Annotated in this window: 44 protein-coding genes (2 of these 44 cut by a window edge); 29 read left to right on the top strand and 15 right to left on the bottom strand. The window is 65.9% G+C overall.

Translation table 11 applies throughout. The features are described from left to right. The 4 genes from LPA35_RS09455 to LPA35_RS09440 all read left to right on the top strand — a co-directional run. Nucleotides 1-474, top strand: partial view of an NAD(P)/FAD-dependent oxidoreductase gene (locus LPA35_RS09455; protein ID WP_228896680.1) — the final stretch only. The gene continues 927 nt to the left of window position 1, outside the view; 474 of the gene's 1,401 nt are visible here — the last part of the coding sequence; its start codon lies off the left edge, out of view; its stop codon occupies nucleotides 472-474. After that, a complete protein-coding gene (locus LPA35_RS09450; protein WP_121420802.1) occupies nucleotides 471-1,628 on the top strand; it encodes an FAD-binding oxidoreductase in 1,158 nt (385 codons plus the stop codon). The genes LPA35_RS09455 and LPA35_RS09450 overlap by 4 nt, the downstream gene beginning before the upstream one ends. A gap of 50 nt (nucleotides 1,629-1,678) precedes the next feature. After that, nucleotides 1,679-2,749 (top strand): ABC transporter substrate-binding protein, encoded by a 1,071-nt coding sequence (locus LPA35_RS09445; RefSeq protein WP_228896678.1) that lies wholly within the window; start codon nucleotides 1,679-1,681, stop codon nucleotides 2,747-2,749. A 180-nt stretch (nucleotides 2,750-2,929) separates the two neighbouring features. After that, nucleotides 2,930-3,982 carry a c-type cytochrome gene (locus LPA35_RS09440; protein WP_228896676.1) on the top strand — a complete coding sequence of 351 codons (1,053 nt, stop codon included), beginning with the start codon at nucleotides 2,930-2,932 and terminating at the stop codon, nucleotides 3,980-3,982. A 443-nt stretch (nucleotides 3,983-4,425) separates the two neighbouring features. On the opposite strand, the gene LPA35_RS09435 is transcribed toward LPA35_RS09440, so the two are convergent. Both LPA35_RS09435 and LPA35_RS09430 read right to left on the bottom strand, forming a co-directional pair. Next, a complete protein-coding gene (locus LPA35_RS09435; RefSeq protein ID WP_228896674.1) occupies nucleotides 4,426-5,745 on the bottom strand; it encodes a tol-pal system YbgF family protein in 1,320 nt (439 codons plus the stop codon). A 14-nt stretch (nucleotides 5,746-5,759) separates the two neighbouring features. After that, a complete protein-coding gene (locus LPA35_RS09430) occupies nucleotides 5,760-6,299 on the bottom strand; it encodes a hypothetical protein (protein ID WP_055400622.1) in 540 nt (179 codons plus the stop codon). A 182-nt stretch (nucleotides 6,300-6,481) separates the two neighbouring features. Here LPA35_RS09430 and LPA35_RS09425 point away from each other — a divergent pair, with 182 nt between their 5' ends. From LPA35_RS09425 to LPA35_RS09360, 14 genes are all read left to right on the top strand, one after another. Further along, nucleotides 6,482-12,451 (top strand): MG2 domain-containing protein, encoded by a 5,970-nt coding sequence (locus LPA35_RS09425; protein WP_228896672.1) that lies wholly within the window; start codon nucleotides 6,482-6,484, stop codon nucleotides 12,449-12,451. A gap of 52 nt (nucleotides 12,452-12,503) precedes the next feature. Next, complete coding sequence (locus LPA35_RS09420; RefSeq protein ID WP_055400618.1) at nucleotides 12,504-12,872, top strand: hypothetical protein; 369 nt, start codon at nucleotides 12,504-12,506, stop codon at nucleotides 12,870-12,872. Beyond that, nucleotides 12,865-15,279 carry a penicillin-binding protein 1C gene (pbpC, locus tag LPA35_RS09415; protein WP_370641390.1) on the top strand — a complete coding sequence of 805 codons (2,415 nt, stop codon included), beginning with the start codon at nucleotides 12,865-12,867 and terminating at the stop codon, nucleotides 15,277-15,279. The genes LPA35_RS09420 and pbpC overlap by 8 nt, the downstream gene beginning before the upstream one ends. 84 nt (nucleotides 15,280-15,363) lie before the next feature. Next, entirely contained in the window at nucleotides 15,364-17,649 is a 2,286-nt protein-coding gene (locus tag LPA35_RS09410) for a diguanylate cyclase domain-containing protein (RefSeq protein ID WP_055400615.1), read from the top strand. A gap of 252 nt (nucleotides 17,650-17,901) precedes the next feature. Continuing rightward, nucleotides 17,902-19,065, top strand: a complete 1,164-nt coding sequence (locus LPA35_RS09405) for an alpha-hydroxy acid oxidase (RefSeq protein WP_055400613.1) — start codon at nucleotides 17,902-17,904, stop codon at nucleotides 19,063-19,065. 148 nt (nucleotides 19,066-19,213) lie between these two features. Further along, nucleotides 19,214-19,789 carry an RNA polymerase sigma factor gene (locus LPA35_RS09400; protein ID WP_121420810.1) on the top strand — a complete coding sequence of 192 codons (576 nt, stop codon included), beginning with the start codon at nucleotides 19,214-19,216 and terminating at the stop codon, nucleotides 19,787-19,789. A gap of 16 nt (nucleotides 19,790-19,805) precedes the next feature. Continuing rightward, nucleotides 19,806-20,597 carry an anti-sigma factor domain-containing protein gene (locus LPA35_RS09395; protein WP_228896670.1) on the top strand — a complete coding sequence of 264 codons (792 nt, stop codon included), beginning with the start codon at nucleotides 19,806-19,808 and terminating at the stop codon, nucleotides 20,595-20,597. Between the two features lie 168 nt (nucleotides 20,598-20,765). Next, nucleotides 20,766-22,319, top strand: a complete 1,554-nt coding sequence (locus tag LPA35_RS09390) for a DUF4331 domain-containing protein (protein ID WP_228896669.1) — start codon at nucleotides 20,766-20,768, stop codon at nucleotides 22,317-22,319. 17 nt (nucleotides 22,320-22,336) lie between these two features. Further along, nucleotides 22,337-22,588 (top strand): hypothetical protein, encoded by a 252-nt coding sequence (locus LPA35_RS09385; protein WP_218300515.1) that lies wholly within the window; start codon nucleotides 22,337-22,339, stop codon nucleotides 22,586-22,588. Between the two features lie 99 nt (nucleotides 22,589-22,687). Further along, a complete protein-coding gene (locus LPA35_RS09380; protein ID WP_228896667.1) occupies nucleotides 22,688-23,830 on the top strand; it encodes a hypothetical protein in 1,143 nt (380 codons plus the stop codon). After that, complete coding sequence (locus LPA35_RS09375; RefSeq protein ID WP_228896665.1) at nucleotides 23,830-25,122, top strand: HupE/UreJ family protein; 1,293 nt, start codon at nucleotides 23,830-23,832, stop codon at nucleotides 25,120-25,122. Before LPA35_RS09380 ends, LPA35_RS09375 begins: the two co-directional genes overlap by 1 nt. Before the next feature lie 124 nt (nucleotides 25,123-25,246). Continuing rightward, nucleotides 25,247-26,179, top strand: coding sequence for a DUF3034 family protein (locus LPA35_RS09370; RefSeq protein WP_228896663.1), 933 nt, complete (start codon nucleotides 25,247-25,249; stop codon nucleotides 26,177-26,179). A gap of 12 nt (nucleotides 26,180-26,191) precedes the next feature. Next, nucleotides 26,192-26,650 (top strand): group 1 truncated hemoglobin, encoded by a 459-nt coding sequence (locus LPA35_RS09365; protein WP_121420816.1) that lies wholly within the window; start codon nucleotides 26,192-26,194, stop codon nucleotides 26,648-26,650. Nucleotides 26,651-26,660: 10 nt separating this feature from the next. Beyond that, complete coding sequence (locus LPA35_RS09360; protein ID WP_228896661.1) at nucleotides 26,661-27,407, top strand: plastocyanin/azurin family copper-binding protein; 747 nt, start codon at nucleotides 26,661-26,663, stop codon at nucleotides 27,405-27,407. Between the two features lie 138 nt (nucleotides 27,408-27,545). Here LPA35_RS09360 and LPA35_RS09355 read toward each other — a convergent pair whose 3' ends face one another. Beyond that, nucleotides 27,546-29,012, bottom strand: a complete 1,467-nt coding sequence (locus LPA35_RS09355; RefSeq protein WP_228896659.1) for a rhomboid family intramembrane serine protease — start codon at nucleotides 29,010-29,012, stop codon at nucleotides 27,546-27,548. A 226-nt stretch (nucleotides 29,013-29,238) separates the two neighbouring features. Between LPA35_RS09355 and LPA35_RS09350 the strand changes: the two genes are divergently transcribed. Together LPA35_RS09350 and LPA35_RS09345 are read left to right on the top strand one after the other, a co-directional pair. Next, the gene (locus LPA35_RS09350) at nucleotides 29,239-31,365 is read left to right on the top strand and encodes a catalase (RefSeq protein WP_228896657.1); all 2,127 of its coding nucleotides are present in this window, start codon (nucleotides 29,239-29,241) and stop codon (nucleotides 31,363-31,365) included. A 40-nt stretch (nucleotides 31,366-31,405) separates the two neighbouring features. Further along, entirely contained in the window at nucleotides 31,406-32,014 is a 609-nt protein-coding gene (locus LPA35_RS09345) for a hypothetical protein (protein WP_055400597.1), read from the top strand. Nucleotides 32,015-32,148: 134 nt separating this feature from the next. On the opposite strand, the gene arsA is transcribed toward LPA35_RS09345, so the two are convergent. The 3 genes from arsA to LPA35_RS09330 form a co-directional block, all read right to left on the bottom strand. Next, nucleotides 32,149-33,966 (bottom strand): arsenical pump-driving ATPase, encoded by a 1,818-nt coding sequence (gene arsA / locus LPA35_RS09340; protein ID WP_228896655.1) that lies wholly within the window; start codon nucleotides 33,964-33,966, stop codon nucleotides 32,149-32,151. 52 nt (nucleotides 33,967-34,018) lie between these two features. Further along, entirely contained in the window at nucleotides 34,019-34,861 is an 843-nt protein-coding gene (locus LPA35_RS09335) for a ZIP family metal transporter (RefSeq protein ID WP_228896653.1), read from the bottom strand. A gap of 286 nt (nucleotides 34,862-35,147) precedes the next feature. Then, complete coding sequence (locus tag LPA35_RS09330; protein WP_228896651.1) at nucleotides 35,148-36,044, bottom strand: dienelactone hydrolase family protein; 897 nt, start codon at nucleotides 36,042-36,044, stop codon at nucleotides 35,148-35,150. A gap of 150 nt (nucleotides 36,045-36,194) precedes the next feature. On the opposite strand from LPA35_RS09330, the gene LPA35_RS09325 reads away from it, so the two are divergent. Beyond that, nucleotides 36,195-38,588 (top strand): GGDEF domain-containing protein, encoded by a 2,394-nt coding sequence (locus LPA35_RS09325; RefSeq protein ID WP_228896649.1) that lies wholly within the window; start codon nucleotides 36,195-36,197, stop codon nucleotides 38,586-38,588. 109 nt (nucleotides 38,589-38,697) lie between these two features. Further along, complete coding sequence (locus LPA35_RS09320; protein ID WP_228896646.1) at nucleotides 38,698-39,588, top strand: NAD-dependent epimerase/dehydratase family protein; 891 nt, start codon at nucleotides 38,698-38,700, stop codon at nucleotides 39,586-39,588. Nucleotides 39,589-39,613: 25 nt separating this feature from the next. On the opposite strand, the gene LPA35_RS09315 is transcribed toward LPA35_RS09320, so the two are convergent. The 3 genes from LPA35_RS09315 to LPA35_RS09305 form a co-directional block, all read right to left on the bottom strand. Beyond that, nucleotides 39,614-40,576, bottom strand: coding sequence for an amino acid ABC transporter substrate-binding protein (locus LPA35_RS09315; RefSeq protein WP_228896644.1), 963 nt, complete (start codon nucleotides 40,574-40,576; stop codon nucleotides 39,614-39,616). Between the two features lie 101 nt (nucleotides 40,577-40,677). Continuing rightward, nucleotides 40,678-41,454 carry an aspartate/glutamate racemase family protein gene (locus LPA35_RS09310; RefSeq protein ID WP_228896642.1) on the bottom strand — a complete coding sequence of 259 codons (777 nt, stop codon included), beginning with the start codon at nucleotides 41,452-41,454 and terminating at the stop codon, nucleotides 40,678-40,680. Between the two features lie 12 nt (nucleotides 41,455-41,466). Beyond that, nucleotides 41,467-42,357 (bottom strand): amino acid ABC transporter substrate-binding protein, encoded by an 891-nt coding sequence (locus LPA35_RS09305; protein WP_228896641.1) that lies wholly within the window; start codon nucleotides 42,355-42,357, stop codon nucleotides 41,467-41,469. A 317-nt stretch (nucleotides 42,358-42,674) separates the two neighbouring features. On the opposite strand from LPA35_RS09305, the gene LPA35_RS09300 reads away from it, so the two are divergent. After that, on the top strand, nucleotides 42,675-43,892 hold the full coding sequence (locus LPA35_RS09300; RefSeq protein ID WP_228896638.1) for a D-amino acid dehydrogenase: 1,218 nt from the start codon (nucleotides 42,675-42,677) through the stop codon (nucleotides 43,890-43,892). Nucleotides 43,893-43,912: 20 nt separating this feature from the next. Here the strand turns inward: LPA35_RS09300 and LPA35_RS09295 are convergent, their stop codons facing one another. The 5 genes from LPA35_RS09295 to polA all read right to left on the bottom strand — a co-directional run bounded on the left by LPA35_RS09295 (nucleotide 43,913) and on the right by polA (nucleotide 50,006). Further along, nucleotides 43,913-44,839, bottom strand: coding sequence for a LysR family transcriptional regulator (locus tag LPA35_RS09295; RefSeq protein ID WP_121420828.1), 927 nt, complete (start codon nucleotides 44,837-44,839; stop codon nucleotides 43,913-43,915). Between the two features lie 86 nt (nucleotides 44,840-44,925). After that, nucleotides 44,926-45,558, bottom strand: a complete 633-nt coding sequence (locus LPA35_RS09290; RefSeq protein WP_228896636.1) for a glutathione S-transferase family protein — start codon at nucleotides 45,556-45,558, stop codon at nucleotides 44,926-44,928. Between the two features lie 21 nt (nucleotides 45,559-45,579). Continuing rightward, on the bottom strand, nucleotides 45,580-46,482 hold the full coding sequence (yghU, locus tag LPA35_RS09285; RefSeq protein WP_228896633.1) for a glutathione-dependent disulfide-bond oxidoreductase: 903 nt from the start codon (nucleotides 46,480-46,482) through the stop codon (nucleotides 45,580-45,582). A 134-nt stretch (nucleotides 46,483-46,616) separates the two neighbouring features. Beyond that, nucleotides 46,617-46,904, bottom strand: coding sequence for a hypothetical protein (locus LPA35_RS09280; RefSeq protein WP_228896631.1), 288 nt, complete (start codon nucleotides 46,902-46,904; stop codon nucleotides 46,617-46,619). A gap of 303 nt (nucleotides 46,905-47,207) precedes the next feature. Continuing rightward, entirely contained in the window at nucleotides 47,208-50,006 is a 2,799-nt protein-coding gene (gene polA / locus LPA35_RS09275) for a DNA polymerase I (RefSeq protein WP_228896630.1), read from the bottom strand. A 53-nt stretch (nucleotides 50,007-50,059) separates the two neighbouring features. Here polA and LPA35_RS09270 point away from each other — a divergent pair, with 53 nt between their 5' ends. The 4 genes from LPA35_RS09270 (at nucleotide 50,060) to LPA35_RS09255 (ending at nucleotide 53,232) form a co-directional block, all read left to right on the top strand. Beyond that, complete coding sequence (locus tag LPA35_RS09270; RefSeq protein WP_228896628.1) at nucleotides 50,060-50,419, top strand: hypothetical protein; 360 nt, start codon at nucleotides 50,060-50,062, stop codon at nucleotides 50,417-50,419. Between the two features lie 114 nt (nucleotides 50,420-50,533). Further along, nucleotides 50,534-51,484 carry a homoserine kinase gene (locus LPA35_RS09265; protein WP_055401042.1) on the top strand — a complete coding sequence of 317 codons (951 nt, stop codon included), beginning with the start codon at nucleotides 50,534-50,536 and terminating at the stop codon, nucleotides 51,482-51,484. A 124-nt stretch (nucleotides 51,485-51,608) separates the two neighbouring features. Further along, nucleotides 51,609-52,451, top strand: a complete 843-nt coding sequence (locus LPA35_RS09260) for a BPSS1780 family membrane protein (RefSeq protein ID WP_228896626.1) — start codon at nucleotides 51,609-51,611, stop codon at nucleotides 52,449-52,451. Beyond that, nucleotides 52,408-53,232 (top strand): FecR family protein, encoded by an 825-nt coding sequence (locus tag LPA35_RS09255; RefSeq protein ID WP_228896625.1) that lies wholly within the window; start codon nucleotides 52,408-52,410, stop codon nucleotides 53,230-53,232. Before LPA35_RS09260 ends, LPA35_RS09255 begins: the two co-directional genes overlap by 44 nt. Before the next feature lie 128 nt (nucleotides 53,233-53,360). Here the strand turns inward: LPA35_RS09255 and LPA35_RS09250 are convergent, their stop codons facing one another. Next, nucleotides 53,361-55,586: a PhoX family phosphatase gene (locus LPA35_RS09250; protein WP_121420835.1), complete on the bottom strand. Its 2,226-nt coding sequence runs from the start codon at nucleotides 55,584-55,586 to the stop codon at nucleotides 53,361-53,363. A 322-nt stretch (nucleotides 55,587-55,908) separates the two neighbouring features. Between LPA35_RS09250 and LPA35_RS09245 the strand changes: the two genes are divergently transcribed. Together LPA35_RS09245 and LPA35_RS09240 are read left to right on the top strand one after the other, a co-directional pair. Beyond that, complete coding sequence (locus LPA35_RS09245; protein WP_228896623.1) at nucleotides 55,909-57,114, top strand: imelysin family protein; 1,206 nt, start codon at nucleotides 55,909-55,911, stop codon at nucleotides 57,112-57,114. A 2-nt stretch (nucleotides 57,115-57,116) separates the two neighbouring features. Continuing rightward, nucleotides 57,117-57,671, top strand: the 5' portion of a protein-coding gene (locus tag LPA35_RS09240) for a di-heme oxidoredictase family protein (protein ID WP_228896621.1). The gene runs 948 nt beyond the window's last position; the window shows 555 of its 1,503 coding nt (coding positions 1-555); its start codon is at nucleotides 57,117-57,119; its stop codon lies off the right edge, out of view.

The raw sequence follows: 57,671 nt of genomic DNA, 5'->3' as shown, positions 1-57,671 counted from the left end.
GATGGCGCGGGGATCATGGGCGCCGATGCGGCCGAATGGGCGGGCGAGCGCGCAGCGCTGGCGCTGCTGGCTGACCACGGCGTGAAGGTGGACACTGCACGCGCGGCGGAGCTGGAACGCAAGCTCACGGGCTTGATGCCATTCCGCCAAGGGCTGGAGCGCGCCTTACCATTTCCCACTGACTGGGCCGCCCAAGCGCCCGATACGCTGGTGGTGTGCCGCTGCGAGAACATCACGGCCGGCGAGCTGCGCGCCTGTGCCCGCGATGCGGGAGCCGATGAGATGAACCGCCTCAAGGCCCTGACCCGCGTGGGCATGGGCCGCTGCCAAGGCCGCATGTGCGGTGTGGCCGCTGCAGAAATTCTGGCCCACGCCACAGGCAAGCCGATTGACACGGTAGGACGGCTGCGCGGACAGGCGCCGATCAAGCCGATTCCCATCCACCTGCAACCCCAGGCGGAGACCCGCGCATGACCGCCACCCCAACGATCGACACCGACGTTGCCATTGTGGGCGGCGGCATCATGGGCGCATCGACCGCGCTGGCACTGCGCCGCAAAGGCGTGGCCGTGGTGCTGCTGGAACGTGACCTGTGCGGCTCGCGCTCCAGTGGCGTGAACTATGGCGGCGTGCGCCGTCAGGGCCGCCCGGTGAGCCAGCTGCCGCTGGCGCAGCGCGCTCACGAGGTGTGGGCCGACCTGCCCGCGCTGATTGGCACCGATGGCGAATACCAGCGCAGCGGGCACTTCAAGATTGGCCGCAGCGAGGCGGACATGGCTGCACTGGAGGCCTATGCAGCAATGAGCCGCGACTTTGACTTGGGGCTACAGCTCATCTCCGGCACCACACTGCGCGAGCGCTGCCCCTGGCTGGGCGGGCGCGCTGTGGGGGGATCACTCTGCCCGGATGACGGCCAGGCCAACCCGCGCCTGGTGTCGCCCGCGTTTGCACTGGCGGCCAAGCGCGCGGGCGCGCAGATTCTGGAGCGCACTCCAATGACCTCGGTGGAGCACGACGGGCAGCTGTTCACCGTGCGCTCGGGCACCACCGTGGCGGTGCGTGCACCCGTGCTCATCAACTGCGCTGGTGCCTGGGCCGGTGCGCTGGCCGCGCAGTTTGGCGAGGCCGTGCCCATTCACTCCGGCCACCCCGCCATGGCGGTGACCGAGCCCCTGCCCTTCTTCATGCACTGGAGCCTGGGTGTGGAAGGCGGCGGCATCTACTGCCGACAGGTAGCGCGTGGCAACCTCGTGCTGGGCGGCGGCGCAGGTGTGGCGCTGGATGCCGACCGCGCCCGCTCCGAGCGCAGCGCCATCGCTACCTTGGCAGTGCAGGCCGTAGAGCTGTTGCCCGCCCTCAAGAATGCGCATTTCATTCGCACCTGGAGCGGCACCGAAGGCTATCTGCCTGACCGCCAGCCGGTGCTGGGCAAGAGCCACACCACGCCCGGCCTGATCCATGGCTTTGGCTTTGCGGGTGCGGGCTTTCAGATCGGCCCCGGTGTGGGCGAGGTGCTGGCAGAGCTGGCACGCGATGGCCGCAGCACCACGCCGATTGATGCCTTTGCGATTGAGCGATTTCTCCCAACGACGGTGGCTGACGTGGCCAGCACTGCCGCTGCCCACTGACCCCGTTTGCCACCGAAAAAACTCCCCTCCCCACCAGAAAGGAAACCACCATGACCTTCTCCCCCCGCTTTGCCAGCCGCACCCGCCGCGCCCTTGTGACGGCCGCTGCACTGACCGCCGTGGCCGCCACAGGCACCGCCACCGCGCAGACCAAGACGCTGTACATCGGCATGAACGGCGGCACCATGGAGAAGGCGTACACGCAGTACGTGTTCCCGGCGTTTGAAAAGCTGCACGGCGTGAAGGTGGTGGTGGTGCCCGGCACGTCCTCGGACATCCTGGCCAAGGCCCAGGCCAACAAGGACAAGCCGCAGATGCACGTGATGTTTCTGGACGACGGCATCATGGTGCGCGCCATGGGCATGGGCCTGTGCGAAAAGCAAAAACCCAACCAGCATCTGAACGACATCTACCCCGCCGCCCGCTTCAAGGACGACCTGGCCAGCGGAGTCAGCGTGGGCATGACGGGCATCGCCTACAACACCAAGATGTTTGCCGAAAAGGGCTGGGCCGCGCCCACCTCGTGGATGGACTTTGCCGACCCCAAGTACAAGGGCAAGGTGGTGTTCCAGTCCATGCCCTCCTCATCGTTCGGGCTGCACGGCTTCTTGATGTTCAACCGCATCCAGGGCGGCAACGACAAGAACGTGGAGCCGGGTTTCAACAACTGGGCCAAGACGATTGGCCCGAATGTGCTGGAGTACATCCCGAGCTCGGCCAAGATTTCGGAGATGGTGCAAACGGGCGAGGCTGCGATCTTCCCGCTCACGCCCACGGCCGTGGCTGCGCTCAAATCCAAGGGCATTCCGGTGGAATACGCCCAGCCCAAGGAAGGCTCGGTGGTGCTGATGACAGGCCAGTGCGTGATCGCCAAGAACAGCGAGCCCGAGCTGGCGCAAAAACTGGCCGAATTTCTGCTGGGCCCCCTGGCCCAGGCCAATGTGCTGCAGTTTGGCGCGCAGATCCCCACCAACCCCAAGGCCCCGGCCGTGGGTGAAGGCGCCGAGCAGGTGGCCAAGATCAACCAGTGGATGAAAAACGCCGTGACCCTGGACTGGGACAGCGTCAACGCCAACCGCCCAGCCTGGAACACGCGCTGGAACAAGACCATCGAGCGCTGAGCAACGGGGCCGTTGACGCGCGCCGCACCACACCGGCGGCGCGTTTGTGACAAATGTCACCGGCTGCGCCACGCCCTGCGGCAGGAGGGTGTCACAAACCGCTTCTTCGAATCCAGAATCCGGCGCCTGAACACGCTGATTCGTTCAGTTGCCATTCATTCGAAGAAGAGGGATACCACCATGAAACGCTGGATCAAATGGACCGCAGGCGGCGCGCTGCTGCTGGGCGTGGTCGTTGTGGCCACAGCCACCAGCGGCCTGTACCTGGCCGAGCAAAAGCGCAACCGCTACATCGACATCAAGCCGCGCCCCGTGGCCTACACCACCGACGCGCAGACCATTGAGCGCGGGCGGTACCTGTATGCGTCGCGCGGCTGCACCGACTGCCACGGCGCGCAAGGCACGGGCCGCGAGTTTGTGAACGATGGCAAGGGCACGCGCATCGTGGGCCCCAACATCACCCCCGCTGGCGTGGTGGCCCGCTACCAGCCCGAAGACTGGAACAGCGTGATCCGCCACGGCGTCAAGCCCAATGGCCGCCCGCTGCTGGTGATGCCGAGCGAGGACTACAACCGTTTTACCAACGACGACCTGAATGCCCTGGTGTCCTACGTGCGCCAGTTCAAGCCGCAGGAGGGCACGCAGGCCGTGGTGGAACTGCCCCGCCCTGCCTGGGTGCTGTACGGCCTGGGCGCGATCCCCGACGCAGCCGCGCGCATCGACCACCAGCTGGCGCCATCGCGCCCCGTGCCTGCGGGTGTGACGGTGGCCAACGGCCAGTATGTGGCCAACATGTGCATCGGCTGCCACGGCGCAGACCTGTCGGGCGGCAAGATCCCCGGCGCCCCGCCGGACTGGCCCGCCGCTGCCGACATCCGCCCCGGCGCCAACAGCGCCATGGCCCGCTACCCCAATGCCGCCAGCTTTGTGGCGATGCTGCGCACTGGCAAGCGGCCGGATGGCACACCGATCCAGGTGATGCCGTTCGAGTCGCTGGGGCAGTTGAGTGATGTGGATGCGAAGGCGCTGTATCTGTTTTTGACAGCCCCTGGTGCCCTTGCCAAGGCGGGGGGCACCGGGGCGGGCGCGGGCCATGCACCGGCGAGTGGGGAGGTGGGGCTGAACGGTGGAGTTGCGGACGCGCATCTGGTGCGGGTGGAGCAGCCACAGGGGTCGCAGCATCGGCCGTCGAACGTGCCTTCGGTGTCTTCGGGGTTGCGGATGCCGGGGTGATGTTTGGTCTTGGATTTTTTGATGTTTTAGGCCGCTAGCTCTTATTTATCAAGCGCTAGCAGCTACCATTTTTGTAGTGGACGTTGGGGTTTTGCCCCACCCGCTCGGGCCGAACTTGCCGAAGCGTGGGCTGGTTTGCTGGCTTGCTGGTGTGTGAGGCATGCCTGTTCAGAGAAGAGGCCCGGCCGGTTCATGGAACACTCGGCAATCACTATCAATACCATAGCATCTCGCGCTTTATGGATAAACGCCAGGGCGCCAAAACCCCAAAAACCCCTTAAGGATGACCTGCATAACTCCCTGCGGTCTGTGATAGCGCGGTCTCGGGCGGGCCACTGCGTTGCTTTTCTTGCCAATAGCGCGGCTATTGGCTGCCAAAAGACGCCTTGTGCCCCATCCCGATCCGCACTACCACCGCCTCGCGAGGGTTATGCAGGTCATCCTTAACCCCCCGCAGCCCCTTGCGGCACATGGTTGCGCAGCAGCCACCGCGTTTCCCGCGTGGCCTCGGTGTCCGGGTGGCGGGACTCCAGCGTGGCCAGCACGCGCAGGGCCATGTCGGCGCGGTTCATGCCTTGCAGCAGCACGCGGGCCACCAGTTCATAGGCGGCGGGCACGCTGTCGTGGTTTTTGAAGCGGCGGTCAAAGCCCTGCAGCAGGGCCAGCGCGTCTTTGGCGTTGTTGGCATTCCAGGCGGCTTTGGCCAGGTTGAGGGTGGCGTTGGCGTCCTGCAGCGCAAACTGGGCGTCCTTGGCCCGGCAGGTTTGAAAGACCTTGAGCGCTTCGCCGCCCTGGCCCGAGCGCAACAGCAGCGGGATGTAGCGCTGGGCATGGTCCAGCAGGGTGGCGGTTTTGCCTTCGGCCAGCGTCAGCACACGGTGGTAGCGGCGCTGTGCGGGCACTTCGTCGCTGCGGGTGCGCTGGTCTTCGTAGGCGACGCCCAGGGCGCCGACCATGTCGCCCGCGGTGATCAGCGCGGCCACGTGTGCGTCGGTGGCGTCTTGCTCGATCTGGCGGGGGCTGCGGCGGTCAACAGGGGTGCCGTCGTCGTCCAGGCCTGCGCCGGGCAGCAGGTCAATGCCAAAGGCTGCATGGTTCTGGTACATGGCGTAGCCCAGCAGGCTTGCCATGACCCAGCTGAAATAGATCAGCAGCCAGTTGACGATGGGCAGCAGGATCCAGCCCTTGAAGATGGGCACCAGCATGCCCAGTGCGATGAAGGTGCCCTGGCTCAGCAGGAAGAGGAACAGGCACAGCAGCAGGTAGGGCCAGCCAATGGTGCGCACGGCGTTCCAGGCGTTGGCGGGGTTCAGGGTTTCGGTAAAGCTGCAGGTCTGCACCAGCACGATCTGCGTGGCGGGCAGCAGGAAACACATGGCCAGCCAGGCCAGCGTGCCCAGCAGGGGGTTCAGGCGCTGCAGCCAGCCCACGGCCATGGCTTGCACGATCAGGATGGCGAACAGTTTCCAGGGCAGGTTCTTCCAGTCAGGGTCCAGCTCGGAAGGGTAGTCTTCGGCCTTGTAGATGCCGCGTGAGCCCAGGGCCGTGACTTTGAATCCGTAGCGCGATGCGGCCAGCAGGATGCCGATCTCCACGATCAGGATACCCAGGGCGTCGGGCACAAAGAAGATCAGCTTGAACAGCAAGCTGGAGAGCGCCAGCAGCACGCTGTACATCAGCGGCTTGGGCTGCAGCGGAAACGCGAAAAAGGTGTTGATCTGGTGCCAGAACGGACGGGGCGTCTTTGCGGTTTCGCGCTGCATGGGGTGCCCCGGGCTTATTTGGAGAAGAAGTCGGACTGCGACATCCCGCGCCCGCCCGCCATGCGCACCACGGTGCGCTGGTCGGAGCGCAGGAGCTTCATTTGCCCCATTTCGCGCACGAGTTGCTCGTTGAAGGTGGAGCTGAACTGCATGACGGTTTCTCCCATCTTCAGCAGGCTGGTGCCTTTGACCTTGGCGCTTTTGCGGCCCGGTTCGATCTCTATGCTGTCGATGTGGAATTCGAACTCGACCGTCAGGATGCCGCCCATGCGGTCACCGATCTGCTCGAACATCTGCATGCTGGCCTTGAAGGCCTCGCACTGCTGGTCGTGGTTGAGTGTGCTGCGCTGCGTCTGGCCGTTCATCACCGTCTCGTCCTGGATGATGGCCTTGCTGCTGAGCTGTTTGCACATCAGCTCAGCGTCTCGCTTATAGAGGGCGTGCGCGCTCTGGTCGTAGTAGGCGCGCACCATTTTTTCGTCCAATGTGCGCCCGCCGACAAAGTAATACCAGGCGCCCGCGCACAAGGCCGCCAACAAGACGATCTTTTTCATGATTCCCTCTCTCCCGCTTTATTTTGCGGCGCAGTATACCGGTGGGGTTTGTGCGCACTGCCCGCCAGCCTTGGCGCGCGGGGGCTGCGAACGAGTTGTTACCTTCCGTGTCATCGCAGCAGGGGGCGGTCCCCGGCATATCGGCTACCCTCGCGGTCGAGTCGGATAGAGGGATGTCAAAAATGAATGTCTTGCAACGTGCCCTGGTGTTGTTGTCGGGGGCTTTGGTTTCGATGGGCGCACACGCCCTGCAGATCACCAGTTTTTCACCGCAGGGCGAAGTGGCCCGGGTGCGGCAAGTGGTGGCCAAGTTCGATGCGGCGGCCGTCAACTTCGGCGACCCCAAGGCGCCCGCGCCCATCAACCTGAGCTGCAGCGATGCCAGCGCCACCAAGGGCACGGGCCGCTGGACAGGCGAGCGCGAGTGGGTTTTCGACTTTGAAAGTGACCTTCCACCCGGCGTGCGCTGCACCGCAACGGTCAAACCCGGGTTCAAATCGGCCTCTGGCGCTGATCTGACGGGCGCCAAAAGCTATCAGTTCAATAGCGGCGGGCCGTTTGTGCAGACCATCCGCCCCAACCCCTACCAGGCCATCGACGAAGAGCAGTTCTTCGTGCTGCAGCTCAACGGGCCCGCCACCACCGCCAGCGTTCAGGCCAATGTGTGGTGCACGGTGGAAGGCGTGGGCGAGCGCGTGCCGGTGCGGCTGATTGAAGGCGCGCAGCGCGCCGAAATATTGAAGACGCTGGGCCTGGAAAAAAGCGCGGCGAAAGAACCCTTGCAGTACGCGACGCTGGCCTGCAACCGGCGGTTCACCTCGGGCTCGCGCATGCAGATCGTGTTTGGCAAGGGCGTGGTCACGCCCAGCGGCGTGGCCAACACGGTGGAGAAGCGCTTTGACTTCAAGGTGCGCGAGCCGTTTGCGGCCGAGTTCAGCTGCGAGCGCGAGAACGCGCAGGCCGCCTGCCTGCCCATCCGGCCGATGCAGCTGTCCTTCAACGCCCCGGTGCCGCGCAGCCTGGCCACCGCCATTCGCCTCAAGTCCGCCAAGGAAACCCTGAAGCCCCAGACCGATGGCGGCATCGAAGGCCAAAAGGGGGATGCGCTGGTCAACAGCGTGCAGTTTGCGGCGCCCCTGGCTGAAAACACGTCCTTCACACTGGAGTTGCCCAAGGACTTCAAGGACGCCTCGGGCCGCCCGCTGCGCAACGCAGACAACTTCCCGCTCAAGGTGGCCACCGGCGGCATGCCGCCCCTGGCCAAGTTTGCGGCAGCGCCCTTTGGCATCGTCGAGCGTTTTGCCGAAGGCCCGCGCTCTGACAACCCCCCAGCGCTGTTGCCCGTGACACTGCGCAACGTGGAAGCCGCCCTGCGCGTGCAGGGCCTGCAGCCGGGCACCGTGAGCACGCTCAAGCCGCGCACCGACGCCGACATCATTGCGTGGTTCAAGAAGGTGCAGCGCTACGACAGCTATGTGGTGGATCGCAAGCAGGCGCGGCGCGACGTGACCGGACCGCTGCCCAAGGTGCTGGACGAAGACAAGGAGTATGTGCAGTCACGCATGCTTTCGCTGCTGGCGGGCAAGGGTGGCGTGAAGACGCTGGACTTGCCCAAGCCAGCGAGCAACGACCCGCGCCCGTTCGAGGTGGTGGGTATTCCACTGCCACCCGGCTTCCATGTGGTGGAGATCGCCTCGCAAAAGCTCGGCGCTTCGCTGCTGGATGAGCGCCACGGCGACGCCCGCACAATGGTCGTGCGCACCTCGGCCCTGGTGACCAACCTGGGCGTGCATTTCAAGCTCGGCCGCGAAAACGCCATGGCCTGGGTGACCACGCTGGACAAGGGCCAGCCGGTGCAGGGCGCCACGGTGCGTGTGAGCGACTGCAAGGGCAATGAGCTGGCCAACGCACTGACCGATGCCCAGGGCGTGGCCCGCATCGAAGGCCTGTCGTCCGACCCCACCCGCTGCGGCGATGGCGGCGACTACGGCGACGGCGGCAACGCCTACTTCGTGAGCGCGCGCCACAAGGACGAGGGCGGCGTGGAGGACATGGCTTTCACCTGGAGTGACTGGCAGCGCGGCATCGAACCCTGGCGCTTCAACGTGCCCACCAGCAGCGACCCGCGCCCCAGCGAACGCGCCCACACCATTTTTGACCGCACCTTGTTCCGCGCGGGCGAGACCGTGTCGATGAAACACGTGCTGCGCTCGGAAACCCGCCAGGGTTTTGCGCTGCCCAAGGAACGGCCCGAAACCCTGGTCATCACCCATGTGGGCAGTGGCCAGCAGTTCACCCAGCCCGTCGCCTGGCGCGACACGGCCACGGGTGGCATCAGTGCGCTGAATAGCTTCGCCATCCCGCCCGCCGCCAAGCTGGGGGTGTACCAGGTGGAGCTGCGCAAGGATTCCGGTGATGAACGCAGCTTCGGCTCCGGCGAGTTCCGGGTGGAGGAGTTCCGCCTGCCCGTGCTGGAGGGGCGCATCACCCCGGTCGAGAAGAAGGCCCTGGTGCGCGTGCGCTCGGTGCCCACCGATGTGCAGATCAACTACGTGGCGGGCGGCGGGGCCGCCAACCTGCCGGTGCGTGTATCGGCCATGGTGCGCGGCAAGGCGCTGCAGTACAGCGACTACGAGGCCTTCCGCTTCACACCGCCCCGCAAGCGCGAGCAGGAAAGTGCGAACAGCGACGACGAAGAAGCTGCGGCCCGCCAGGATGCGCGCGTGATTGCCGACAAGCTGCCGCTCACGCTGAACAAGGACGGTGCGGGCAAGGTCACCATCGACAACGTGCCCCAGGCCCGCCAACCGCAGGAGTTGCTGCTGGAAGCCACCTACGCCGACCCCAATGGCGAGGTGCAGACCATCCGCAGCACGCAAGCGCTGTGGCCCGCCGGTGTGGTGGCGGGCATCAAGACCGAGGGCTGGGTGTCTGCCCGACAGAAGATCCGCTACCAGGCGCTGGCCTTGCAGCACAACGGCAAACCCGCCGCCGACACCTCGCTGCAGGTGCAGGCCATTGCCCGCATCACCACCAGCACACGCAAGCGCATGGTGGGCGGCTTCTACAGCTACGACAACCAGACCGAAACCAAAGACCTGGGCACGCTGTGCAGCGGCAAGAGCGATGCACGCGGCCTGCTGCTGTGCGAATCCAAGCTCGACGAACCCGGCGAGGTGGAACTGGTGGTGACGGCCACCGACAAGGACGGCAACACCAGCGTGGCCGCATCCTCCGTATGGGTCACGCGCCAGGGCGAGCTGTGGTTTGGCGGTGAAGACCACGACCGCATCGACCTGCTGCCCGAAAAGAAAAGCTACCAGCCCGGCGAGATCGCCAAGTTCCAAGTGCGCATGCCGTTCCGTTTTGCCACGGCCCTGGTGGCCGTGGAGCGCGAAGGCATCATCGACACCCAGGTGGTGCAGCTCAACGGGCAAGACCCAACGGTGAGCCTGAAGGTGCAGCCCGACTGGGGCCCCAATGTGTACGTGAGCGTGCTGGCCCTGCGTGGCCGCCTGCGCGAAGTGCCGTGGTACAGCTTCTTCACCTGGGGCTTCAAGGCGCCGCGTGAGTGGTGGACGTCGTTCTGGTACGAAGGCAAGGAGTACCAGGCGCCCACGGCGCTGGCGGATTTGTCCAAACCCGCGTTCCGTCTGGGCATGGCCGAGATTCGCGTGGGCACAGCGGCCCACCAGATCGACGTGAAGGTGACCACGGACAAGGAAAGCTACGCCGTGCGCGGCAAGGCCCAGGTCACCATCACCGCGACCCTGCCGGGCGGCAAGCCCGCTGCCAATGCAGAGGTGGCTTTGGCCGCTGTGGACCAGGCCCTGCTGGAGCTGATGCCCAACACCAGCTGGAACCTGCTCGAAGCCATGCTGCAGCGGCGCAGCTGGGGCGTGGAGACATCGACCGCGCAGATGGAAATCATCGGCCGCCGCCACTACGGCAAAAAGGCCGTGCCTGCAGGCGGTGGTGGTGGACGGGCGCAGACGCGCGAGCTGCTCGACACCCTGCTGTTGTGGGAGCCCTCCATTCAGCTCGACGCCAACGGCCAGGCCAAGGTGACGGTGCCGCTGAACGACGCACTCACCACCTTCAAGATCGTGGCCGTGGCCGATGCGTCCACCGGCCTCTTCGGCACCGGCAGCACCAGCATCCGCGCCACGCAGGACTTGCAGATCATCAGCGGCCTGCCGCCACTGGTGCGCGAGGACGACCAGTTCCGCGCCCAGATCACGCTGCGCAACACCACCAAGACGGCGATGAAGGTGGAGGTATCGCCGCGCGCCACGCTGCTGGACTTGAAGCCGCAGACCATCGACATCCCGCCCGAAGAAGCGCGTGAAGTCGCCTGGAACGTGACGGCGCCTGCGCAACTGGCGCAGACCCGCGCCGAGTCCATACTGTGGGAGATCGAGGCAAAGGACACGGTGGGCGGCGCGCGCGATGCGCTCAAGGCCCGCCAGCGCATCATCCCGGCTGTGCCACTCACGGTGCAGCAGGCCACGCTGGTGCAGGTGGACGGCAGCTTCAACCTGGACGTGAACCCGCCAGCGGACGCCATCCCCGGCCGGGGCGGCCTCAAGATGTCGCTGCAGCCCAAGCTGGCCGAAGGCCTGCCGGGCGTGCGCGACTGGTGGGCACGCTACCCCTTTGCCTGCCTCGAGCAAAAGACCAGCAAGGCCGTGGGCCTGCGCGACGGCGCGCTGTGGCAGACCGTGGTGGCGCAGCTGCCCACCTACCTCGACAGCGACGGCCTGGCCAACTACTTCCCACCGCGTGATGGGGATGGCAACCGGGGGAGCGACACGCTGACGGCCTACGTGCTGGCCGCCACGCACGAGGCCGCCAGCATCAACCCCGCGTTTGCGTTGCCCGATGCCGCCCGCGCGCCCATGGAGCGTGGCCTGATTGCGTTTGTGGAAGGCCGCATCCAGCGCAGCTTCTGGAGCCCCCGCAAGGACCTGGACATGCGCAAGGTGGCCGCGCTCGAAGCGCTGTCGCGCTACGGCAAGGCCCAGGGCCGCATGGTGAGCAGCATCACCATCGCGCCCAACCAGTGGCCCACGCACACGGTGATCGACTGGGTCAACGTCTTGAAGCGCGTGGCCGATGTGCCCCAGCGCGACCAGCGCCTGGCCGAGGCCATGCAGATCCTGCGCAGCCGACTGTCGTTCCTGGGCACCAAGCTCATCTTCAGCACCGAGCAGGACGACTACTGGTGGTGGCTGATGCAAAACGGCGACGTGAACACCGCGCGCCTGATGCTCGCGGTGATGGACGACCCGGCATGGAAGGACGACATGGGCCGCCTGGCCAATGGCTTCATCAGCCGCCAGCAGGCGGGCGCCTGGCACACCACCACCGCCAATCTGTGGGGCGGGCTGGCGCTGGAGAAATTCAGCGCCAAGTTCGAGGCCGTGCCAGTCTCGGGGACCACCAAAGCCGCGATGTCTGGCAACACCGCCAGCGTGGACTGGAGCAAGGTCGAACGCGTGAAGGCCAGTGACGCCACGGGCGCCGCGCACCAGACGACCTGGTTCGGTGCGCCCGCATCGCCCGGCAACCTCAAGAACAACGACATGTTCCTGGCCTGGGGCAAGGCCGGTGGCAAGGAGAACCTGGCGGTGACCCACCAAGGGCCCGGCAAGCCGTGGCTCACCCTGCAATCCGTCGCCGCCATCCAGCTCAAGGCGCCCTTTGCTGCGGGCTATGCCATCACCAAGACCGTGACACCCGTGGAGCAGGCCAACAAGTCGCTGCCCGCAGGCCAGTACACGCGCGGCGACGTGCTGCGTGTGACGCTGGAGGTGAACGCCAGCGCCGACATGACCTGGGTGGCCATCACCGACCCGATTCCGGGCGGTGCCACCATCCTGGGCAGCGGCCTGGGCCGGGATTCGCAGATCGCCACCCAAGGCGAGAAGCGCAGCGGCGCGGGCTGGCCCGCGTTCGAGGAGCGCAGCTTCGAGGCCTTCCGCAGCTACTACGAGTACCTGCCCAAGGGCACGGTCAAGATGGAATACACCGTGCGCCTGAACAACGCGGGTGACTTTGCCTTGCCGCCCAGCCGGGTGGAAGCCATGTACGCGCCCGAGATGTTTGGCGAAGTGCCCAACGCGCGGGTAAAGGTGGAGGCGGCTCGGTAAACCGCAGCGCCATGCAGCCTTCCGTTTTGAGCCTGCCCTTCAGAACAACGCCATGAGCCTCAGTGTTTTTGTGGAACTGCGGTTCTGGGTGCTGGTGGCGTTTTCGCTGGTTTTGCCTGCGGGCATTTACGGGTTGCTGCTGGCGACCCGGTCCATCTCCCGCGTGGCCGTACTCGGCTTTGGTGTGGCGCTGGTGCTGATCGCTGGGGTGGACGTGTACCTGCTGCAGTCGCTCGCGTCCCTGGCCAAAACCACGCCGTCGCTGGCCGACGACGCGGTTTTCATCTCCGAGCTGTCCATCGCGCTCTATGTATTGCCCGTGGTGTTTGGTGGCATTGGCGTCAACCTGATTTCGCACGTGCTGCTGCGCCACCTGAGCGAGGCCGAAACCCGGTTTGACCGGGAGCATCCCAATGGCTGAGCGCCGGGGGGGCGGCGTTCGCCGCTGGTACGCTGGCTGGACTCTCTGGATGGTCAGCGCATCGGCCGCCTGGGCTATTCCGGCGTTTGACGAGGTGCGAGCCGACTTCAAGCCCTCCGACACCCTCATCCTCTCCCGCGAAGGCGAGGTACTGCAGCGCCTGCGCACCGATGCCACCGTGCGACGCGGCCAGTGGGTGCCTTTGGCCGAGGTGTCGCCCGCCCTGCGCACGGCCCTGGTGCTCAGCGAGGACAAGCGTTTTTTTGAGCACAGCGGCGTGGACTGGCGCGCCGCATCGGCCGCTGCCTGGGGCAACCTGTGGAACCAGCGCACGCGCGGGGCCAGCACCATCACCATGCAGCTGGCGGGTTTGCTGGACGGTGACTGGCGCCAGGGCCCTGGCGGGCGCACCGTGGTGCAAAAGCTGGGGCAGACGGTGGCCGCACAGGTGCTGGACCGGCGCTGGCGCAAAGACCAGATCCTGGAGGCCTACCTCAACCTCGTGCCGTTTCGCAGCGAGCTGGTTGGCATTGATGCCCTGAGCCGCACGCTGTTTGGCAAGGCCGCGCACGGGCTGGACGACCGCGAGGCGGCGGTGGCTGCTGCGTTGGTGCGCGCGCCCAATGCCCGGCCCGCGCTGGTGGCGCAACGGGCGTGCGGGGTGCTGCGCGATATGCAGACCATCAGCGGCGCGCGCCCCGCGCAGCGCGCCACCCCAGCCCCGGCCCGTGTGGATTGCGATGCGCTGGACCTCTTCACCACCGCCGCCCTGCAGCGCCGCGCATTTGATGCGAGCGAAGGCGTGGCGCCGCACTTCGCCCGCTACCTGCTTCGCCAGCGCTCTGGCAAAGACGGCGCCGTGCCCGAGCGTGTGCCCAGCACCCTGCGCGCGCCGCTGCAGCGTTTTGCCGTGCAGAGCCTTCAGCAGCACCTGCGCGAGCTGCGCGGGCGCAATGTGGAAGACGGCGCCGTGCTGGTGCTCGACAACGCCACGGGCGCGGTGCTGGCCTGGGTGGGGTCTTCAGGGCAACTGAGCCAGGCCAGCGAGGTCGATGGTGTGCTGGCGCTGCGCCAGCCGGGCTCCACGCTCAAGCCGTTTTTGTACGCGCAGGCGATTGCCGAGCGGCGGCTCACGGCGGCCTCGCTGGTAGAGGATTCGCCCGCGCAGATCACCACTGCCAGTGGCCTGTACATCCCGCAGAACTACGACCGGCAGTTCAAGGGCTGGGTGTCGGTGCGCACGGCGCTGGCCGCGTCGCTCAATGTGCCGGCGGTGCGCACGCTGGTGATGGTCACGCCCGACGCATTCCACCGCCAGCTCGGCGCCGTGGGCTTGCCGCTGCGCGAAAGCGGCGATTATTTTGGCTACAGCCTGGCGCTGGGCAGCCCCGAGGTGCCGCTGCTGCACCTGACCAACGCCTTTCGCACGCTCGCCAATGGCGGGCGGGCCAGTCCTGTTGCGGGCACGCTCGCCAACGGCGGGCGCGCAAGTCCTGTTGCGGGCACCCTGGCCAACGGCGGACGGTCGAGTGCTGTAGCGCTCTCGGATGTTGCAAAGCCGCGCTTTGCCCCTGCGCTGGACGCCCGTGCCGCCTTCATCGTGGGCGACATCCTCTCGGACGGCAACGCACGCGCCCGCACCTTTGGCACCGACAGCGTGCTGGCCACCCGCTTCTGGACGGCCGTGAAAACCGGCACCAGCAAGGACATGCGCGACAACTGGGCCGTGGGCTGGTCCGAGCGCTACACCGTGGGTGTGTGGGTGGGCAACGCCAGCGGCGCCGCCATGCACGATGTGAGCGGTACCAGCGGCGCGGCCCCCATCTGGTCGGCGGTGATGGGGTTTTTGCATGCCCGCGAGCCCAGCCGCGCCCCCAAGGCCCCCCTAGGCCTGGCCCGCACAGCGGTGCGATTTGGGCCCGTGGCGCCGCAGCCTGGCAGCCCGGACCCACGCGGCGGCGGCCAGCCGCTGGAGGCCGCGCGGGACGAATGGTTTGTGCAGGGCACCCAGCAGGCGTTATTTGCTATTGATTCGGTAGCTATTAGCGCTTATCCATCAAACGCCAGCGGCCAAAATGATGCTAAAAAATCTGCGCCCGGTGCCGCCCCATCTCCTGCGGGTCTGCCCCCGCGCATCACCGCCCCCGCCCCGGGCACCATCATTGCGCTGGACCCCGACATCCCCCCGGCGCGCCAGCGCCTGCAGTTCACCGCCACGGGCAATGCGGTGCAGTGGCGGCTGGATGGCAAAACCCTGGGCCGAGGCCCTCGGGTGGCCTGGTTGCCCTGGCCCGGGCGCCATGTGGTGCAGCTCACAGACGCGCAGGGCAAGGTGCTGGACGAGGTCCGTTTGGAGGTGCGCGGCGCAGGTGTGGTGGCCCAGCCTCTCCGGGCAGGTGCGCATTGACGCTGACAAGTCCGAGGAATACGGTGTGACTTGGGGCCAAGTCCCTGTCAAGGCGGCTGTTTAAAATAGTTACAAACTATCCCTATGCCCTCCCTTCGCCAGTTTTTCTCTCACCGCCTCATATGGCTGGCTTTGCTGGTGGCTCTGGGCATTGGTGCCTTGTTTGCCCGCACCATCTGGACCATTCGCAACGACGAATGGAGCTACGCGGTGCAGACCAACTCCAACCTGGCCCGCACCATGGAGCAGGGCCTGGCCTGGTCGCTGGACTCGTTCGACAAATCCCTGGAGGGCGTGGCCCGCGAGGTGGCACGGCCCGAGGTATGGGCGCTGCCACCCGACCTGCGTGCGCGGGTGGTGTTTGACAACTCGCTGCGCGCGCGCGGCGCGGGCGATGTGCTGGTGCTGGACGCTCAGGGCAACGTCATTCTGGACTCGGGTTCCCTGACCCCTCGCCGCACCAACTTGGGCGACCGCGACTACTTTCTGGCATTCAGTGAGCGGGGCGAGCGGGAGCTGTTCTTCGGCAAGCCCGTGCCTTCACGGGTGACGGGTCTGAACATCCTGCCCATTTCTCGTCCGTACTTCCATGCAGACGGCAGCTTTGCCGGGGTGGTGGTCGGCGCTATCCGCCTGAGTTATTTCAACGAACTGTTTGGTTCGCTGGACCTGGGCTCCAACAGCGGGGTCAACATGTTTCGGCGGGACGGGGTGGTGATCTCCCGCTTTCCGTATGGTGATGCTGATGTCGGCAAAACCATCGCTGGTACGCCTAACCTGCTGCGTTTTCAGGCCGAGGGCACAGGCTCTTTTGTCGGTAAGGCCGCGCTCGACGGCGTGGAGCGTCTGTACTCCTTCCGGCCTGTGGGCAACTACCCGCTGATTCTGAACGTGGCCCAGTCCACCGACACCATCTTGGCCAAGTGGAGGAGCAGTGCCTGGGTCCTGGGTGGTTTTGCTGCGCTGTTGATGGCTGGCTGCCTTGGGTTGGCGCTGCTGTTCGTGCGTGAGCTGGTGCTGCGCCAGCAGGTTTCGGCGCGTTTGGCCGAGGCTGAGCATGACCTGCGCACCATCCTCGACAACGTGCCTTCGATGATTGCCTACTGGGATGCCAGTATGCACAACCGCTTTGCCAACCGGGCGGCACTCGAGGAGTTCGGCACCTACCCGGTGCCTGTGCGCGGCCGGCATATCAGCGAGCTGCTCAGCGAATCCCGCTACGCGGCCAGCAAGCCCTACTACGACCTGGCGTTGGCGGGTGCACCGCAGCGCTTTGAACGTACGGACCAGAACCCGAAAGGCCAGCCGCGGCACAGTATCGTCTCCTACCTGCCCGACGCAGACGCGCGCGGCGTGGTCACCGGGCTCTTCGTGCAAGTGACGGATATTACCGAGCGCAAGCACATGGAGAACGAGCTGTTCGACGAGAAAGAGCGCGTGCGCCTGATGCTGCAAGCCATTGGCGACGCAGTGGTCTGCTCGGACGCGAAGGGCATGGTGACCTACCTCAACCCCGTGGCAGAACGCCTGACGGGCTGGCAGGCGTTTGATGCGGCAGGCCACACCGTGGACGAGGTGGTGAGCCTGCGCAGCCCTGACAACGATGAGCCTTTGACCAACACGCTGCGTGCGGCCATCCAGTGCGGCATGGCGACTCCCCCCGTGCGGGGCGTGCTGTTGCACCGCACCAATGGTCAGCGCTTTCAGGTGGAGGAAACCGCCAGCCCCATCACCGACCGCCATGGCACGGTGACCGGCGCCGTGGCCGTACTGCGCGACGTGACCGAATCGGTGGTCATGGCCGAGCGCATGGCCCACCTGGCCCAGTACGACGCACTGACCGACCTGCCCAACCGCGTGCTGCTGCAAGACCGCGCCCAGCTGGCCATCTCGCAGGCCCGCCGCGACGGCAAGTGCCTGGCCGTGATGTACCTGGACCTGGACGGCTTCAAGGACGTGAACGATACCCTGGGCCACGATGTGGGCGACCTGCTGCTGGTGCAGTTTGCGCAGCGCCTGAAGGCTGCCGTGCGCGCGTCCGACACCGTGTGCCGCCAGGGCGGGGATGAGTTTGTGGTGCTGCTGCCGGGGCTGGACGGCGCCGAGGCCGCCTGCCAAGTGGCGCGCAAGATCCTTGCGTCGTGCGACGCGCCCTTCGCGCTGGCGGGGCGTTTTCTGCAGGTGGGGCTGAGCGGCGGCATCGCACTCTTCCCTCAGCACGGCGATACGTTCGATGCGCTCTCGCGCCATGCCGACAGCGCCATGTACGCCGCCAAACGCGGCGGGCGCATGCGCTTCATGCTCTACCGGGGCCCGGACGCCGAGCCCGAGGTGGTGCTGGCCGCTGTGGAGGCTGGGCAGGATCCATAAGCCGCCAGAGCTCTGGTGTGGGATTTTGCTATAATTTTTATAGCTATTAGCGCTTTCCAAATAAGCACTAGCAGCCAATTTCTTTGAAATTCTTGCCCCTCCAAGGCCCCCGCTCTCCCACCGCCTTGGAAATTTGTTGCAGCCCGCACAAATAATTTTGATGGCCCACCCGCAGGCAAGTGCCTACCATTCGGCGCAGTCCTGTCTGCCCCCTGTGCAGCCCCCTGTGCAACCCCTTTCTGGAGCGTCCGCGTGCCCGATCTGTCCAAAATCACCTGCATTGAAGACCTGCGTGTCATTGCCCAGCGCCGCGTGCCGCGCATGTTTTATGACTACGCCGATTCGGGTTCGTACACCGAGGGCACCTACCGTGCCAACGAAAGCGACTTTCAGCGCATCAAGCTGCGCCAGCGCGTGGCCGTGAACATGGAGGGCCGCAGCACCCGCACCACCATGGTCGGCCAGGACGTGGCCATGCCCGTGGCCATTGCGCCCACGGGTCTCACCGGCATGCAGCATGCCGACGGCGAGATCCTGGGTGCCAAGGCGGCCAAGGCCTTCGGCATCCCGTTCACGCTCTCGACCATGAGCATCTGCTCCATCGAAGACGTGGCCCAGCACACGGGCAACCACCCGTTCTGGTTCCAGGTGTACGTGATGCGTGACCGCGACTTCATCGAGCGCCTGATCGACCGCGCCAAAGCCGCCAACTGCTCAGCGCTGCAGCTCACGCTGGACCTGCAGATCCTGGGCCAGCGCCACAAGGACATCAAGAACGGCCTCTCGGCCCCGCCCCGCCCCACCGTCGCCAACCTCATCAACCTGGCCACCAAGCCGCGCTGGTGCCTGGGCATGCTGGGAACGCCGCGCCGCAGCTTTGGCAACATCGTGGGCCATGCCAAGGGCGTGGGCGATTTGTCGTCGCTGTCGTCGTGGACGGCCGAACAGTTCGATCCGCAGCTCAACTGGGGCGATGTGGAGTGGATCAAGAAGCGCTGGGGCGGCAAGCTGATCTTGAAGGGCATCATGGACGCCGAAGACGCGCGCCTGGCCGTCAACAGCGGCGCCGATGCGCTCATCGTCAGCAACCATGGCGGCCGCCAGCTCGATGGCGCCCCATCCTCCATCGCCGCGCTGCCCGGCATTGCCGCTGCGGCGGGCAAGGACATCGAGGTGTGGATGGACGGCGGCATCCGCAGCGGGCAGGACGTGCTCAAGGCCCGCGCGCTGGGCGCGCAGGGCACGCTGATCGGCCGCAGCTTCCTGTACGGCCTGGGGGCCTTTGGTGAGGCAGGCGTGACCCGCGCGCTGCAGATCATCCAGAAAGAGCTGGACATCACCATGGCGTTCTGCGGCCACACCAACATCAACACAGTGGACCGCTCCATTCTGTTGCCAGGCACCTATCCGACCTGAGTCTTGCCGACTCGCCCTTGCAAAGGCCGCGCTGCGGCCTTTGTTGTTTCTGGCTTCCGGGTGAATCCATCCTCCCTTTTGTGGCGTATTCAGCTACAGCAAAGCCCCGCAAGTCCTTGAAACCCGATCCATCCCAGAGAATGGGCGCATGAGCACCCCCCAACCAGACCGTGAACTGATGGAACTCCTTGACCGCATCGCCGCGCAGGAAGACTCTGCGCTCAAAAGGCTGTACGAGCGTACCTCGTCGCCGCTTTTTGGCCTGGCCTTGCGCATTGTGCGCAACCGCGATGTGGCCGAGGACGTGCTGCAGGAGGCCTTCCTGAGCATCTGGCGCGGCGCCGGCAACTACCGCGCATCACTCAGCCCGCCCATGGCGTGGATGGGGCTCATCGTGCGCAGCCGGGCGCTGGATGCGCTGCGCAAGCGCAGCAGCGACCGGGCCGACCTGATGAACGAGCTGGACGACGAGCTGGCCCAGACGCTGGAGGGCGATTCGCCCAACCCCATGGACACGGCCGATGCCAGCGAGCAGTCGTTTGCGCTGCACCACTGCCTGGGCAAGCTCGACCACAAACAACGCGAGGTGGTCAGCCTGGCCTATCTGCGTGACCAGAGTCACGGCGAACTGGCCGAGCAGCTCAAGTTGCCGCTGGGCACCGTGAAGACCTGGATCCGCCGGGGGCTGGAGCAACTGCGCACCTGCATGGCGCGTTACGCCTGAGCACGGAAGGTCCACCATGAACATCACCCAACACCCCGACCTGCTCGACCGCCTGGCCGCCAGCTATGCCCTGGGCACGCTGCGCGGCGGCGCCCGCCGCCGCTTTGAAACACTGGCACGCGAACACGCCACCGTGCGCGCCGCCGCCCTGGTGTGGCAGACCCGCTGGTCGGGCCTGACCGAGCTGCAACCTGCCATCGACCCCGCCCCCGCCGTGTGGACCCGCATCGACAACCTCGTGCAGGCCGACAAGGCTGCGGCGGCCATGCAGGCTGCGCGTGTGCCCCCGGCTGCTGCGGCCGTGGGTGGCTGGTGGCGCAACCTGCTGGTGTGGCGCGGTGCTGCCGCTGCGGGGGCCATCGCCACGCTGGCGGCCGTGGTGGTCGGCGTGCAGGTCAATGGTGGCCTGCGTGCCACCACCGGCGCGCAGATTGCCACGCTGCAGCAGCAACTGCAGGCGACACCCCAGATCCAGTACGTGGCCGTGCTGGCCGACGACAAGGCGGACGCGTCGATGCTGGTCACCTTTGACCCCAAGAACAACCAGCTGGTGCTGCAGCGCGTGGGCGGCTTTCAGGAGGGGGCGGACAAGTCGCTGCAACTGTGGGCGCTGCCACCCGGCCAAGGCCCACGCTCGCTCGGTGTGCTGGGGCATGACAAGCTGCTCAAGCTGGTGGCCCAGGAAGGTGATGTGAAGGAAGTGCCCACACTGGCCATCAGCCTGGAGCCGCTGGGCGGCGTACCCAGCGCCACAGGCCCGACCGGGCCAGTGCTGTTCAAGGGCGCACTGATCCGCAAGGCCACCTGAACGGCACACAGCGGGCTGCCGCGTGGGATTGCCGCATGGGGTTGCCGGATGGGGCGGCGGGACGCCTCCCACAAAGAATCGTCGCAGCCGCTGAATCCAGAGGGTTCTCTTCGCCGTATAGGTGGTGGGGTGCTTGGCACCTCTCTATCCACCTACGAGGAGATCTCCATGCCATTGAGAAGAATCAGTCTGGCCGTGCTGGCTGCCCTGGCGGCCAGCGCAGCGGGCGTCAGCCTGGCGTCCAGCCACCGCGAAGCACCGTTCATCACGACCCAGCCCAAGGTTGACGGCGCCGATTTCTACCTGTTCAACAGCTACGAACCGGGCCGCGCGGGCTTTGTCACCATGATCGCCAACTACCTGCCGCTGCAGGATGCCTATGGCGGCCCCAACTACTTCAGCCTGGACCCGAATGCGCTGTATGAGATCCACATCGACAACAACGGCGACGCGGCGGAGGACATCACCTTCCAGTTCCGCTTCAAAAACACGCTGAACAACGGTGGCAACGGCATCACCCTCGACATCGGCCCTGACGGTGCCCGCAAGAAGGTAGCGATCCCGCTGCGCAACGCCGGTGGCATCAGCGGCGCGGCGGCCGACCCGCTGGCCTACCGGGAAGAGTACGAGATGTTCATCGTGCGCGGTGACCGCCGCACCGGCAAGCGCGAGCAGATCAGCATGGCTGGCGGGGGCACCACCTTCACCAAGCCCATCGATTACATCGGAGAAAAATCCCTGGGCAATGCCGCTGCCTACGACGCCTATGCCAGCAAATATGTGTATGGCATCAACATCCCCGGCTGCTCCACGCCCGGCAAGGTGTTTGTGGGCCAGCGGCAGGACCCGTTCCCTGTGTCGCTGGGCACCATCTTTGACCTGGTGAATGCGCCCGCTGCGGTCATCACCAGCGAGTCGAATGCAGCGGCTTTTGGTGCCGGCCAGATTGCCGACAAGAACGTGACCTCGCTGTCCGTGGAAGTGCCCACCAGTTGCCTCACGGCTGCATCGGGCGAGAAGGTCATTGGCGGCTGGACCACTGCCAGCCTGCGCCAGGCCCGCCTGCTCAACGGCAAGCCGGACTCGGGCCTACAGGCCAGCGAGAAGGCCGGTGGCGCATGGACGCAGGTCTCGCGCCTGGGCATGCCGCTGGTCAATGAGGTGGTGATCGGCCTCAAGGACAAGGACAAGTTCAACGCGTCCAAGCCCAAGGACGATGCCGCCAACTTTGCGGACTATGTGACACACCCCACGCTGCCCGCGCTGGTCGAGACGCTGTTTGGCGCCAAGGCCCCCACCAACTTCCCGCGCACTGATTTGATGACGGCCTTCCTCACGGGCCTGCCCACGGTGAACCGCCCCGGAAACATCACCGGCCTGGGCGCAGGCGGGCCCCTGGCCGAAATGCTGCGCCTGAACACCAGCATTGCAGCCACGCCAGTGGCTGCACAAAGCTCCCTGGGCGTGGTCGCCGGCGATGCGGCAGGCTTCCCCAACGGGCGCCGCCTGGGCGACGATGTGGTGGACGTGTCCCTGCGTGTGGCCATGGGTGCGCTGTGCACGGTGACCGGTGCCTCGGACGCACTCAAGGTGGGCTGCAAGCCCGGTGACGCCCCGGCAGGAGGCGTTGCATTTGTCGATGGCTCACGCACGAAAGCCACCGACTACCGCACAGCATTCCCCTACGTGAACCCACCACTGCCCGGTGCCAAGAACTTCTGATCCGAAGGAGACACACCATGCAAAAAAACCTTCGGATTCAGCACCTGGCGCTCACCTCGGTGGCGGCATTGGCCATCACCGGTTGCGGCGGGGGCGGAGGCGGTGACAACACGGCAGACCCTGGCAATGGGGGCCCCGTGATGGTGAACGCGTTCGCGTACGTGCAGCCGATTGTGGCCAGCGGCGCATCGGACACCACCGAGCCTCAGGCGGTGGACCAGTTGGTGCTGTCCAGCACCGAGACCGAAGAGCCCGATTCGCGGCTCTGACCTTCGCGCGACGCCCCTGGCTGCGCCCTGAATGGGCGTAGCCAGGGGCCTCCGTGGGTGAGTCTGCCTCCTCCCATACCCGTTTGTTGTCACGAGCCCATGAAGAAACCTTCCCACCTTGTGTGCGCGGCCCTGCACCTGATGTTCTGGGCTGGCACGGCCCTGGCTGCCTTGCCGCAGGACTTGCCCCCCGGCCTGGATGCCGATGTGGTCGAGCGCCTGCCTGAACGCGTGGCTGCAGCCCCCGCAACCCCCCAGGCCGCTGCCACCATCGCCCGGCGCTGGATCAGCTTGTCACGCGAGACGGCGGACCCGCGCTACCTGGGCCGGGCTCAAGCGGCCCTGGCACGCTGGTGGGGCCAGGCCGATGCCCCCGCCGATCTGCTGGTGTTGCAGGCCACCGTGGAACAAGGGCGCCATGAATTTGCAGCAGCGCGCGCCACGCTGGAGCGTGCCTTGCAAGCCAACCCCGCGCAGGTGCAGGGCTGGCTCACGCTGGCCACGCTGGAGCGTGTAGCCGCGCGCTATGAGGCCGCCGAGGCCGCCTGTCGCAACGTGGCGCGCTACGGCGCCACGCTGTATGCCACCGCCTGCCTGCTTGAAACCCGTTCACTTCAAGGTCAGCACGATGCTGCGCGCAGCGGTCTCACCGCCCTGTGGCAGCAGGCTGCGGGGGATGCCACCCAGCGGGCCTGGATTGGGTCACTGCTGGCCGAGAGCGAAGAGCGCGCAGGGCGCGATGATGCCGCCGACGCTGCCTACCGCCGCAGCCTGGCCGATGCCCCCGACGGCTACACCGCGCTGGCCTATGCCGACCAGCTGTTGCGCCGCAACCGTGCGAGCGCCGCGCTGGAGGTACTCAGGCCCCAGCCCGACAGCGATGCCGTACTGCTGCGGCGCGCGCAGGCCCTGCGGCTGATGGGGGACGCCGCGTGGCAGCCCCTGGCGCGCGACCTGGAAGCGCGGTTTGCCGCCATCGCGGCGCGCGGCGAGGGGCTGGATGCCCATGCCCGGGAGCGTGCCTTGCTGGCGCTGTGGTTGCAAGGGCAACCCGCCGCCGCATGGAAGGCGGCCCGCACCAACCTTGCCCTGCAGAAAGAGCCACTCGACTGGTGGCTTGCACTGCAGACCTCTGAACAATCGGGCGACGCTGCCGCCCACCAGGCGGTGCGGCAGGCCCTCCTGCAAACCGGGCTGCAGGACGTGCGCCTGGCGCGCTGGCAACCCCGGGGAGGCCAATGATGCGCTGCGAACACTGGACAACGGCCCCCCTGCGGGCCATGGTGGCGGTCGTGTTGCTTGCCGCGGCGCTGGTGCCCAGCGCACGGGCCCACAAGGCCAGCGACGCCTATCTGCGGGTGGCGGATGCCCCGGCGCCTGAGGGCGCTGCAGGGGCAGGCGCATCGGTAGGCCTGGTGCTGTCGGTGGCGTTGAAGGATGTGGACGCCGCGCTGGAGCAGCTCGATGCCAATGGCGACCGCCAGCTCACCTGGGGGGAGGTGCGGCAGTCCATGCCCGCCATGGCCCAGTGGGTGGGCCAGGGCATGTTGTGGCAGTGCGATGGAACGGTGACGGCCCCCGCCTGGCGCTTTGAAGCACTGGAGCAGCGCACCGATGGCCGTTACGCGCGACTGGCTGCCACGCTCCCCTGTGCGCCCGCCCAGGCGGTCACCCTGCGCTACGGGCTGATGCAGGGCATCGACCCCACGCACCGCCTGCTGGTGGGCGGTGTGCTCGGCGGCCAGCCGCTGGCGGCCGTGCTGGCCCCCGATGGGCGCGCCAGCACCGACCTGCGATCCGCAGGCAGCGGTGTCGCACCCCAAGGGGAGCCAGGTGCGCAAGGGGCTGGAGGTGCAGACGCCCAGGAGCCCGCATCCCCACGCAGTGGTGTGGCAACACTGCTGCAATTTGTGGCCGAAGGGGTGCACCACATTCTGCAAGGCTATGACCACCTGGCCTTTTTGCTGGCGCTGTTGCTGCCCATTTCGCTGGTGCGGCAGCCTCTGCCTCGCAGCCCGCAACCGATGACAAAGCAGCTGCCTGCGTCCCGGACGACTGACGCTCTGGATCGCCGTACCGGGCTGAAGGCGCTTTTGGTCACCGTCACGCTCTTTACCTTGGGCCACTCGGTCACGCTGGCACTGGCGGGCCTGGGCTGGGTGACGGTGTCGGGCAATTGGGTGGAACCTGCCATTGCGATCAGCATTGGTATCTCGGCGCTGCTGAATCTGTTCCCCGTCCGGGGCCTGCGGGGCCACTGGCTGGCGCTGGGCTTTGGTCTGATCCACGGCCTCGGCTTCTCGGGGGTGCTGGTGGAGGCAGGGATTTCAGGCAGCTCGCTGGTGTGGGCGTTGGCGGGGTTCAACCTGGGGGTCGAGGCGGGGCAGCTCCTGGTGGTGGCCCTGTGGTGTGCTGCATCCTTGGTGCTGGCGCGTTGGGCGCTTTACCGCACGGTGGTGGTGCGGGGGGGCTCGGCGGCGCTGCTGGTGTTGTCGCTGTACTGGACGGTGCAGCGGATCGCTTTTTCGGGCTGAGCCACCACGCCAGCGGCGGCGTGGTTCAAAGACCCTCGGCAGCGCTCTGGAATGTGCATCCGCTGGAGGCGCCCTGACGTACCTCCATCGGTGTAGCATTTATTTACAACCCAGGAGCGACCCCATGAAGAATCCACGCTGGCTTGCGGTGTCCGCCACGCTTGCCTTGGCCGCCACTGTGGCCCATGCCGACACCGGCAAACTGCTGCTCACAGGGGGCGTCAGCACCATCGCCGGGTCGGCCGGTGGCGGGCTCTCCCCCTGGGCGGTGATCGGCAGCAACGCCACCGAAGGCGAGGTGGGCTTTTCCGGCTACGCCACGCGCGCCGCCACGCAGGACTACGGCCTCAATGGCTACGGTGTTGCGGTGGGTTTGCATGACCGGGTGGAGCTGTCGCTGGCGCGGCAGGACTTTGACGCATCACCCGCCATCGCGCTCAATGGCATTGCGCCGTTTGGCGTGACCCCCGGGCAGCACATCCAGATGGATATCGTGGGCATCAAGGTCAAGGTGGCAGGCGATGCTGTGCTGAACGCCGACAGCTGGATGCCGCAGATCGCCGTGGGGCTGGAGCACAAGCGCGTGCGCCCTGGCTCCATCGGGTCGGTGCTCGACTTTCTGGGCACCCAAACCAGCGGCACCGACGTGTATGTGAGCGCCACCAAGCTGCTGCTGGCGCAGAGCCTGCTGGTCAACGGCACGCTGCGCTCCACCAACGCCAACCAGAACGGCCTGCTGGGCTTTGGCGCTGCCGCACCCGGCAAGAATCGCCGCAGCCTGCAGCCCGAGTTCTCGGTGGCGTACCTCATCAGCAAGAACCTGGCGGTGGGCGCCGAAGTCCGCTTCAAACCCAACAACCTGCAGGCGCTGGGCGCCGCCGCCGGCCTGGGCGCCGCGTTGCGCGAGGACGACTGGAAAGACATCTTCATCGCCTGGGCGCCGAGCAAGAACCTGTCACTGACGCTGGCCTATGTAGACCTGGGCCGCATCGTGCCCGGCATCACCAACCACCGCCGCCAGACGGGCTACTACCTGTCGGCCCAAGTCGCTTTCTGAAGAGATTTTTCCATGACCCACCCCAAAACCCTCATTGCCCTTGCACTCGCCCTGGGCGGCCTGCTGGCCCAGCCAGCTTTGGCCCAGACCGGCGCCGCCAATGCCACGGCCCCGGCAGGCCTCTACCAGGCACTGGGTGAAAAGCCCGGCATCACGCGCCTGATGGACGATTTTGTGAACCGTCTGGTGGTGGACCCACGCATCGGCGGCCACTTCAAGGACACCAAACCCGCCGCGCTCAAGGAAAGCCTGACCGACCAGATCTGCCAGCTCAGCGGTGGCCCTTGCAAATATGAAGGCGCTGACATGAAATCAGCCCATGCCGACATGGACATCACCAAGGGCCACTTCAACGCCCTGGTGGAGGTGCTGCAAAGCGCCATGGATGCCCAGGGCATACCGTTCGCACAGCAAAACCGCCTGCTGGCCTTGCTGGCGCCCATGCACCGCGATGTGATCACCATCCGCTGAGAATGTACCTATGAAAAATACTATGATTTTTGTAGCTGCTAGCGCTTTGTGGGCAAGCGCTAGCGCCGGAAATGTTCAAATCCAGGTGCTGGACCGCGACGGCAAGCCCGTGCCCGAAGCCGTGGTGGTGGTGTACCCCGGTGGCACGGGCGGCACATCGCCCAGCCTGCTGCAGGCCAACCCCACCATCGAGCAGGAAAAGATGCGCTTTGTGCCCGCCGTCACGGTGGTCGAGCCCGGTGCCACGGTGCGCTTTACCAACCAGGACCGCTGGGACCACCACGTGCGCGGTGCGGCGGCGGGCCTGGCGGCTGCGGCGGGCACAGCCAACAGCGGTTTTGAACTGCGCCTGGCGGGCAAGGCCGACGGCAAGCCTGCCAACTCCTTCGAGGTCAAGCTCGATACGCCGGGGGTGGTGCTGTTGTCGTGCCACCTGCACGGCTCCATGCGCGGCCATGTGTTTGTGACGGATTCGGGCTGGACGCTGAAGACCGATGCCGATGGCATTGCCCGCTTTGCGGGCGTGCCGGATGGTGCCGCGCAGGTGCGGGTGTGGCATGCCGAGCAGTTGATTGATTTGCCGCGCAAGGCACTGAACGTGGTGCCGGGACCGGTGCTGGACACCGTGCAGTTGAGCGTGGTGCCGCGCGTGCGGCGGGCGCCACCGGCTGCGCCTCCCACTGCGCCTGGAGGGCCGATGGGGGGATACAGCCAGGGGCCTGCCGGGCATCTGGAACAGGTGGCGCATCGGCATTGATGGGCGAGTTGACCAGGCTACGACCAGCTCAGCCCAACCGATAGAAATTAGCAGTGCGATTTCGGAAATTGCTACCAATTTAATAGCTGCTTGCGCCTACTCAATAAGCGCCAGCACCAAATTTACCCACAACAGTCCTCACCCCAGGCCACGCAGCGCCGCACTCCCCGGCGCCAGCTGCTTCAGCTGCGGTCCCAAAGCAGCCGCCTGCTCGCGCCGCCCCGCATGGCACAAGGCCGACACCAGCATGCCCAGCGTGTCGCCCAGCTCGGGGTGCGTGGGGGCGGTTTTGTGCAAGGCGTTGAACAGCTTTTCGGCATCACCCCATTGCTGCGCACGCGCAAAGCGGCGTGAGAGGCGGGCCATGTCGTCCGGCTGCAAACGGGCACCCGGCTTGGCCTTTTCAAAATACGTGCGGTAGCTGGCGTGCTGAAACTGCAGCGTCTGCTCGTCGTGGGCGTGCAAGCGAAAGATGCGGCGCGCGGCACGGTGGAAGTCTTCGCCGTCGGGCCACAGCGATGCCGTTTTGAACCAGGCGCTGAGCACCGCCTGGTCTTGTGGGCGCAGCTTGGCCGCCGCGCGCCACTGGGCCAGGGCCTGTTCGAACTTCATGCCCTGCGCCAGGCGCTGGGCGTTGGCCACATGGGCGTCAAAGCCGTCGTCGGGCGCGGCGTCCTGCGTCACCGGCACTTCCATCGGTTTCTTGCGCAGCAGCATGGCCAGCGCCATCAGCGATGCGCCGGTCACCAGCCCGCCCAGGTGGGCCATGTAGGCCACGCCCTTTCCGCTCAGCCAGTGCTGCAGCAACTCGTTGGCAATCCACGCGGGCAACAGCAGCAACGCCGGTGCGGTCACGTAGTTGAAGTAGAAAAACAGCTGGTAAAAAAACCGCACGCGCCGCAGCCGGTACAGCACCGCGTACATGCCCATCAGGGCCGACACGGCGCCCGAAGCGCCCAGGCCGTAGCTGCCCATGCCCGCATAGGCCCAGCCCGCCAGCAGCGAGCCGCCCAGGCCACCCAGCAGGTAAAACGCCAGGTACCAGCCCCGGCCCAGTGCCAGCTCCACCGAAAAGCCGAACAGAAACAAAAACACCATGTTGCCGATGAGGTGCCCGGTGCTGCCGTGCAAGAAGGTGGCCGTGAGCCAGGTGACGGGGCGCAGCTCCGCGTCCTTTTCAAAGTTCTGCGCCCACTTGCGGGTGAAAGGGGCTGGCATCCGGGCTTCGTACTGGGCGCGCGCGGCCTTCCAGTCGGTGTACCGCGGGTCTTCGGGTGGCACAAAGCGCGGGCTTTTCAGCCGCTGCTGAAAGCCGTCTTCCTGCTCCATCCAGCGCAACAGCATGCGATGGTCGCCCGCCTTTTGCAGGGCGCGGGCCTCTTTGAGGTGCTTGTCGCCGGTTTCTTCCAGCCAGGCCACAAAACGCGGGACTTCGATGGCGGGCAAGGGGCTGGCCACGTAGAAGGCGGCCGCCCGGTCCTGCGCCTTTTCTTCCGAGCGCTGCGGGCCCCAGAACACGAGCATGTTCACCAGGATCAGCAGCACCGTCATCCAGGGCGGGTTGCGCCAGGTGGGCCGGTTTTCGAGGGGGATGGCGTAGAACATGGATCAGTCTGGCAAGGGCAAAGGAGAGGGTCGCGCCACAAGGCAATGGGCCCTGCAGGATGGGCGCAAGCGTAGCAAACACCGAGAGGCTTTAGCGCACAGGCAACGGGCCATTGCCTGACGACGACGACGCCCGGATGGGGCGGCGTCCTACTCCTCGAAAAGCACGGGGGTCCAACGATGTTGGTTGGTCTTGTTTCATTACCCAGAACCCCCAGGAGCGCCCATGGCCCAAACCCCCACTTCGCGCGGCGCGGCAAAAAAATCGCCGTCTGCCCTGCCCTCTTCCACCCAGTCAGACACATTTCGCGGCAACGCAGGCGAATTGCAGCAGCAAGCCGGGGGCAAGCACCCGGTGCTGACCACGCAGCAGGGCATCCCGGTGGCAGACAACCAGAATTCCCTGCGCCCGTCGCCACGCGGCCCCACGCTGCTCGAAGACTTTGTCCTGCGCGAGAAGATCACGCACTTTGACCACGAGCGCATCCCCGAGCGCATCGTGCATGCGCGCGGCTCGGCAGCCCACGGTTTCTTTGAACTCACGCATTCGCTCAAGCAATACACCACTGCCAAGGTGCTGACGGAAGTGGGCGTGCAGACGCCCGTGTTCACGCGCTTTTCGACCGTTGCAGGCGGCGCGGGATCGGTGGACACACCGCGTGACGTGCGCGGCTTTGCCGTCAAGTTCTACACGCCCGAAGGCAACTGGGACCTGGTAGGCAACAACATCCCCGTGTTCTTCATCCAGGATGCGATGAAGTTCCCGGACCTGGTGCACGCGGTGAAGATGGAACCCGACCGCGCGTTCCCCCAGGCGGCCAGTGCACACGACACCTTCTGGGACTTTGTCTCGCTGATGCCCGAAACCATGCACATGATCATGTGGGCCATGAGCGACCGCACCATCCCGCGCAGCCTGCGCATGATGGAGGGGTTTGGCGTGCACAGCTTCCGGCTCGTCAATGCTGCGGGCGACAGCACGTTCGTGAAGTTCCACTGGCGCCCCAAGCTGGGCATCCAGTCCACGGTGTGGGACGAAGCCGTCAAGCTGCAATCGGCCGACAACGACTTCCACCGGCGTGACCTGTTCGAAGCCATCGAGGCGGGCGACTTCCCGGAATGGGAGCTGTCGGTGCAGCTCTTCACAGAGGAGGATGCCGAGCACTTCCCCTTCGACCACCTGGACCCCACCAAGCTCATCCCCGAAGAACTGGTGCCCCTGCAGCCCGTTGGCCGCATGGTGCTCAACCGCTGGCCCGACAACTTCTTTGCAGAAACCGAGCAGGTGGCGTTTTGCCCCGCCAACGTGCCGCCTGGCATCGACTTCAGCAACGACCCGCTGCTCCAGGGCCGCCTGTTCTCGTACGTGGACACGCAGCTGTCCCGCCTGGGCGGGCCCAACTTCACGCAGATCCCCATCAATGCGCCCAAGTGCCCGTTCCACAACATGCAGCGCGACGGTCACATGCAGATGCAGGTGCCCAAGGGCCGCGTTGCCTACGAACCCAGCAGTCTGCAGGGTGACACGCCACGCGCCTCACTGGCACAAGGCTTCCGCCACTTCGCTCAGGCCGACGACGGCGATGGCCGAGGAAAAGGCCGCATCCGCCCCGAGAGTTTTGCCGACCACTACAGCCAGGCGCGCATGTTCTTTCGCAGCCAGAGCCCGCTGGAGCAGGCCCACATGGCGTCGGCCTTGGTATTCGAGCTGTCCAAGGTAGCCACTGTGCATGTGCGTGAAGCCGTGGTGGGCCACCTGCAGCATGTAGACACCGACCTCGCCCAGCGTGTAGCCGACGGCCTGGGCATGCAGGCGCTGCCCCCCGCCCCGACTGCCGCCGAGCCAGTGCAGGACCTGCCCCCTTCACCCGCGCTGCGCATCATCGACCGCATGAAGCCCACGCTGCAGGGGCGCTGCATCGGCATCCTGGTGGCCGATGGCTCCAACGGCAACACGGTGGCCAACCTGCGCAAGGCGCTGGAGAAGGTGGGCGCCACCGTCAAGATCGTGTCGCCCAAGGTGGGCGGAGCCGTGCTGAAAGACGGCACGCTGTTGCCCGCCGACGGACAGCTGCAAGGCACGCCATCGGTTGTGTTTGACGCTGTGGCCTCCATCCTGTCGCCCGACATGGGCGCACTGCTGGCCAAAGAGGCCGCCGCCGTGGACTGGTTCCGCGACGCGTTCGGCCACCTCAAGGCGATTGCCGCCTGCAAGGGCACCCAGGCCATCCTGCAAGCCGGTGGCATCGAGCCCGACGCAGGCGTGGTGGACCCCGCCGACGCGCAGGGCTTCATCGCCGCTGCACAGACCCGCCAGTGGGAGCGCGAACCCAAGGTCCGCACCCTCGCATGACGCATCCATCCCGTTCCCAACCCCCACCCAAGGAGAAACCATGCCCAAAGCCCACTATGACAGCCACCAGCTTGATGATCTGGTGCTCCAGATGATGGAAACCGAACTCGGCGGCGAGCAGGTGTACCGCACCGCGCTCACCTGTGCCGTGAACCCCGATCTCAAGAAGGAATGGGAAAGCTATCTGGAAGAAACCTTGACCCACCAGGATGTGGTGCGCAGCCTGTGCGACACCCTGGGGCTGGACCCCGATGCGCAGTCGCCCAGCCGGGCGGTGGTCAAACACATCGGCGAATCCCTGGTCAAGGCCATGCTGCTGGCCAAACAGGGGGGCAACCCCGCCGCCGCCCAGTTGGTGGCCTGTGAATGCGTAGTGCACGCCGAGACGAAAGACCACGCCAATTGGGAGCTGCTGGGCAAGGTGGCCGAGGTGGCCACGGGCGACGTGGGCCAGACGTTGAAATCGGCCCACAAGGCGGTGGAGAAAGACGAGGACCACCACCTGTACCACACCAAGGGCTGGTGCCGCGAGCTGGCCCTGGAGGCGCTGGGCCTGCCTGCCGTGCTGCCCCCTCCCGAAGAGGTCAAGAACGTGGAAACCGCCATTGGCGCATCGCGCGCCGAGCAACAGCGCGAAACCATGCTCTGACCTCAGCGATGCCGCAAGGCGGTGGCACACCGCCCGGCATTCGCTATTAAAAATATAGCTGCTTGCGCTTTACTGATAAGCGCTGGCGGCTATTTTTCTTTGGTACTTTCCCCCATTCACTATTCATGTTTGCCTCAACGGATCGTGGCTGGGGGCGCCGACGCCAGTTGGCCCAGTGCAGCCACCCCCACCGGCGGCGTAGCCAGCCAGGGCAGCACATAAGTGCGCTGCGCCAGGCCGTTGGCAATGCGCGCGGCCTGCTGTTGCTCGCCCACCAGGCGGGCCTGCAGCAGCGGGTCGCTGGTGCCCGTGGCCGCCACGCTTTTGTTGATGACCCAGGCCCAGGGCTCGATGTGGGCGCGGCGCAGGTCGTCCTGCAGCGCTGCCGCCTGGCTCACGGGGGTGACTTCGGGCAGCGTGACGATGACCACATGGGTCATGTCAGCGTCCTGCAGGCGCATGAGCGGGGTGATGATGTGTTTGGAGTTTGCGCTGCCTTCGTACTGCTGCGTCATCTGCCGGTGGTAGGCGCCGGTGGCGTCCATCAGCAGCAGGCTGTGGCCGGTGGGCGCCGTGTCCAGCACCACAAAGGCGCTGCGCGCTTCGTTGACCACGCGGCTGAAGGCATGGAACACGGCCACCTCTTCGGTGCATGGCGATTGCAGGTCTTCCAGCAGCAGGGCGCGGCCCGCGTCGTCCAGGGCCTTGCCGCGCGTGGCCATGATCTTGTCGATGTAGGCCTGTGTCTCTGCGTGCGGGTCGATGCGGCCCACTTTCAGGCCGGGCAGGCTGCCGTCGAGCTGGGCTTGCACATGGGCTGCCGGGTCGGTGGTGGTGAGGTGGACGCTGTGCCCGCGCTGCACCAGGCCCACGGCCAGCGCGGCGGCGATGGTGGTCTTGCCCACGCCGCCCTTGCCCATCACCATGATGAGGCCGTGGCCCTTGGCGGCCAGTGCATCTGCCAGGGACGAGAGGGGTTCGGCCTGCAACAGCACACCCGCCGTGGAGGCAGGCGCGCCCAATGGCACATCGCCGCCCCCCAGCAATGCCCGCAGCGCGGGCAGGCCCACGGTGTCAAAGGCGCGCAGCGGCACCTCGTCGCGTGGCAACTGGGCCAGCGCATCGGGCATCTGGTCCATGGCTTCGCGGCCTAGGGACTCAATGGCGTCGGCCACCGCGTCCTGCCCCGGTCGGCTGGCATGGAACACGCCGTTGATGGCCAGGCGCTGGTTGGCCAGGCCGAGGGCGCGCAGCTCCAGCGCGGTGCGCGCGGCCTCCTGCATGGGACGGGGGTCGGGGCGGGTGACCAGCACCACGGTGGTCAGGGCCGGGTCGCTCAGCGCGGCCAGGGCGGCGTTGAAGCGCGCCTCCTGCATCTTCAGGCCCGAGTGCGGCCCGAGGCACGATGCGCCCCGGTCATTGCCCGCCAGGAATCCGGTCCACGCCTTGGGCAGGCTCAGCAGGCGCAGCGTGTGGCCGGTGGGCGCGGTGTCGAACACCACATGGTCGAACACATGGCCGGTATCGCTGCCCTCGCTGGCCAGCAGCGCCGCAAATTCATCGAACGCCGCGATCTCGGTGGTGCAGGCGCCCGAGAGTTGTTCGCGCACCGTCGCGCGTTCGTCGCTGGTGGCTGTGGCCTCCAGCTGTGCCAGCACACGCTGGCGGTAGGCCTCAGCGGCGGTGTCGGGGTCGATGTTGAGCATGTGCAGCCCCGGCACCCCGGGCACGGCCACCGGCTGGTTGGACAGCGGCACGCCCAGCATTTCATCGAGGTTGGAGGCTGCATCGGTGCTGACCAGCAGCACCTGCCGACCAGCATCCGCCAGGGCAATGGCCGCAGCCGTGGACAGCGAGGTCTTGCCCACGCCGCCCTTGCCCGTAAAAAACAGAAAACGCGTGGGCTGGGCGAGCAGGCCCAGGGTGGCGGGGGCGGCGTGGGGGGAAGTCATTCCACCAGAATGGCACAACCACCTGGCGCGGCCTTGAGCCAGGTCAAGGGCGTCAATGCGCGTGCGCCGCCCCGCTCACCAGCGTCACGATCACCATGCCCGCAATCAGCCAGGCGATCTGCGCAATGGTTTCGCGCGCCGTGAGGCGCTTTTGCAGCTGGGGAATCAGGTCGGCCAGCGCCACATACACAAAACTGCTCGACGCCACGGCCAGGAAGTAGGGCAAGAAGTCTTGCAGCTGCCCCACCAGGAAGTAGCCCACCACGCCGCCCAGCGCCGTCACGGCGCCCGCCAGCGACACCTTGACCAGCGCCATGCGGCGGTTGGGGCTGGTCTGGCGCAGCACCACCAGGTCGCCCATGTGGTGCGGCACCTCGTGCGCCAACACTGAAACGGCGGCGATCACGCCCAGGCGGATGTCGGCCATGAAGGCCGAGGCGATCAGGATACCGTCGCCAAAACAATGCACGCTGTCGCCCGTGAGCACCGCCCATCCGCCAGAGCGCGGCCCGTGGTGATGGTGATGGTGGTGCGCATGGCCGTGGTCATGGGCGTGATCGTGGTCTGCATGGACGTGGCCGTGGGTGGAGGGCTGTGCGTGGCTGTGCTCATGCCCGTGGTGCCACAGCTCGGCCTTGTCCAGCAAGAAGAAAAACACCACACCCACCAGCAAGGTGGCAAACAGGTCGTGGGCGCCCGCCTGGCTCTCGAACGCCTCGGGCAGCAGATGCATGAAGGCCGTGGCCAGCAGGGCTCCCGCCGCCAGGCTCAGCAGGTGCTGGGGGCCCACGCTGTCGGTGCGCCCGCCCAGGCCCAGCCGCATCAGCAGTGCGGCCAGCCACACGCTGCCAATGCCCGCAGCCAGCGTGGCCAAGATGATTGCTACTAAAGTCATAGCTTCTTACGCTTTATAGATAAGCCACAGAGCTTATTTTCGTTCAAATCCCACGCCCCGGACGCGAGATTAAAAAAGCCGCCCCGGTGAGGGGGCGGCTGCGGGCGGATTGCAGGGTACCGGCTCAGAGGCCGAGAGTTTTTTGCCCGAGCCCGAAAGGTGCGTCAAAACGCAGCTGATCGAGGCGCAAAGCGCAGCCATAGCTCGGGCTATGGCGAGCATTTGCAACGACGAGCAGCGGTGTTTTGGCGCGCAAGGCGGGCATAGGCAAAAGACTCTCAGCCTCTCAGACCACGCCATGCGTCTTGAACCAGGCCAGCGCCCGCTTCCAGCCGTCTTCGGCGGCTTCCTTGCGGTAGCTCGCGCGGTAGTCGGCATGGAAGGCGTGGGGCGCGTCGGGGTACACCACAAATTCCGATGCCTTGGCCTGCGGCGAGCCACTGGCCAGGGCAGCTTTCATCTTATCAACCGTGTCAAGGGGTATCCCGGTATCTTTTTCGCCATACAGCCCCAGCACCGGGGCCTTGAGGATGGGGGCGATTTCCACAGGGTGCTTGGGCGTCAGCTCGCTGGCCTGGCCCACCAGCCTGCCGTACCAGGCCACGCCCGCTTTCACGGGGCCATGGGCTGCGTACAGCCAGGTGATGCGGCCGCCCCAGCAAAAGCCGGTGATGCCCATGCGCGCGGCGTCGCCGCCGTTGGCAGTGGCCCATTGCACCGCACCATCGAGGTCGGCCATCACCTGGGCGTCAGGCACCTTGGAGACCACTTCGGCCATGAGCTTGGCAATGTCGGTGTACTGCGACGGGTCGCCCTGGCGCGCATACAGCTGGGGCGCAATGGCCAGGTAGCCTGCCTTGGCAAAGCGGCGGCAGGTGTCGGCGATGTACTCGTGCACGCCAAAGATTTCCTGGATCACCAGCACCACGGGCAGACCGGTCTTGCCGGCAGGTGCTGCGCGGTAGGCGGGCACCTTGAAGCCGTTGACCGTAAAACTCACCTCCCCGGCCGTCAGGCCGTCGCTGGGCGTGGCGATGGCCGTCTGCGCCATGATGGGTGCGGCTGCTGCGGCATAGCCCAGGCCCAGTGCGGTCTGTAGCGCTGTGCGGCGGGTGGCGCCCGCCTCGGTGGTGCGGCCTGGCAACAGCGCGCGTGCGTCGGAGTGGAGGTCTTCAGTGAGCATCGGTTTCTCCAGGGTGAAAGAAGAGGGGGCCAACAAGGGCGGTAACGGGCGGAAGCCGCAGTCTAGGCGGTTTGGAGCCTTGCCGCATTTGCCGGTACCGCAAACAGGGGCGCACTGCTAGACTTTCTGCGAACCTGGGACCTACCAACCATGCCCCCTGCTCCACCGCCAGCGCGCGAAGAACCTCCGGCTCTGCTGACGGCGGTCGTGTGCGGGGTCTGCGGCATGGGTGGGCTGGGGCTGCTGGCCTGGGCGCTGGCCAGCCATGTGCTGGAGGCGCCAGTGCGCGCGGCTCTGGTGGCTGCCGGGCTGGCGCTGTGGGCCATGGCCGGCCTGCACTGGCAGCTTGCACGGCGTGCGCAGCGCTGCCAGGTGGCGGCAGAGGCTGCGCAGCAGGCAGCCCTGCAGGCCAGCGCACAGCTGTCGGCCACGCTCGACATCCTGCCCGACGGCCTGGCCATCTACGACGCGGACGACCGCCTGGTGCTGTGCAACACACGCTACCGCGAGGTGGCCCCGGGCATCACGATGGCGGTGGACTATGGGACACGGTTTGAAGACGTACTGCGCCGGGCCGCCGCTTCGGGCGAGATCCGGGACGCGCGGCCAGACCTGGAAACCTGGCTGGCGGGCCGCATGGAACGCCACCGATCACCGTCCGGCCCCGAAGTGCAGGAGGTGCGGGGCGACCGCTGGATGCAGCTGACCGAGCGCACGCTCGACGGCGGCGGCGTGGTGGTGTTGCGCACCGACATCACCGACACCGTGCACAAGGAACGCGCGCTGAAACAGGCGCTGGCCGACGCCGAACGCGCAGAGCGCCGCCTGCACGAAGCGGTGGACGCCATGCCCGCCGGCCTCGATATCTATGACGAGAACGACAGGCTGGTGCTGTGCAACAACTTCATGGCCAACCTGCGCCCGCACCTGCCCGTGCAGACATCGCTGGGCAAGACCTATGAAGAACTGCTGCGTGAAGGCCTCCAGCACGGCATTCCCGAAGAAGCGCGCGGCCAGGAAGAGCTGTGGCTGGCCCACGAACTGGCCCTGCGCGGCCACCGTCCTGGCCCCGAGGTGCGCCACTACCCCAATGGTGCATGGATGCACATGCACGAAAGCCGCACCCCCTCGGGCATGACCGTGGTGGTGCGGCTGGACATCAGCGACCTGATCGAGCAGCGCCAAAAGGCAGAGGAAGCCCGCCAGGAAAGCCAGCGCATGCGCCAGTTGCTGGAGCGCGCGGTGGAGGCCCTGCCCGTCAGCATCGAGATCTTTGACGAGCAGGACCGGCTGGTGCTGTTTAACCAGCAGCTCTCGCGCATGTACCCCCACATGAACTACGCAGAGCATCTGGGCAAAAGCTTTGCCGACATCCTGCGGTATTCGGTGCAGCGGGGGCTGGTCCCCTCTGCCAACGGCCGCGAGGAAACCTGGATTGCCGAGCGCCTGTCAGAGCACGGCAGCCGCACGTCCAACCTGGTGCAGCGGCTGGCCGATGGGCGCTGGATCAACATTTACGAAACCCGCACCCCTGAAAACTATGTGGTGGCGGTGCGCCTGGACATCACCGACCTAATCGAACAGCGCCAGGCACTCGAAGCGGCGCAGGACGAAGCCCAGCAGGCGCGGCAACTGCTGCAGGACGCCATCGAATCGCTGCCCGAGGGGTTTGCGCTGTTCGATGCCGACGACCGGCTGGTGGTGTGCAACGCGCAGTACCGACGGCTGTACCCCATCTCGGCACCCATGATCTTGCCCGGTAGCACCTTTGAGCAAATTGCCCGCTACGGCGTTGAGCGCGGGCAGTACTTGGACGCAGTGGGCAACGAAGAGGCCTGGCTGGCCCAACGTGTGGCCGACCACCAGGCCGCCATCCAGTCCGTTTTGCAGCACCTGACCGACGGCCGGTGGGTACAGGCCGACGAACGCCGCACCCCCCAGGGCGGCATTGCCGGTGTGCGCACCGACGTGACCCAGCTGGTGCGCAAAGAGCAGGAGCTGGCCGCCGCCAACGCCAAGCTGGCGCTGCTGTCCACCACCGACGGTGTCACGGGCATCGGCAACCGGCGCCGGTTTGACGACCGTCTGGCCACGGAATGGATGCGCTGCGGCAGGCACGGCCTGCCGCTGACCGTCATCCTGATCGACATCGACCACTTCAAGCTCTACAACGACCACTACGGCCACCTGGCTGGCGACGAATGCCTGCGCCGCGTGGCCCAACTGCTGCAAGCCACCATCCGACGCGCGGATGAGGTGGCCGCACGCTATGGCGGCGAAGAGTTTGTGCTGCTGCTGCCCGACGTGCCGTTGCCCGAGGCCGTGACCGTGGCACAGCGCTGCATGGACAGCCTGCGGGATGCCGCCCTGGCCCACCCCCGCTCCCCCACGGCGCCCATCATCACGTTCAGCATGGGCATTGCGAGTGTGGTCCCACGCCCGGAGGCCGGGTCTGACACACTGGTGCAGGCGGCCGATGCAGCCCTGTACCGCGCCAAGTATGGGGGCCGCAACCGCTTTGAGGTGTTTGACCCGGGCGCATGAACAGGCCCGGCGCCGCTGGCAGTAGCGGAGCACTCAGCGTTTTTTTCGTGCACCGCTCCAAGAACCCACACCCGCCGATGACCTTCTTTTTCTTTCAAAGGCACTGTTGATGCACATCCTGCTGACCGGCTCCACCGGATTCATTGGCCACACCGTGGCAGCGGCACTGACCCGCGCAGGGCACACGGTGCACGGCGGGGTTTCGCCCCGCCAGCGCACCGCACAGCCGCTGCAGATCCCCATGGACTTTGCCCGCGACACCACGCCCGATGCGTGGCTGCCACGCCTGGCGGGGATCGACGCCGTCGTCAACGCTGTGGGCGTGCTGCGCGACAGCAGCGCACGCCCTATCGACGCCGTCCATCAGCACACCCCCGTGGCCTTGTTCAACGCCTGTGCTCAGGCGGGTGTGAGACGGGTGGTGCACATCTCGGCGCTGGGCATTGAAGGCAGCACCACGCGCTACGCCAGCACCAAGCGCGCGGCCGACGTGCATTTACAGGCCCTGGCAGCGCGGGGCGCCCTGAACCCCGCCATCCTGCGGCCCAGCGTGGTGTTTGGCAAAGGCGGCGACAGCAGCGCCCTGTTCATGAATCTGGCCCGCCTGCCCGTGGCGCTGTTCCCCGGCCCGATGCTCACGGCGCGCGTGCAGCCCGTGTCGGTGCACGACCTGGCCGCCGCCATCGTTGCCCTGCTGGGCCCAGCCATGGCCACCCAGGGCCTCATTGAATGCCCGGGGCCCGAAGCGCTGACCATGGGAGAGTTCGTCGCCAGCCTGCGGCAACAACAGGGCCATGGCCCCGCCCGCGTGCTGCGCCTGCCCGACGCGCTGACGCAGCTCAGCGCACGCATGGGCGATGCGGTGCTCAGCGTGCCCTGGTGCACCGAAACCCTGAGCATGCTGGGCAGCGACAACGTGGGCAATCCGGCCGTGTTCGAGCAGTTGCTGGGGCGCAAAGGCGTGCATTACAGCCAGCTGGTGGCTACGGCCTGGCGTTGAAGGCCCACCCCGCGCGCCACCGTGCCTACTGCGGCACGTAGTCCGACGGGTACTTGAGCGAATCCACCAGCAGGTGCGGCATGCGCATGCCCAGGTTGATGCCTTGGGGGGGAATCGGCTGAGTGAACCACTTGTCATACAGGCGGTGCAGCTCGCGGGTCTGGATCAAACGGCGCAGCTCGGCATCCACCACGGCCTTGAGTTCGGGGTTGTTGCGCTCAAACGCCACGGCATAAGGCTCGATGGTCATGGGCTTGCCGATGACCTTCAGGTCCTGCGGCTTGGTGTGGCTGGCGCGCAGGCAGTAGAGCAGCACGTCGTCCATCGCAAAGCCTTCGACCTTGCCGCTCACCACCCAGCCGAAGCCTTCGGCGTGGTCCTTGGCGGGCTCGATGCGCACGCGCACCGACTTGGTGGCAGCCTCGCGCGCCAGCGAATCAATGTTGGTGGTGCCCGCTGTGGATGCGAGTGTCTTGCCATCCAGGTCTTCGATGCGGGAATAAGGCTTGTCGCTTTGCACCACGATGCGCGACGAGGCAATGAAATGCGCAATGGTGAATGCCACGCGCTCACGGCGCGCTGCCGTGTTGGTGGTGGAGCCACATTCCAGGTCCACCTCGCCTTTTTCAATGGCATCGAAGCGGCTGCTGGAAGTGACCAGGCGGTAGGCCACCTTGGTCTCGCGCAGCTTGAGATGGCGCCCCAGCGCCTGCGCAACCTGAAGGCAAACATCCACGCTGTAACCCATGGGTGTTCCGTGGGCCACATAGGACATCGGCATGGACGATTCGCGGTGGCCGATGACCACCACGCCGCTGGACTGGATGCGTTGTAGCGTCTTCCCCTGGGATGGTAACGACGGCGCCGCCTGCGATGGTGCCGCCGCCTGTGCCAGCACCTTGCCGCCACCCGCCATGCCGAACGCAAGCGCAAGCACGGCCGCGCTCATGCTCCCGCCCAGCCTTTTTCCGACCGTCGCAACTGTCATGGTGTTCACCTTCAATCAAGAAGTCGCCACCCCAGGCAGACTGAGGACATGGCAAGAAAAAGGATTCGGCCGCTCACCAAGCCGACGGCAGTGCGCGGGGCTCAGCCCGCAGGATGGATGTGCCAGTAGGCATGCCGGGCCAGGGCCGAGGCCAGCACCACCGAGGGATTCACCAGCGAGAGCCCTTCGAGCCGGGGGTGCTCCGCCAGCGCCAGGGGAATCTCGGTGCAGCCCATGATCAGCGTGGACACGCCGTAGCGCTCCTGCAGCGCAATCGACACGGCCTCAAAGCGCTGTCGCGCCAGCGGATAGTTGCCCGCCTTCACGCCGTCGTAGATTCCCTGCATCAACTGCTCGCGCTCATGGTCGTCGGGTACAAAGCAGGCGATGCGCGCACGCTCCAGCTCACGCTGGTACAGGCCCGCGTCGTAGGCGCCGCGTGTGGCCAGTAGCCCCACGCCCTGCACCTTGCGCGCCGACAGCTCGGCTACCACCTCCTGCACGCCGTGCAAGACCACCATCTGTGGAAACCGCTGCTGCAGGATGCCGTGCCAGGCATGGGCCGTGTTGCAGGCAATCGCCACCACCCGCGCGCCCAGCGCAGCCAGCCGCCCGGTGGCCTGCAGCATGGGGTCTGCGGGCTGGTGCGCGCCGGGGCGCGTGTCGTTCAGCGCGGCCGTGCGGTCCGGGATGGGCACCTGCGCCAGCCAGTGCTCGGGGTAGGCCTGGTCGCGCACCGGAATGCCCAGCACCTCCATGCGGTCGGTGCAGGCCTGCACGAACAGGCGCACAAAGTCAGCCCCGGCGGCCGGGCCCATCCCGCCCAGAATCCCCACCACCTGCGGGGCGTGGGGGTGGCTTGCAGACACTAAAGACATGCGCGCTCCGGCTTACTGTGCGGGCTTGTCGCTTTGGGCCACCAGGTTCTCGCGCAGCTCCTTGCTCATGGCCAGGTTCAGGTTCTGGTTGCGCGGTGGCACTGGCGACATGAACCACTTGGTGTAGAGCTTTTCGAATTCGCCCGACTTCATCATCCCGCCGATCACGCCGTTGACCAGCGCCTGGAACTGCGGGTCGTCCTTGCGCAGCATGCAGGCATAGGGCTCCACCTGCAGCGAATCACCCACCACCGTCCAATCGGCCGGGTTGCGCTGGTTGCCCATCAGACCGAACAGCAGGATGTCATCCATCGCAAACGCTTCCGCCCGTCCCGTTTCCACCAGCAACACGGAGTCGTCATGGTCCTTGCCCAGCACGATGTCCATGTCGAGGTTGTTGTCGCGGTTGTACTTGCGAATCACTTGTGCGTTGGTGGTGCCCGAGGTGCTGGCCACCTTCTTCTTGGCCAGGTCTGCGTAGTTCTTGACGCCCGATGTCTTCTTGGTCAGCAGGCGCGTGCCGGTGTAGAAGTAGTTGATGGCAAATTGCACATCCTTGCCCCGCGCCGTGTTGTTGGTGGTCGATCCGCACTCCAGATCGATGGTGCCGTTGGTCAGCAACGGAATACGGTTCTGCGATGTCACCGCCTGCAGTTCCACTTTGAGGGCGGGGTTGTTCATGCGCTTCTTCACGGCATCGACCACCGCGTTCGAGATGTCCACCGCAAAGCCCACCGGGGCACCGGGGCCCGAGAGGTAGCTGAAGGGCACCGATGACTCACGGTAGGCCAGCGTGATCTTGCCCGACTCGGCAACCTTCTTGAGGGTGTCGGCACTGGCCATGGCGCTGGCCAGCAGGCCGGTGAGCACGATGGCGGCGGAGGTGACGGCGGAGAGCTTCATGGGAATCCCTTTGCGAAAAATCAGGTGGACGGTTGAAAAAGCGAGACGCAGGGGCACTGTAAAAATTCGCGCAGCACTTGAACAATTCATTTGCACGGGTACCTCATGACCAAAAGTTATGCCGCCGATCTGGTGCACACCGCCGCACCATCCAAGTGCCATTTTTCCCATTCCGCGCGGCTGTTCCGTGCTGTGTGCCTTCCATCGGTGCACACGCATAACTTCCCGGCATGGCTGCGCATGGCATTGGCATTGTTCAAAGGCCCGCCCTCACCCTACATTGACTTTCAGTCAACCAACAACATAGAACACACAAGATGCAGGTATGTGTCCTTGGCGCAGGCATCGTGGGCCTGGCCACCGCCTATGAGCTCCACCAGCGCGGCATGCAGGTGACCGTGATCGACCAGGCCCAGCCCGGTGCTGGCGCCAGCGGCGGCAATGGCGCGCAATTGAGCTACAGCTATGTGCAGCCTCTGGCCAATGCCGGCCTGTGGCACCAGTTGCCAGAACTGCTGCTGTCGCCCCGCTCGCCGCTCAAGATGCGCCCGCAGTGGGACGTGCACCAGTGGCGCTGGGGCCTGGAGTTTTTGCGGGCCTGCAACCGGCGCACGTCCGAGCGCAGCACCCAACACCTGCTGGCCCTGGCCGCACTCAGCCGCCACGGTTTTGAAGCCATGCTGCAGGCCGAGCAGCTGGACTGCAATTTCTCCAACACTGGCAAGCTCGTGCTGTACAGCACCCCCGCTGGTCTCGCCGCAGCGCAGCAGCAGATGGAACTGCAGCGCGCCTGGGGCAGCGAGCAGGAAGCCGTCTCGCCCCAGCGCTGTGTGGAGATCGAGCCCGCGCTGCAGCACTACCACCGCAGCATTGCAGGCGCCATCTACACCCCCAGCGAATGCGCGGCCGACTGCCTGGCGGTGTGCCAGGGACTGCAGCGGTTGCTGGCAGCACGCGGGGTGCGCTTTGTGCTGGGCACGCGCGTGGAGGGCTTTGTGCACCATGCGCGGCGCATTGCAGCCGTCCAGACCAGCGCGGGCGCCATCGAGGCGCAGCAATTTGTGCTGGCTCTGGGGAGCGCCAGCCACCAGGCGGCAAAGACCCTGGGCTTTCGCCTGCCCATCTACCCGCTCAAGGGCTACAGCGTCACGCTGGATACGACGGACGCTGCCGGAGCAGCTCCCCGCGTGAACGTGACCGATGCTGCGCGCAAGGTGGTCTTTGCACGCATCGGCCAGCGCCTGCGCGTGGCCGGCATGGCCGAGCTGGTGGGGCACGACGACCGCATTCCGCCCGCGCGCATCCAGAGCCTGTGCGAGGCCACCCGCGCGTTGTTCCCCGGCTGCAGCGACTTCAGCGAACTGAGCCCCTGGACCGGCATGCGTCCGGCCACCCCCACGGGCGTGCCGCTGGTGGGAAGGCACACCCACGCCCCAGACAACCTGCTGCTGAACACGGGCCACGGCGCGTTGGGCTTTACGCTGGCGTTTGGCACGGCCGCGCAGGTGGCCGAGCTGGTGGTGCCGACAGCCTGAGCAGCCCTCCCCACACGGCGCTATTCGGCCTCCCGCAGACCCACGGACTCCAGCGTCTCGGCCACCGCTTGGCGCATGCACTGCGTCATGGCGCTGGCCAGCAGCGAGCTGGGCCGGTTCACAGTGCGCAATGACTTGATGGGCACAGCAATGTGCGGCGCCAGCGCCAGCACATCCACCTTGCTGCGGTCGGCCGAAGCAGCCGTGCAGGTGTCCACCACCGCCACCGCATGGCCGTGGTGCGCCAGGGCCAGCGCGGCGTGGTAGGTCTGCACCGTGATCGCCGTCTGTAGGCCAACGCCGGCTTCACGGCAGGCATGGCTGACCACCGTGCCGATAGGGTCGCGCACATCCAGCCGCACCACGGGCGTATCGGCCAGATCGGCCAGGTGCGCCACGCCCGCATCCACCAGCGCCGCACCCAGCATGCCCTTGGGCGCCACACACACCATGCGGCCATCGGCTAGGTGCTCCTGCGTGAGCGCGGGGTGGGCGATGGCGCTGAACACAAAGCCCACATCCGCCTCCTGCAGCACCAGGGCCGACACGATCTGCGGAGAATGGAGCGCATCGATGGTGACCTTCACATCCGGGTGCTTCTGCCGAAAGAACCGCAGCGCGCGTGGCAATACCTCGTAGCTCAGCGCTAGCACGCTGAGGATGTGCAACTCGCCCTCGCGCTGGTCGCCCTTGAGGCTGTTGGCCAAGCGCTGCACATCGTCGAGCTGGGTGAACAGGCGCTCGATGTGGGGGTACAGGGTCTGTGCCTCGGTAGTGGGCACCAGCTTGCCTTTGAGCCGATGAAACAGCGGAAACCCTAGCTGCAGTTCCGCATGGGCCAGGATGCGGCTGACCGCCGGCTGGGTGACGTTGATGAGGCGGGCCGCCGCGCTCACGCTGCCGGTGAGCATGACGGCGTTGAAAACTTCTATGTGGCGAAGGCGCATGGGCTAACAATGCAAGGAACAGGCCCGATGCGCAATCCTTGCATCCACCCATTGCGACTCAAACGGGGACTGGAGCAGCGCGATAGTTAGAGCGACATCGACAGCCGCTGCGCCATGGCCGCACGCCAACGCAGCAAGTGCGGGTGCTGCTCGCCGGGCTTGTGCTTGACCACGCGCGCAAAGTCCACCGCCACCACCGCCGTGATGTCGGCCACGCTGAAGCGGTCGGTGGCAATGAAGTCGCGGTCCACCAAGCGCTCGTTGAGCAACTGAAAGAATTGCCCCACGCGCACCAGCCCCCGCTCGGCCAGCGCCGGTATTTGCGGGTAGTCCACCGCGCCGGGCAGCGCCCGGTTGGCCATGGCGGGTGCGCTGTTGCGCAACGCCTCGGCAATGGCCAACAGGCCCTCGAACTCCAGGCGCCAGTTCCAGCTGGCGATTTCGGCCTTTTCTGCAGGCGTTTCGCCCAGCAATGCAGGCTGCGGGTAGCGCGCCTCGACATACGCGGTGATGGCCGCGTTGTCGGTCAGCAGCAAACCCTCTTCGGTGCGCAGCGCGGGCACCGTGCACTGCGGGTTGATCTGGCGGTAGGCATCGCCCAGTTGCTCGCCATTGCGCAGGTCCACCTGCACGGTGTCGTGGGCCACACCCTTTTCTGCCAGCAGGATGCGCGCGCGGCGCGGGCTGGGCGCGGTGGCGCAGTCGTACAAAGTGATCATGGTGACGCCTTGCAAAAACACTCAGCGTGCGGGTGAAGAAGCTGCTGCCGCCGCCTCGATCTTGTCCTGCGTCTTGGTGTCAAAGTCGCTGGCCTCATGCCGCTCGCGCAACTGGCTGGCCAGGTCGCCCTGAACACGGTTCACCTTGCGCCCACGCTGCACCGCCGGGCGCTTGGCCACCTGCTCGGCCCAGCGCACCACATGCGTGTATTCATGCACCTGCAAAAACTCGCCCGCGTTGTAGGCCTGCCCTTTCACCAGCAAGCCATACCAGGGCCAGATCGCAATATCGGCCACCGTGTACTCATCGCCCGCCACGTACTCGGTCATAGCCAGGCGCTGGTTCAGCACATCCAGCTGGCGCTTGGCCTCCATCGCATAGCGATCGATCGCGTACTCGATCTTGACCGGCGCGTAGGCATAAAAATGCCCAAACCCGCCGCCCACAAACGGCGCACTTCCCATCTGCCAGAACAGCCACGACAGGCACTCCGCCCGCGCCGCGCCGTCTTTAGGCAAAAAGGCACTACCGAACTTTTCAGCCAGATACATCAGGATGGCGCCGGACTCAAACACCCGCACAGGGTTGGCGGGGTCGGTGCGGTCCAGCAGGGCCGGGATCTTGGAGTTGGGGTTCACAGACACGAACCCGCTGCCGAACTGCTCGCCCTCGTTGATGCGAATCAGCCACGCGTCGTACTCCGCCCCGCTATGGCCCAGCGCCAGTAGCTCTTCCAGCATGACCGTGACTTTCACGCCATTGGGCGTGCCCAGCGAATACAGCTGCAGCGGATGGCGCCCTACGGGCAGTTCCTTGTCATGCGTGGCACCGGCAACGGGCCGGTTGATGCTGGCGAATTGACCGCCGTTTTCTTTGTTCCATTGCCAGATGGCGGGCGGGGTGTAAGTCGAAGAATCAGGCATGCGGGGACTCCAGGCAAATGAGGGGGACAGTGGCGGGGCGCCAGCAGTTGCGAGATGAGTTTAGCCATGCGGTCGATTCGCTGCTGGGCTGGGGCGAATGCACTGCGGAGGCGGTTGTGATGGCAAAACTGAGGTCACACCCAGCCCAAAAAAGCATATGCACCAAATGTCACGATCGATACCACAGCAATCAGAAGCAGACGCCACCCTATCCGCCGCCAGCTTAAGGAAAGCGGCGATACGTGTTGGTGGGTCTTTCGGCCGTGCTGAACCACACCGCCCAGCGCTTTTTCGCCCATCAAGATCATCTCGTCTAGATACCGTTTTTGTTCAACGCTGGCATCTGGGCCGAGATTTCTTCTGAGCTCCTTGAATTTTTTCAAAGACTGCTCGATGCCTTTCTTTTGCTCTTGCGAAGTCATGTTTTTCGGTTGCACACCCAATCCCAGCATAGGTTTGTTTCACACAACAAAGGCGAGGTTGTTCAATGCGAGCGCAAGAGGTATCTGACCAACAGCTCGTGACACGCGCTACCGGGAGCAAAGTTAAACATCACCGCTTGGGCCGCACAAGGGGCAGGCACCTTACCCACGGAGAGGAGTAAGAAAAGCGCAGGAGGCAATCACTTCAGATTTAATAGCATCCAGCGCTTACCAAGCAGGGGCGGATTCCAGTCCGAGCACAACACTTGTTCGCATTCAGTGCACAGAATCAGGCTGCCCGCCTCAATGCGCCTTATCCCAATTAGCCCCCACTCCCACCTCCGCCAGTAACGGCACCTTCAGCGCCGCCACTTCCGCCATCAGGCGCGGGATGTGGGTCTTGAGCCAGTCCACCTCGCTCTCGGGCAGCTCGAACACCAGTTCGTCGTGCACCTGCATGATCATCTGGATGCTGGGCTTATGAGCATCCAGCTCTTTTTGCACCGCCACCATGGCCAGCTTGATCAGGTCGGCCGCTGTGCCCTGCATGGGCGCATTGATGGCGGCGCGCTCGGCCCCGGCGCGGCGGGGACCGTTGGGGGAGTTGATTTCGGGCAGGTACAGGCGGCGGCCAAACACGGTTTCGACATAGCCCATGGACTTGGCGGCGGCCTTGGTGTCGTCCATGTACTGCTTCACGCCGGGGTAGCGCTGGAAATACTTGTCGATATACGCGGCGGCGGCCTTGGTTTCTATACCCAGGTTCTTGGCCAGGCCAAAGCTGCTCATGCCGTAGATGAGGCCAAAGTTGATGACCTTGGCGTAGCGGCGTTGCTCGCTGGTGACCTGATTGACCTCCACCCCAAACACTTCAGCGGCAGTGGCGCGGTGCACGTCCAGCCCGGCGTGGAAGGCGTGCAGCAGCGAGTGGTCGCCGCTCAGGTGGGCCATGATGCGCAGCTCGATCTGGGAGTAGTCGGCACTGGCAATCACGCGGCCTGCGGGGGCCACAAAGGCCTCGCGCACACGGCGGCCTTCGGGGGTGCGGATGGGGATGTTCTGCAGGTTGGGGTCGTTGCTGGACAAGCGCCCGGTCACCGCCACAGCCTGCGCGTAGTGCGTGTGCACGCGGCCTGTACGTGGCAGGGCCAGTTGCGCCAGCTTGTCGGTATAGGTGCCTTTGAGCTTGCTCAACGACCGGTGCTCCAGCAGCTTGGCGGGCAGGGGGTAGTCCTCGGCCAGCTTTTCCAGCACTTCTTCGTCGGTGCTGCGGGCGCCAGTGGCCGTCTTTTTCACCACCGGCATGCCCAGCTTGTCGAAGAAGATTTCGCCCAGCTGCTTGGGGCTGCTCAGGTTGAAGGGCTGGCCTGCAATCTCGTAGGCCTCGGTTTCGAGCTGCAGGATGCGCTGGCCCAGTTCGTGGCTTTGGGCGGCCAGGGTGGGGGCGTCAATGAGCACGCCGTTGCGTTCGATGCGGTACAGGGCCTCGCTGCTTTGCATCTCCAGTTCGTAGATGAAGCGCAGTTTGTCATCGGCCTGCAGCAGGGGCCACAAGGCGTTATGCACGTCCAGAGTTTGGTCGGAGTCTTCGCACGAGTAGGCGGCGGCTTTGTCCACCGGCACCTGGGCAAACGGAATTTGGTGCGCGCCTTTGCCGCACAGGTCTTCGTAGGTGATGCCTTTGCGGCCAGTGTGGCGCTCGGCCAGGCTGGTCAGGTTGTGGGGCTTGTGCACTTCCAGCACGTAGCTTTGCAGCATGGTGTCGTGCGCGTAGCCCTGCACCTCGATGCCGTGGTTGGCAAACACATGGCGGTCGTACTTGATGTGCTGGCCCAGCTTGTGGTGCTTGGGGTTTTCCAACCAGGGCTTGAGGCGGGCGAGCACATCATCCAGCGGCAGTTGCGCGGGCGCGTCGGGGCCTTCGTGGCGCAGGGGGATGTAGGCGGCCTCGCCGGGCTGTACGCTGAAAGAGATGCCGACGATTTGCGCACGCATTTCGTCGAGGGAGTCGGTCTCGGTGTCGATGGCCGTGAGCGGGGCTTTGTGCAGACGCTCCAGCCACTGGTCAAAGTCCGCCCAGTTCAGGATGGTGTCGTACACCACGGTGCGGTGCTGGGCTTCTTCGGCCACGGTGCTGGCGGAATGGTCGGCAAACAGGTCGCCGCTTTGGCCGGGCATGGCGACGGTGGGGGCTGTAGCGGCGGGGGCTGCGGCCCCCTTGATGGCAGCGGCCAGGCCCTTGAAGCCGTATTGTTCGTAAAACGGCAGCAGGCCAGCGTTGTCTGGCGCGTCGAGCGTGATGTCGTCAAACGCGGGCAGGCCGGGGATGTAGTCGGCCAGCGCGCAGTCGGTCTTCATGGTGACGAGCTGGCGGCTCAAGGCCAGCTGGCCGCTGGCAATGGCCTCGCGCAGGTTGTTGCCCGCCACGCCCTTGATGGCGTCGGCGTTGGCAATCAGATTGTCGAGCGAGCCATATTCCTCCAGCCACTTGGCGGCCGTCTTGGGCCCCACCTTGGTAACGCCGGGCACGTTGTCCACGGTGTCGCCCACCAGTGCCTGGTAATCCACCATCAGCGCAGGCGGCACGCCAAACTCTGCCGTCACGCCCGCCACATCGCGGCGCTTGCCGCTCATGGTGTCGATGATGGTGATGTGCTCATTGACCAGCTGGCTCAAATCCTTGTCGCCGCTGGACACGATGACCTCAATGCCCTGTGCGGCCGCCACGTGGGCCAAGGTGGCGATCACGTCGTCGGCCTCCACGCCGGGCACGGCCACTACCTTCCAGCCCAGCAGGTCCACCACCTGGTGGATGGGCTCGATCTGGCTGCGCAGGTCGTCGGGCATGGGCGAGCGCGTGGCCTTGTATTCGGTGTACAGGGCGTCACGGAAGGTGGGGCCCGAGGCGTCGAACACGCACACGGCGTAGTCGGTCACCACCTCCTTGCGCAGGGCCTGCATCATGTTGATCATGCCGCGAATGGCACCGGTGGCAGGGCTTGTGGGGTCGCCCGGCACCGCCCGGAGGTCGGGCATGGCGTGGAAGGCGCGGTAGAGGTAGCTGGAGCCGTCCACCAGCACCAGGGTCTTTTTGTCAGTCATGCACGGATTGTGCACGGCCGGACTCCACCCAGGCAGCGCTCTACAATCGCCCGATGCGCGCTCTCTACCTCCTTTTGCTGCTGGGCATTGCCTCCGGCACCGCCCTGGCCCAGAACTCAAGCCAAAATGCCCCTCAGGGCAGGACGGACAAGCGCGAAGCGCTCTCAAATCAAGAGCAATCTGCAGGCCGCACCAACCAGCGCACCGAGCGCATCCAGGTGGAAGACGCGGGCAGCCGCGTTGATGAGCTGCGTGTGGGCGGGCAAACACAGACGATTTCGGTGCAGCCCAAGACCGGCAACATGCCCGGCTATGAAGTGCAGTCGCCCGATGGCGCACGCAGCCGCGCAGGCAGCAACAGCGGCGCCGAGACCACCACCGCCCCGCGTGTCTGGAACGTGCTGAAGTTCTGAGGCCCCTGCGGCGACTGCGGTATTTGGCAGCGCCACCGCGCTGCCCCCATGAAGCCGCTGCACGCCCTGCCCTTCTTCTGCCAGTTTTTCATTTCTTTGTAACCCCCCTGAGCGATGGCCGTTTTTACCGAAGTCTCCAACACCGAGGCGCGCGAGCTGCTGCGCCGTTTGCAACTGGGTGAGCTGGTAGAGCTGCGCGGCATTGAGGGTGGCATCGAGAACACCAACTACTTTCTGACCAGCGACCAGGGCGAGTTCGTGCTCACGCTGTTCGAGCGCCTCACGGCGGCACAACTGCCGTTCTACCTGTACCTGATGAAACACCTGGCGCACGGCGGCGTGCCCGTGCCCGACCCGCGTGCTGACAAGAACGGCGACATCCTGCACACCGTGTGTGGCAAACCCGCTGCGGTGGTGAACAAGCTGCGCGGCAAAAGCCAGCTCGCACCCCAGGGCGTGCACTGCGCGGCCGTGGGCACCATGCTGGCCCGCATGCACCTGGCGGGGCGTGGGTTTGACCGGCACCAGCCCAACTTGCGCGGCCTGCCCTGGTGGAACGAAACCGTACCCGTGGTGCTGCCCCACATCGATTCGGCCCAGGCCGCCCTGCTGCGGTCTGAGCTGGCCTACCAGAACCATGTGGCGGCCAGCGCCACGTATGCCGCACTGCCCAGGGGCCCCGTGCACGCCGACCTGTTCCGCGACAACGTGATGTTCGATGGCGAGGAGCTCACGGGTTTCTTCGACTTCTACTTTGCGGGCGTGGACACCTGGCTGTTTGACCTGGCGGTGTGTCTGAACGACTGGTGCATCGACCTGGCCACCGGCGCGCACGACGCAGAGCGCGCCACCCGCATGCTGGACGCCTACCAGGCAGTGCGCCCGCTCAACGCGGCCGAACGCGAACTGCTGCCTGCCATGCTGCGCGCCGGTGCCTTGCGGTTCTGGATCTCGCGCCTGTGGGACTTTTACCTGCCGCGCGAAGCCTCGATGCTCACGCCGCACGACCCCACCCATTTCGAGCGCGTCTTGCGTGCTCGCCTTGCACACCCAGTGCACGCCTGAGCCCTTGTGCAGTGGCCGGAATGGGCCGCTGGGGTAAATTCCAAGCTATTGCACTGCCATGGGCGGCCTTCTGGCTGCCGGCAATGCCCGGGCGCAGGCCCCACCTTTCTTCAGCAGCACCTTCATGAAACTCCACATCGTCCCCGCCCGCACTGGCATGACCTGGGTCAAGCTTGGTATACGGACGTTCTGGAAGCAGCCCATGGCATTGGCAGCGCTGTTTTTCATGACCATGGCGTCCATGTCGCTGGCCTCCATGATTCCACTGGTCGGCCCTGCGGTGGCGCTGATGCTGTTGCCATCGGCCACCCTGGCCATGATGGTGGCGGCGGCGCAAGCCTCGCAGGGTCGGTTTCCCACACCGGCCGTGCTGCTGGTGGCGTTTCGCACCGGGCAGCAGCGGCTGCGTGACATGCTGGTGCTGGGCGCCCTGTATGCGGCTTGCTTTCTGGCGGTAATGGGCCTGTCGGCCCTGATCGACGGCGGGCAGTTCGCCAAGGTGTACCTGGGCGGTGCCCAGCTCAGCAAGGAAGTGGCCGAAGACCCGGCGTTCCAGAGCGCGATGTGGCTCTCCATGGTGCTGTACCTGCCGCTGTCGCTGCTGTTCTGGCATGCCCCGGGGCTGGTGCACTGGCATGGCGTGCCTCCGGTCAAGGCGCTGTTCTTCAGCATCGTGGCCTGCGTGCGCAACTTCAGCGCATTCCTTGTCTATGGACTGGGCTGGCTGGGCGTGTTTCTGCTGGGGGGGCTGGTGGTGGCGCTGGTGTCGGCACTGCTGGCTACGGCGGGGCTTGCGGCATCGGCGGCTGGCGGCATCATGCTGGGTGCCGCGTTGATGATGGCGGCGATGTTCTTCACGTCGGTGGTGTTCACCTTCCGTGACAGCTACGAGCCCCCTTCAACCCCAGAACCCGAGCCGCCCCATGACACACCACCACCTGACTCCCCTGCTCCTGGGCCGGACTGACAACGAGCTTCTCTGGCACCGGCGGCGCAGCCTGTTGCAGGCAGCCGCCGCGTGGGTGGCCGCTGGCGGGTGGATGGCCGCACAGGCGCAATCGGGCAGCAACATCGTCGAAGTGCGCGGGGATGTGCTGCGCAATGGGCAGGCGCTGACGGCACAGGGCAGCATCGCCGCCGGTGACCGCATCGAAACGGGGCCGGGCTCCACCGCCATCTTTGCCGTGGGCAACAGCGCTTTCATGGTGCGGCAGAACACACGCCTTGCGCTGGAGGGCGACACGCCGGCCGCCGTCAAGGTGCTGCGGGTGCTGACCGGCGCGGTGGCCAGCGTGTGGGGGCAAGGCACCGACCGGCAGGTGATTTTGCCCACCGCCACGGCGGGTATCCGGGGCACGGGTGTGTATGCCGAGGTGTTCCCCGAGCTGGACCACCGGGGCTACTTCTGCAACTGCTATGGAACGGTGGACCTGGCCGCTGGCAACGAAAGCGTGGTCAGTCAGTCGGTCTACCACCAGTCGTTCTGGGCCGAGCCTGCGCCGCGCGACGGCCGCCTTCTGACCCCTGCAGGTGCCATCAACCACACCGACGAAGAGCTGGAGTTTCTGGCCGGCCTCATCGGCCAGCGCACGGCCTGGCAGATTGCCGGGCGCAAGGGCACCAAAGACGGCAGCGGGCAGATGAACTACCCCGCGCCCGGCGGCACAACGCCAGGAACCACACCGCCGGCACCCACGGCCCCCACCCGCGCCGTTCCACCGCCCCCCGGCGACACCAGCACCTACTGACCCAGCTACGGCGCCCCTGGCAACGCGCCCACCGCAACGCACAAGGCCCACTGGCCAGGGGGTTGCCCTGTTGGTGGCAACCCCCTGGCCAGCGGGCCGGGTCGGTCAAAAAACGAACTAGCGGGGGATCAGGTCCCGATCACGCCGCCGTCGTTCTTGGTGATCACGATGGTGGCAGAGCGGGGGCGCTTGCCTGCGCCGTAACCTGCGTTGGCGGGCCACTGGCTCTGGTACTTGGTGGCGTCGCCCACATTGGCCAAGGCGGTGCCTTCACCGGGGTGCTGAATGTTCACGAAGATGGCCTTGCCGTCGGGCGTTTCAGCCACGCCGGTGATTTCGCTGCCCTTGGGGCCGACCAGGAAACGCTTGAGCGTGCTTTCGGTGGCAGCCTTGCCCACGGGGGTCACGATGTCCAGCTTGGTGCCGTCGGTCTTGGTGTAGCTCAGCGTCTTCTTGCCGCCGTCACCCACCTGGCCGGGCACAGCGGCCAGCATCATGCAGTTGGTCACGTCGGTGTAGGCACCGTCGTCGGTCTGGATCCAGCAGATGCCGGTGGCCTTGCTGAAGGCCAGGCCGTCGGGGCTGGAGAAGTCCTGGTCAGCAGTCAACGACGAGATGTTGACCAGCGCCTTGTCGGCCCCGGCTTCGGCGCCGAACAGGTACACGTCCCAGGTAAAAGCCGAGACCGAGGCGCCTTCCTTCATGCGCACCAGGTGGCCATTGGGGTTGCCGGTCTGTGCCGAGGTGCCCTTCATGTCGGTGTAGGCACGCGGGTTGGCGGCGTCTGGCAGGTACTGGCTACCCGTGGGGTTCACACTGCGGTTGCTGTTGTTGGTCAGCGTGAAGTAGATCTCGCCGTTGGCGGGGTTCACGGCGTTCCATTCGGGGCGGTCCATCTTGGTGGCGCCCACGGCATCGGCCGCCAGGCGGGTGTTGATGGCGATGTCGGCTGCGTCGGCAAACTTGTAGGCTGCATAGCCGCTGATGGCGGTGTTGGCCAGCGCCAGCTCGACCCAGGTGCCCGTGCCATCGGCGTTGAACTTGGCCACATACAGCTTGCCGCTGTCCAGGTACTTGTCGCCCACGGCCATGCGGTCGGCGGCATTGGCATCGGCGGCATTCCACAGCGCGGTGGACACAAACTTGTAGATGTATTCGCCGCGCGAATCGTCACCCATGTACACCGACAGCGGCTTGCCTGCCTCAACCTTGCCAAACGCCGCGCTTTCGTGCGCAAAGCGGCCCAGGCCCGTGCGCTTCTTGGCCATGCGGGTCTTGTCGTAGGCATCGATCTCGACGATGTAGCCCATGCCATTCATCTCGTTGCGGTAGTCATCGCTGCCGTCCACCGAGGTGCCAGTCTTGCTGTTGTTCCAGCGCTGGTACTGGTCGGCGGCACCGCCGCTCTCCCAGCCGTGGCGCGATGCAGCACCCTGGTTGCGGCCATAGCGCTTGAGGGCCGTGACGCTCTTGTCGTTGCCGCGTGCGGCATCGTCGGCAGCGCCACGCGTGAAGTAACCAAACCAGTTTTCCTCACCGGTGAGGAACGTGCCCCAGGGCGTCTTGCCCGTGCCGCAGTTGTTCAGCGTGCCGCGTGTGGTGGTGCCCGTGGGGGAGAACTTGGTGATCATCTGCGCATTGCCACGCGCAGGGCCCGAGATCTCGATGGGGCTCAGTGCCGTGAGGCGGAAGTTGAGCGCAGAGTTCTGCACGTAGGCCCACTTGCCACCCGACTTGGCGACTTCGATCACGGCAATGCCGTGGATCGCCGTTTCCTTGTCGATTTCGGCCGCAGGGCGTGGCAAGGTGGTCGTGCCGCCGTTGGCATGCAGAAAGTGGGACGACAGTTTCTCGTCGGTGGTGGCTTCGTGGTTGATGGCCAGCAGCCCGCGCTCGATGGCGTTGTCGTTGCGCTTGCCGTCAGCACCCAGACCAAACCATTCCATGCCGTCGTGGTGGTCACCACCGCGCTTGTCGAAGTCACCATCGGTGCCATCGTTCTTGTAGGCAGCCACGCCTGCTGCAATGGGGTCGCCCAGCGCAAACAGCACACTGGCGGTGTAGCCTGCAGGCACGGCCACCACGTCGGCCAGGCTCTTGGGCACCGCGCCAAAGCCCAGCAGCTTGGGGCCGGCAGGGGGTGGAGTCACTGCAGGGTCGTCGCTGCCGCCGCAGGCCGACACGCCAAAGCCCGCCAGCAGCGTGGTGCCCACCGTGCCCACGCTGCCCCGCAGAAGGCCACGGCGCGACAGGCGAGCGCCCAGCACCGCATCAAAGCTGGGGTTGGCAGAGGTGTTGGAGTTCTCGTTGTTGAAGTCAATCGCCTGCTCTGGCGCAGCCACACGGTGGTTCATGGGGTTCCTCGGGTTGTTGGTTACAAAACCCATGGAGCGTAGAAACCGTGGGTGACATCGCCGTGAAGCTTTTGCGGCGGTTTGATGACAGTCGGTCCCTGCAAGCTGGTGGTCGCACCAGAGGTGGAAATACACAAATACGAATCACTACTATTTGTATAATCAAAACCTGCCCTCGCCCACCCAGCCACGCCCTCGCACCTTGTGGTGCACAGGCTCCCTCAGCCAGTGCGGCCCCTTCGTTGACCACCGCAGCGCCCTTGCAGGCCCACCCGCCTTCCATGCCATGGCCTGCGCGCCCCTTTGCCCCGGAGACCTCTGCATGCCCCATTCCTTTCTGAAGACCTCGGTCCTGGTAGCCGCTTTGGCCCTGTGCACCTATGGCACTCACGCAGCAGCGCAGACAGGTGGGGCGCCGGCCCCGTCGGCCAACGCACAGGCGGTGAACACCAACATGGTGGCCGCGCACTACGGCCACCTGGTACATGCCAACTACACCGACACGCTGAATGCCGCCAAGGCCCTGCAGACGGCTGTGCTGGCATTCACCGCCAAGCCCTCTGCAGAAACGCTGGCCGAAGCCCGCAAGACCTGGCTGGCCGCACGCGAGTTCTACGGGCAGACCGAAGCCTTCCGCTTCTACGGCGGCCCCATTGACAACGACAACGGCCCTGAAGGCCGCATCAACGCCTGGCCCATGGACGAATCGTTTGTGGACAGCGTGCAAGGCAAGGCCAACGCCGGGCTGGTGAACAACCGTAAGTTCACCATCAACAAGAAGAACCTGTCGGCCCAGAACGAGCGCGGCGGCGAAGAAAACATTGCCACGGGATGGCACGCCATCGAGTTCTTCCTGTGGGGCCAGGACCTGTCAGACACCGGCCCGGGCAACCGCAGCTTTGAAGACTTTGTGGATGGCAAAGCCCCCAATGCCGACCGCCGCCGCCAATACCTGAACGTGGTGACAGAGCTGCTCATTGACGACCTCACCACGCTGGTGAAGGCCTGGGCGCCAGATGCCAAGAACAACTACCGCGCCCGCTTCGTCAAAGGCGGCCAGGAATCGGTGCGCAAGATGCTGGTGGGCCTGGGCTCGCTGTCGCGCGGCGAACTGGCCGGCGAACGGCTGGAAGTGGCGCTGAACAGCCAGGACCAGGAAGACGAGCACTCGTGCTTTTCGGACAACACCCACCGCGATGCGGTGACCAACGCACTGGGCATCCAGAACGTGTGGCTGGGCCAGTACAAGCAGGCCAACGGCACGGTGCTGCAAGGCCCTTCGCTGCGTGACCTGGTGGCCGCCAGGGACGCCGCGCTGGCCGACAAGACCACGCAGCAGATCGCCGCATCGGTGGTCGCCGCAGAAGGCATTCAGGCCCCGTTCGATCGCGAAATCATCGGCGGCAAGGACGCCCCGGGCCGCCAGCGCATCCAGAAGACCATCGACAGCCTCACACAACAAAGCAAAGACCTGGTCGCTGCCGCCAACGCCATTGGCATCACCAAGTTGACGCTGGTCCAGCCTTGAACATGCAGATCTCGCGAGCCAAACGCCGCCAGCGCGCTGTGCGCCTGGCGGCTGCCAGCACCGCCATCGTCGCACTCGCCGGCTTCGGCAGCCTGGGCATTCCATCGCTGACGGCAGCCCCCCAGCCCGACGCGCAGGGCGAAAAAACCGGCGGCGAGGCCACCGTATTCGCCACCGGGCGCAATGCCTTCTCGTTCCCAGCCGCCAACCTGACCGATGAGGAACGCACGCGCTTTGTCATCGGCAACTCGTTCTTTCGCCGCAACTGGGTCGAGGCCCCTGCATCCACCAAGGCCCGGGATGGCCTGGGCCCGCACTTCATCGCGCGCTCGTGCGGTGGCTGCCATGTGCAGGACGGCCGGGGCGAGCCACCAGCGATCTTCAACCGCCTGGGCGAGACCAAGGACCCGACCGTGGCCCTGCTGATCCGCCTGTCCATCCCCGGCAAAGACGCGCATGGCGGGCCCAAGCCCGAGCCGGTGTATGGAGACCAGTTCAACAACGCGGCCATCCAGGGCGTCAGCCCTGAAGGGCGCGTCACGCTGCGCTACGAAACG

The sequence above is a fragment of the Acidovorax sp. Leaf73 genome (assembly GCF_916855635.1).
Taxonomy (GTDB): Bacteria; Pseudomonadota; Gammaproteobacteria; order Burkholderiales; family Burkholderiaceae_C; genus Acidovorax; species Acidovorax facilis.
This window is presented reverse-complemented; position numbering and strand designations above follow the sequence as displayed.

What these genes read in the sequence shown, in the direction of transcription:
- LPA35_RS09325 (WP_228896649.1), top strand. Translation starts at nt 36,195, where the DNA reads ATGCCCCCTGCTCCACCGCCAGCGCGCGAAGAACCTCCGGCTCTGCTG.
- LPA35_RS09255 (WP_228896625.1), top strand. Translation starts at nt 52,408, where the DNA reads ATGACACACCACCACCTGACTCCCCTGCTCCTGGGCCGGACTGACAAC.
- LPA35_RS09290 (WP_228896636.1), bottom strand. Translation starts at nt 45,558, where the DNA reads ATGATCACTTTGTACGACTGCGCCACCGCGCCCAGCCCGCGCCGCGCG.
- LPA35_RS09450 (WP_121420802.1), top strand. Translation starts at nt 471, where the DNA reads ATGACCGCCACCCCAACGATCGACACCGACGTTGCCATTGTGGGCGGC.
- yghU (WP_228896633.1), bottom strand. Translation starts at nt 46,482, where the DNA reads ATGCCTGATTCTTCGACTTACACCCCGCCCGCCATCTGGCAATGGAAC.
- LPA35_RS09375 (WP_228896665.1), top strand. Translation starts at nt 23,830, where the DNA reads ATGCGCTGCGAACACTGGACAACGGCCCCCCTGCGGGCCATGGTGGCG.
- LPA35_RS09420 (WP_055400618.1), top strand. Translation starts at nt 12,504, where the DNA reads ATGAGCCTCAGTGTTTTTGTGGAACTGCGGTTCTGGGTGCTGGTGGCG.
- LPA35_RS09260 (WP_228896626.1), top strand. Translation starts at nt 51,609, where the DNA reads ATGAAACTCCACATCGTCCCCGCCCGCACTGGCATGACCTGGGTCAAG.
- LPA35_RS09300 (WP_228896638.1), top strand. Translation starts at nt 42,675, where the DNA reads ATGCAGGTATGTGTCCTTGGCGCAGGCATCGTGGGCCTGGCCACCGCC.
- LPA35_RS09365 (WP_121420816.1), top strand. Translation starts at nt 26,192, where the DNA reads ATGACCCACCCCAAAACCCTCATTGCCCTTGCACTCGCCCTGGGCGGC.
- LPA35_RS09410 (WP_055400615.1), top strand. Translation starts at nt 15,364, where the DNA reads ATGCCCTCCCTTCGCCAGTTTTTCTCTCACCGCCTCATATGGCTGGCT.
- arsA (WP_228896655.1), bottom strand. Translation starts at nt 33,966, where the DNA reads ATGACTTCCCCCCACGCCGCCCCCGCCACCCTGGGCCTGCTCGCCCAG.
- LPA35_RS09435 (WP_228896674.1), bottom strand. Translation starts at nt 5,745, where the DNA reads ATGCAGCGCGAAACCGCAAAGACGCCCCGTCCGTTCTGGCACCAGATC.
- LPA35_RS09295 (WP_121420828.1), bottom strand. Translation starts at nt 44,839, where the DNA reads ATGCGCCTTCGCCACATAGAAGTTTTCAACGCCGTCATGCTCACCGGC.
- LPA35_RS09350 (WP_228896657.1), top strand. Translation starts at nt 29,239, where the DNA reads ATGGCCCAAACCCCCACTTCGCGCGGCGCGGCAAAAAAATCGCCGTCT.
- LPA35_RS09250 (WP_121420835.1), bottom strand. Translation starts at nt 55,586, where the DNA reads ATGAACCACCGTGTGGCTGCGCCAGAGCAGGCGATTGACTTCAACAAC.
- LPA35_RS09320 (WP_228896646.1), top strand. Translation starts at nt 38,698, where the DNA reads ATGCACATCCTGCTGACCGGCTCCACCGGATTCATTGGCCACACCGTG.
- LPA35_RS09245 (WP_228896623.1), top strand. Translation starts at nt 55,909, where the DNA reads ATGCCCCATTCCTTTCTGAAGACCTCGGTCCTGGTAGCCGCTTTGGCC.
- LPA35_RS09330 (WP_228896651.1), bottom strand. Translation starts at nt 36,044, where the DNA reads ATGCTCACTGAAGACCTCCACTCCGACGCACGCGCGCTGTTGCCAGGC.
- LPA35_RS09380 (WP_228896667.1), top strand. Translation starts at nt 22,688, where the DNA reads ATGAAGAAACCTTCCCACCTTGTGTGCGCGGCCCTGCACCTGATGTTC.
- LPA35_RS09270 (WP_228896628.1), top strand. Translation starts at nt 50,060, where the DNA reads ATGCGCGCTCTCTACCTCCTTTTGCTGCTGGGCATTGCCTCCGGCACC.
- LPA35_RS09400 (WP_121420810.1), top strand. Translation starts at nt 19,214, where the DNA reads ATGAGCACCCCCCAACCAGACCGTGAACTGATGGAACTCCTTGACCGC.
- LPA35_RS09425 (WP_228896672.1), top strand. Translation starts at nt 6,482, where the DNA reads ATGAATGTCTTGCAACGTGCCCTGGTGTTGTTGTCGGGGGCTTTGGTT.
- LPA35_RS09265 (WP_055401042.1), top strand. Translation starts at nt 50,534, where the DNA reads ATGGCCGTTTTTACCGAAGTCTCCAACACCGAGGCGCGCGAGCTGCTG.
- LPA35_RS09385 (WP_218300515.1), top strand. Translation starts at nt 22,337, where the DNA reads ATGCAAAAAAACCTTCGGATTCAGCACCTGGCGCTCACCTCGGTGGCG.
- polA (WP_228896630.1), bottom strand. Translation starts at nt 50,006, where the DNA reads ATGACTGACAAAAAGACCCTGGTGCTGGTGGACGGCTCCAGCTACCTC.
- LPA35_RS09310 (WP_228896642.1), bottom strand. Translation starts at nt 41,454, where the DNA reads ATGTCTTTAGTGTCTGCAAGCCACCCCCACGCCCCGCAGGTGGTGGGG.
- LPA35_RS09315 (WP_228896644.1), bottom strand. Translation starts at nt 40,576, where the DNA reads ATGACAGTTGCGACGGTCGGAAAAAGGCTGGGCGGGAGCATGAGCGCG.
- pbpC (WP_370641390.1), top strand. Translation starts at nt 12,865, where the DNA reads ATGGCTGAGCGCCGGGGGGGCGGCGTTCGCCGCTGGTACGCTGGCTGG.
- LPA35_RS09335 (WP_228896653.1), bottom strand. Translation starts at nt 34,861, where the DNA reads ATGACTTTAGTAGCAATCATCTTGGCCACGCTGGCTGCGGGCATTGGC.
- LPA35_RS09430 (WP_055400622.1), bottom strand. Translation starts at nt 6,299, where the DNA reads ATGAAAAAGATCGTCTTGTTGGCGGCCTTGTGCGCGGGCGCCTGGTAT.
- LPA35_RS09395 (WP_228896670.1), top strand. Translation starts at nt 19,806, where the DNA reads ATGAACATCACCCAACACCCCGACCTGCTCGACCGCCTGGCCGCCAGC.
- LPA35_RS09360 (WP_228896661.1), top strand. Translation starts at nt 26,661, where the DNA reads ATGAAAAATACTATGATTTTTGTAGCTGCTAGCGCTTTGTGGGCAAGC.
- LPA35_RS09355 (WP_228896659.1), bottom strand. Translation starts at nt 29,012, where the DNA reads ATGTTCTACGCCATCCCCCTCGAAAACCGGCCCACCTGGCGCAACCCG.
- LPA35_RS09280 (WP_228896631.1), bottom strand. Translation starts at nt 46,904, where the DNA reads ATGACTTCGCAAGAGCAAAAGAAAGGCATCGAGCAGTCTTTGAAAAAA.
- LPA35_RS09305 (WP_228896641.1), bottom strand. Translation starts at nt 42,357, where the DNA reads ATGAAGCTCTCCGCCGTCACCTCCGCCGCCATCGTGCTCACCGGCCTG.
- LPA35_RS09445 (WP_228896678.1), top strand. Translation starts at nt 1,679, where the DNA reads ATGACCTTCTCCCCCCGCTTTGCCAGCCGCACCCGCCGCGCCCTTGTG.
- LPA35_RS09440 (WP_228896676.1), top strand. Translation starts at nt 2,930, where the DNA reads ATGAAACGCTGGATCAAATGGACCGCAGGCGGCGCGCTGCTGCTGGGC.
- LPA35_RS09345 (WP_055400597.1), top strand. Translation starts at nt 31,406, where the DNA reads ATGCCCAAAGCCCACTATGACAGCCACCAGCTTGATGATCTGGTGCTC.
- LPA35_RS09390 (WP_228896669.1), top strand. Translation starts at nt 20,766, where the DNA reads ATGCCATTGAGAAGAATCAGTCTGGCCGTGCTGGCTGCCCTGGCGGCC.
- LPA35_RS09370 (WP_228896663.1), top strand. Translation starts at nt 25,247, where the DNA reads ATGAAGAATCCACGCTGGCTTGCGGTGTCCGCCACGCTTGCCTTGGCC.